Annotated in this window: 47 protein-coding genes and 2 pseudogenes; 26 read left to right on the plus strand and 23 right to left on the minus strand. The window is 62.6% G+C overall.

Features of this window, described 5'->3' with window-relative positions:
- Positions 1–260 (plus strand): annotated as a pseudogene (locus tag ABEA12_RS03795) (IS481-like element ISAar22 family transposase); the annotation flags it as partial.
- A gap of 299 nt (positions 261–559) precedes the next feature.
- Here the strand turns inward: ABEA12_RS03795 and ABEA12_RS03800 are convergent.
- Together ABEA12_RS03800 and istA are read right to left on the minus strand one after the other, a co-directional pair.
- The gene (locus tag ABEA12_RS03800; protein WP_210100613.1) at positions 560–1,327 is read right to left on the minus strand and encodes an ATP-binding protein; all 768 of its coding nucleotides are present in this window, start codon (positions 1,325–1,327) and stop codon (positions 560–562) included.
- A 6-nt stretch (positions 1,328–1,333) separates the two neighbouring features.
- Positions 1,334–3,307 (minus strand): IS21 family transposase, encoded by a 1,974-nt coding sequence (gene istA / locus ABEA12_RS03805; protein WP_425571727.1) that lies wholly within the window; start codon positions 3,305–3,307, stop codon positions 1,334–1,336.
- Between istA and ABEA12_RS03810 the strand changes: the two genes are divergently transcribed.
- From ABEA12_RS03810 to ABEA12_RS18600, 6 genes and pseudogenes are all read left to right on the plus strand, one after another.
- Positions 3,291–3,761: a hypothetical protein gene (locus tag ABEA12_RS03810; RefSeq protein WP_210100477.1), complete on the plus strand. Its 471-nt coding sequence runs from the start codon at positions 3,291–3,293 to the stop codon at positions 3,759–3,761. The genes istA and ABEA12_RS03810 overlap by 17 nt on opposite strands.
- Positions 3,758–4,396, plus strand: coding sequence for a gluconate 2-dehydrogenase subunit 3 family protein (locus ABEA12_RS03815; RefSeq protein ID WP_210100476.1), 639 nt, complete (start codon positions 3,758–3,760; stop codon positions 4,394–4,396). The genes ABEA12_RS03810 and ABEA12_RS03815 overlap by 4 nt, the downstream gene beginning before the upstream one ends.
- Positions 4,397–4,499: 103 nt before the next feature.
- A complete protein-coding gene (locus ABEA12_RS03820; protein WP_210100475.1) occupies positions 4,500–6,137 on the plus strand; it encodes a GMC family oxidoreductase in 1,638 nt (545 codons plus the stop codon).
- Between the two features lie 12 nt (positions 6,138–6,149).
- Positions 6,150–7,982 (plus strand): thiamine pyrophosphate-requiring protein, encoded by a 1,833-nt coding sequence (locus ABEA12_RS03825; protein WP_210100474.1) that lies wholly within the window; start codon positions 6,150–6,152, stop codon positions 7,980–7,982.
- A 33-nt stretch (positions 7,983–8,015) separates the two neighbouring features.
- Positions 8,016–9,137: an enolase C-terminal domain-like protein gene (locus ABEA12_RS03830; protein ID WP_210100473.1), complete on the plus strand. Its 1,122-nt coding sequence runs from the start codon at positions 8,016–8,018 to the stop codon at positions 9,135–9,137.
- A gap of 494 nt (positions 9,138–9,631) precedes the next feature.
- Positions 9,632–9,922 (plus strand): annotated as a pseudogene (locus ABEA12_RS18600) (IS481 family transposase); the annotation flags it as partial.
- A gap of 32 nt (positions 9,923–9,954) precedes the next feature.
- On the opposite strand, the gene ABEA12_RS03840 reads toward ABEA12_RS18600, so the two are convergent.
- A complete protein-coding gene (locus ABEA12_RS03840; protein ID WP_210100472.1) occupies positions 9,955–10,704 on the minus strand; it encodes a 3-hydroxybutyrate dehydrogenase in 750 nt (249 codons plus the stop codon).
- A gap of 158 nt (positions 10,705–10,862) precedes the next feature.
- On the minus strand, positions 10,863–12,353 hold the full coding sequence (locus ABEA12_RS03845) for a sugar porter family MFS transporter (RefSeq protein WP_210100471.1): 1,491 nt from the start codon (positions 12,351–12,353) through the stop codon (positions 10,863–10,865).
- A gap of 362 nt (positions 12,354–12,715) precedes the next feature.
- Here ABEA12_RS03845 and ABEA12_RS03850 point away from each other — a divergent pair, with 362 nt between their 5' ends.
- From ABEA12_RS03850 to ABEA12_RS03860, 3 genes are all read left to right on the plus strand, one after another.
- The gene (locus tag ABEA12_RS03850; protein WP_345466500.1) at positions 12,716–13,966 is read left to right on the plus strand and encodes an MFS transporter; all 1,251 of its coding nucleotides are present in this window, start codon (positions 12,716–12,718) and stop codon (positions 13,964–13,966) included.
- A 215-nt stretch (positions 13,967–14,181) separates the two neighbouring features.
- A complete protein-coding gene (locus ABEA12_RS03855; protein WP_210100470.1) occupies positions 14,182–14,727 on the plus strand; it encodes a hypothetical protein in 546 nt (181 codons plus the stop codon).
- A 219-nt stretch (positions 14,728–14,946) separates the two neighbouring features.
- Positions 14,947–15,987, plus strand: a complete 1,041-nt coding sequence (locus tag ABEA12_RS03860) for an NAD(P)-dependent alcohol dehydrogenase (RefSeq protein ID WP_210100469.1) — start codon at positions 14,947–14,949, stop codon at positions 15,985–15,987.
- Positions 15,988–16,218: 231 nt separating this feature from the next.
- Here ABEA12_RS03860 and ABEA12_RS03865 read toward each other — a convergent pair whose 3' ends face one another.
- Positions 16,219–17,586 (minus strand): NAD(P)/FAD-dependent oxidoreductase, encoded by a 1,368-nt coding sequence (locus tag ABEA12_RS03865; RefSeq protein WP_210100468.1) that lies wholly within the window; start codon positions 17,584–17,586, stop codon positions 16,219–16,221.
- Positions 17,587–18,019: 433 nt separating this feature from the next.
- On the opposite strand from ABEA12_RS03865, the gene ABEA12_RS03870 reads away from it, so the two are divergent.
- From ABEA12_RS03870 to ABEA12_RS03895, 6 genes are all read left to right on the plus strand, one after another.
- Positions 18,020–19,525, plus strand: a complete 1,506-nt coding sequence (locus ABEA12_RS03870; RefSeq protein ID WP_210100467.1) for a fumarylacetoacetate hydrolase family protein — start codon at positions 18,020–18,022, stop codon at positions 19,523–19,525.
- Positions 19,526–19,532: 7 nt separating this feature from the next.
- Positions 19,533–20,192, plus strand: coding sequence for a GntR family transcriptional regulator (locus ABEA12_RS03875; RefSeq protein ID WP_210100466.1), 660 nt, complete (start codon positions 19,533–19,535; stop codon positions 20,190–20,192).
- Positions 20,193–20,254: 62 nt separating this feature from the next.
- Complete coding sequence (gene hpaE / locus ABEA12_RS03880; protein WP_210100465.1) at positions 20,255–21,760, plus strand: 5-carboxymethyl-2-hydroxymuconate semialdehyde dehydrogenase; 1,506 nt, start codon at positions 20,255–20,257, stop codon at positions 21,758–21,760.
- Between the two features lie 44 nt (positions 21,761–21,804).
- A complete protein-coding gene (gene hpaD, locus ABEA12_RS03885) occupies positions 21,805–22,899 on the plus strand; it encodes a 3,4-dihydroxyphenylacetate 2,3-dioxygenase (protein ID WP_210100464.1) in 1,095 nt (364 codons plus the stop codon).
- Positions 22,900–23,196: 297 nt separating this feature from the next.
- The gene (locus tag ABEA12_RS03890) at positions 23,197–23,388 is read left to right on the plus strand and encodes a hypothetical protein (RefSeq protein WP_210100463.1); all 192 of its coding nucleotides are present in this window, start codon (positions 23,197–23,199) and stop codon (positions 23,386–23,388) included.
- Between the two features lie 308 nt (positions 23,389–23,696).
- Positions 23,697–24,353 carry a phosphoribosyltransferase gene (locus tag ABEA12_RS03895; protein ID WP_210100462.1) on the plus strand — a complete coding sequence of 219 codons (657 nt, stop codon included), beginning with the start codon at positions 23,697–23,699 and terminating at the stop codon, positions 24,351–24,353.
- Between the two features lie 16 nt (positions 24,354–24,369).
- On the opposite strand, the gene ABEA12_RS03900 is transcribed toward ABEA12_RS03895, so the two are convergent.
- The 3 genes from ABEA12_RS03900 to ABEA12_RS03910 all read right to left on the minus strand — a co-directional run bounded on the left by ABEA12_RS03900 (position 24,370) and on the right by ABEA12_RS03910 (position 27,204).
- Complete coding sequence (locus ABEA12_RS03900) at positions 24,370–25,857, minus strand: MFS transporter (RefSeq protein ID WP_210100461.1); 1,488 nt, start codon at positions 25,855–25,857, stop codon at positions 24,370–24,372.
- A 265-nt stretch (positions 25,858–26,122) separates the two neighbouring features.
- Positions 26,123–26,599 (minus strand): DUF1990 domain-containing protein, encoded by a 477-nt coding sequence (locus tag ABEA12_RS03905; RefSeq protein ID WP_210100460.1) that lies wholly within the window; start codon positions 26,597–26,599, stop codon positions 26,123–26,125.
- Between the two features lie 152 nt (positions 26,600–26,751).
- Complete coding sequence (locus ABEA12_RS03910) at positions 26,752–27,204, minus strand: META domain-containing protein (RefSeq protein ID WP_210100459.1); 453 nt, start codon at positions 27,202–27,204, stop codon at positions 26,752–26,754.
- 103 nt (positions 27,205–27,307) lie between these two features.
- Between ABEA12_RS03910 and ABEA12_RS03915 the strand changes: the two genes are divergently transcribed.
- The gene (locus ABEA12_RS03915; RefSeq protein WP_210100458.1) at positions 27,308–27,976 is read left to right on the plus strand and encodes a phosphoribosyltransferase family protein; all 669 of its coding nucleotides are present in this window, start codon (positions 27,308–27,310) and stop codon (positions 27,974–27,976) included.
- 117 nt (positions 27,977–28,093) lie between these two features.
- Here ABEA12_RS03915 and ABEA12_RS03920 read toward each other — a convergent pair whose 3' ends face one another.
- Positions 28,094–29,461: an MFS transporter gene (locus ABEA12_RS03920; protein ID WP_210100457.1), complete on the minus strand. Its 1,368-nt coding sequence runs from the start codon at positions 29,459–29,461 to the stop codon at positions 28,094–28,096.
- Between the two features lie 298 nt (positions 29,462–29,759).
- Positions 29,760–30,248 (minus strand): flavin reductase family protein, encoded by a 489-nt coding sequence (locus ABEA12_RS03925; protein WP_210102518.1) that lies wholly within the window; start codon positions 30,246–30,248, stop codon positions 29,760–29,762.
- 249 nt (positions 30,249–30,497) lie between these two features.
- On the opposite strand from ABEA12_RS03925, the gene ABEA12_RS03930 reads away from it, so the two are divergent.
- The 4 genes from ABEA12_RS03930 (at position 30,498) to ABEA12_RS03945 (ending at position 34,560) form a co-directional block, all read left to right on the plus strand.
- Positions 30,498–31,214, plus strand: coding sequence for an IclR family transcriptional regulator (locus tag ABEA12_RS03930; RefSeq protein WP_210100456.1), 717 nt, complete (start codon positions 30,498–30,500; stop codon positions 31,212–31,214).
- Positions 31,215–31,557: 343 nt separating this feature from the next.
- Positions 31,558–31,710, plus strand: coding sequence for a hypothetical protein (locus tag ABEA12_RS03935; RefSeq protein WP_210100455.1), 153 nt, complete (start codon positions 31,558–31,560; stop codon positions 31,708–31,710).
- The gene (locus ABEA12_RS03940; protein WP_345466515.1) at positions 31,707–32,489 is read left to right on the plus strand and encodes an ion transporter; all 783 of its coding nucleotides are present in this window, start codon (positions 31,707–31,709) and stop codon (positions 32,487–32,489) included. Before ABEA12_RS03935 ends, ABEA12_RS03940 begins: the two co-directional genes overlap by 4 nt.
- Before the next feature lie 1,531 nt (positions 32,490–34,020).
- Entirely contained in the window at positions 34,021–34,560 is a 540-nt protein-coding gene (locus tag ABEA12_RS03945; protein WP_210100454.1) for a Type 1 glutamine amidotransferase-like domain-containing protein, read from the plus strand.
- A gap of 806 nt (positions 34,561–35,366) precedes the next feature.
- On the opposite strand, the gene ABEA12_RS03950 is transcribed toward ABEA12_RS03945, so the two are convergent.
- The 3 genes from ABEA12_RS03950 to ABEA12_RS03960 all read right to left on the minus strand — a co-directional run bounded on the left by ABEA12_RS03950 (position 35,367) and on the right by ABEA12_RS03960 (position 41,046).
- Positions 35,367–36,638 carry an MFS transporter gene (locus ABEA12_RS03950; RefSeq protein ID WP_210100453.1) on the minus strand — a complete coding sequence of 424 codons (1,272 nt, stop codon included), beginning with the start codon at positions 36,636–36,638 and terminating at the stop codon, positions 35,367–35,369.
- Between the two features lie 107 nt (positions 36,639–36,745).
- Entirely contained in the window at positions 36,746–39,883 is a 3,138-nt protein-coding gene (locus ABEA12_RS03955; protein WP_210100452.1) for an AAA family ATPase, read from the minus strand.
- The gene (locus ABEA12_RS03960) at positions 39,880–41,046 is read right to left on the minus strand and encodes an exonuclease SbcCD subunit D (RefSeq protein ID WP_210100451.1); all 1,167 of its coding nucleotides are present in this window, start codon (positions 41,044–41,046) and stop codon (positions 39,880–39,882) included. Before ABEA12_RS03960 ends, ABEA12_RS03955 begins: the two co-directional genes overlap by 4 nt.
- Positions 41,047–41,143: 97 nt before the next feature.
- Here ABEA12_RS03960 and ABEA12_RS03965 point away from each other — a divergent pair, with 97 nt between their 5' ends.
- Complete coding sequence (locus ABEA12_RS03965; protein WP_210100450.1) at positions 41,144–42,025, plus strand: ADP-ribosylglycohydrolase family protein; 882 nt, start codon at positions 41,144–41,146, stop codon at positions 42,023–42,025.
- Between the two features lie 68 nt (positions 42,026–42,093).
- Here the strand turns inward: ABEA12_RS03965 and ABEA12_RS03970 are convergent, their stop codons facing one another.
- The 8 genes from ABEA12_RS03970 to ABEA12_RS04005 all read right to left on the minus strand — a co-directional run bounded on the left by ABEA12_RS03970 (position 42,094) and on the right by ABEA12_RS04005 (position 49,457).
- Positions 42,094–43,092, minus strand: coding sequence for a 3'-5' exonuclease (locus ABEA12_RS03970; protein ID WP_210100449.1), 999 nt, complete (start codon positions 43,090–43,092; stop codon positions 42,094–42,096).
- 192 nt (positions 43,093–43,284) lie between these two features.
- Entirely contained in the window at positions 43,285–44,082 is a 798-nt protein-coding gene (locus ABEA12_RS03975; RefSeq protein WP_210100448.1) for a hypothetical protein, read from the minus strand.
- Positions 44,079–45,308 (minus strand): toxic anion resistance protein, encoded by a 1,230-nt coding sequence (locus ABEA12_RS03980; protein ID WP_210100447.1) that lies wholly within the window; start codon positions 45,306–45,308, stop codon positions 44,079–44,081. Before ABEA12_RS03980 ends, ABEA12_RS03975 begins: the two co-directional genes overlap by 4 nt.
- A gap of 421 nt (positions 45,309–45,729) precedes the next feature.
- A complete protein-coding gene (locus ABEA12_RS03985) occupies positions 45,730–46,425 on the minus strand; it encodes a hypothetical protein (RefSeq protein ID WP_210100446.1) in 696 nt (231 codons plus the stop codon).
- On the minus strand, positions 46,422–47,345 hold the full coding sequence (locus ABEA12_RS03990; protein WP_210100445.1) for an ABC transporter ATP-binding protein: 924 nt from the start codon (positions 47,343–47,345) through the stop codon (positions 46,422–46,424). The genes ABEA12_RS03985 and ABEA12_RS03990 overlap by 4 nt, the downstream gene beginning before the upstream one ends.
- Positions 47,342–47,728: a GntR family transcriptional regulator gene (locus ABEA12_RS03995; RefSeq protein WP_210102517.1), complete on the minus strand. Its 387-nt coding sequence runs from the start codon at positions 47,726–47,728 to the stop codon at positions 47,342–47,344. The genes ABEA12_RS03990 and ABEA12_RS03995 overlap by 4 nt, the downstream gene beginning before the upstream one ends.
- A gap of 247 nt (positions 47,729–47,975) precedes the next feature.
- Complete coding sequence (locus tag ABEA12_RS04000) at positions 47,976–48,677, minus strand: DedA family protein (protein ID WP_210100444.1); 702 nt, start codon at positions 48,675–48,677, stop codon at positions 47,976–47,978.
- A 405-nt stretch (positions 48,678–49,082) separates the two neighbouring features.
- Positions 49,083–49,457, minus strand: coding sequence for a cupin domain-containing protein (locus ABEA12_RS04005; protein ID WP_210100443.1), 375 nt, complete (start codon positions 49,455–49,457; stop codon positions 49,083–49,085).
- Positions 49,458–49,841: 384 nt separating this feature from the next.
- Here ABEA12_RS04005 and acnA point away from each other — a divergent pair, with 384 nt between their 5' ends.
- The 3 genes from acnA to ABEA12_RS04020 all read left to right on the plus strand — a co-directional run bounded on the left by acnA (position 49,842) and on the right by ABEA12_RS04020 (position 54,072).
- The gene (gene acnA, locus ABEA12_RS04010; protein WP_210100442.1) at positions 49,842–52,634 is read left to right on the plus strand and encodes an aconitate hydratase; all 2,793 of its coding nucleotides are present in this window, start codon (positions 49,842–49,844) and stop codon (positions 52,632–52,634) included.
- A gap of 188 nt (positions 52,635–52,822) precedes the next feature.
- Entirely contained in the window at positions 52,823–53,080 is a 258-nt protein-coding gene (locus tag ABEA12_RS04015; protein ID WP_210100441.1) for a DUF6458 family protein, read from the plus strand.
- A 101-nt stretch (positions 53,081–53,181) separates the two neighbouring features.
- Positions 53,182–54,072, plus strand: a complete 891-nt coding sequence (locus ABEA12_RS04020) for an NAD-dependent epimerase/dehydratase family protein (protein ID WP_210100440.1) — start codon at positions 53,182–53,184, stop codon at positions 54,070–54,072.
- Between the two features lie 168 nt (positions 54,073–54,240).
- On the opposite strand, the gene ABEA12_RS04025 is transcribed toward ABEA12_RS04020, so the two are convergent.
- On the minus strand, positions 54,241–54,579 hold the full coding sequence (locus ABEA12_RS04025) for a transcriptional regulator (RefSeq protein ID WP_210100439.1): 339 nt from the start codon (positions 54,577–54,579) through the stop codon (positions 54,241–54,243).
- Complete coding sequence (locus ABEA12_RS04030; protein WP_210100438.1) at positions 54,576–55,379, minus strand: hypothetical protein; 804 nt, start codon at positions 55,377–55,379, stop codon at positions 54,576–54,578. Before ABEA12_RS04030 ends, ABEA12_RS04025 begins: the two co-directional genes overlap by 4 nt.
- Positions 55,380–55,875: 496 nt before the next feature.
- Between ABEA12_RS04030 and ABEA12_RS04035 the strand changes: the two genes are divergently transcribed.
- A complete protein-coding gene (locus ABEA12_RS04035) occupies positions 55,876–57,516 on the plus strand; it encodes an ABC1 kinase family protein (protein ID WP_210100437.1) in 1,641 nt (546 codons plus the stop codon).
- Positions 57,517–57,671: the final 155 nt, after the last annotated feature.

Raw genomic sequence — 57,671 nt, forward strand, 5'->3', positions numbered from 1 at the left:
GCGGCCGGGTGTTCAAGGTGCCGACCCATCTGATTGGTGAACACCAGGTGGCCACCACCGAAACGGGTTTTACTTTGTTTAGCACCCTCGACGGAGAGGAAAGTCTCTACTTCCCTCTGCCGGTGCGTGTTGCCTCCAGCAAACGGGTGATGCCGCTGTGGCAGGTCCATGGGGCCCGTATCCGCGAACCGAGACCGTCGTGGATTTTGCGGCGGATCGACTACGACAAACAGCATTACCAGTTGGAAACTACCGGCTGACCGGTCTGAATCCCTGAGTGCACACGGTGTCAGCGATGTCATGAGTGTTGGTGTAAACGATGTGCTGACATCGTGTGTAAAGGAAGTGTCGAGTGCGTGTGTAAACGATGTGGTGAGTGCGACTGTAAACAAAGAAACGAGTGTTCACATACGGCTTCATGGTACGGCCAGTCCGGGTAGGTGGTACCGATTGTTCCGGGAAGGCGGTATCGGTCAGGAACTACGCCAACAATTCCCGACCGATATCCGAGCATAACTACCGCCAGCAGGTCCGTGGATCTCCTGCCCAGACGCTGCGGCTATTCCCAGTGGTCCTTGGCGGCACGCGCCTCCTGAGCATGTAGCCGGCGCATGTCCAACGTTCCCAAGTTGATCGTTCGGGCCCTGTTGGCCAACCGGTTCACGATCGAATCGGCTGCGACCTTCTCCGGCAGGCTCTCCACCCAATAACTTGGACCGGATTGGCTGGCGATCAGCGTAGGCAGTCGTTGATCCCTGGTGACCAGAATCGTGAACAGATCATTGGCTGCAGTCTCGTCGATACCGATGGTCAAAAAGTCATCGACGATGAGCAAATCGACGTTGCAGAGCCTGTTGAGTAGGGCTTGGTAAGCAATATTATCGCCACGGGCAACAACCAGTTCACGGGCCATCTCATCGAGACGGGTGTAGTGCACCGAATGTTCCGCGTGGCAGGCAGCGATGCCGATCGCGCAAGCAATATAGGTTTTCCCGCCTCCGGTGGGAGAAATCAGCAACAGGTTCGTGGGATCGGCACCCCAGTCATGCGCCGCATATCTTTGCATCCTTACGGAGCTCACCCCACGCTCTGGCAGGTAACGGATCTCTTCGATCGAAGCCTGCGGGATAGGGAAACGCGCCCTGGAAATGAGCTTTTCAATACGGTTCGATCGCCGTAATTCCAAGGCTTCATCAACGGCAGTGAGGAACAGTTCCTCCGGGGTCTTGCGGTCATTGCCATCATCTTTGAACAGCTCCTCGAGCTGCAAAGCTACCTGGGTAATGCGCAGGGCCCGAAACTTGTCGTAGTCAACACTGGTGAACATCAGCAGCTACCGGCCTTCCTGGTAATAATCGGCGCCACGCACGAACACCTCAGCGCGTTCACCGGACTCGGTGGTTATCGGTGCCTTCTTCGTGTTCGGGGGCACCGGCAGAGGCGGCCGAACTTGTTTGCTGTCACTGTTCATCGAGGCCATCAACCGTTTCAAGGTGGTGTAGGTGGGGTACCCGTGCTGATTCAGGACCTGCTGGCACGTCGCTTCCAACCGTTGCCGATTACTCTTACCCAAACCACTAAGGATGTTCTGGCAATCCAGAAAGGCTTGCGCCTCAATTTTCGGTCGCTCAAGAATCATCGTGATCACCGAGACCGTCGCGGGACCGAAAGGCCTTGCACGGTCCAGGAACCACTTCCTGGACCACAACCCCTCGATATCTTGGTGCTGCTTGGGAACGTGTTCGGCCAGCGTCGAATACTGGCCCTTGCGCCCGTGCCGGCGCGGATGCTCACACGCCACCGATTCACCATCAAAGACGGTGACTTTCAAACCGGTCAGGCGGACCTTCAAGATCCGGCCCGTGAGCTTATAAGGCACCGAATAATGCTGATAGTCGGCGGTGACGTGGTAATTTTTTCCGACTTTGACCTGCTTCCATTCCACGGATTCGAAGCGTTCCTGAGGCAAGGGCTGAAGCAGGTGGGCTTCCTCCGTGGTGAACTGCTCGTTCCTGGTTGAGCCATCCACGCGCTTGATCTGCTCATTGATCTCCGCGACCCGCTCATCGATGGCGGTATTCAACTCCACCAACGACACCCAGAATTCTTCGCTCAGATACCCGATGACCCGCTTATTGACTACGTTGACCGCGGACTCGGCAGCGGCCTTGTGCCTCGGTCGATTCGGGCGGGCCGGAACAATCGCCGTGCCGTAGTGATCAGCCAACTGCTGGTAGCGGGCATTGACGATTCGGGTGCTGTCATTCTTGGAGTGCCGGTTAGTGGCCGTGGGAGCGTTGTCGGGCACCACGATCTGGCTGACACCGCCATAGAATTCGAAGGCCTTCACGTGGGCACTATTCCACGCATCCTGCTTCATGTCGGTAAAGGCCTGGCAAAAGACCATGCCCGAGTACGGCAGGACCGCAACGAACAGGTACGCCTTGGTCAGTTCCCCGGTGAGTGCATCTTGCAGCGCGAGAGTATCGCCGGCCCAATCCACCAACATCGCCCGACCTGGTTCATGGTGCAGCGTTGCCACTACTTCGTTGACTGCCGCGTAGTTGTTGAATAGTTGGCAGAACTGGATATATCCGTATTTTTTGCCCTGCACGGCCGGAGTGCTAAATAGCGTCTGAAGGTACCGCTGTTCTGACGAATTGGTACGGGCCCATCTGTGTAGTTGGTACTGAGATTCTGGGCAGACGGTACTGCGTTCTGTCGTTGTCATATTGGCCAGGAACCCTCNGGCGCTCTCGACTACCTGGGAGTTGGTGATCCATCGGCTGTGCCAGATCAAGGTGTCTTCTTCGTAGTAACCGCCCCAGACGAAAGGCCGACCGTGAGGCGTGATCGCGAATCGTCCTCCTCCGCCGATCAAGGCGGAGAAGACTGCGTCCGAATCCCAGCGCGGGGCACACATCCAGGCGATGTCACCGCGCGGGCCAACCAGTGATCCCCGCTCCCCATCGGCGATGAGCGCGTAGTCACGCAGGACGTGCAACGGGAATTCCTCGGGTTCTGCGGGTACCGCGGCGGTGGTTGCCATCCCGGATCCTTCTCCCTCTTGTGTACTGGGGTGTGTTCTCCTACTTATCCATCGTCGGGCTCGGATTGCAATAGCCCGGCGCCGGACGCCCCGATCCCCCGCAGTCTCCGGCGGTTCCGTGCAATGCGTCAAGCGAGGAACAGGGTCCTTACCGGGCATCCCAATTGCTTGCGGTTTTGAACCGGCCCGCGCATGCTGGGACGTACAGCCATGGGTCATTGAACTGGACAGAGGAGGAGCCATGCGAGCAGGAAGCATCGTCACCGATACGGCCGCCGAAGCGGTCTATGGCATAGACCGACTGGTCCGGAATGTACGAACAGGCCGGTTTGAACGAAGCCTGGCGGCACTGATGGCCGTTGGCGCGATCGTCACAGCCGTGGAGATCTACTTCGAGCATGACAAGGCCAGCTTCGGCAACAAATGGATGTGGGTGCCCGTCGTGCTGGGGCCGGTAGGGGCCGTGTCCGGTATCGCGGGCGCCTTTAGCCACCGGGCTGCCAAGACGCTGTTGCCGATCGCCTCGGCAACGATCGTGGCAAACGGTCTCCAGGGCGTGTGGCTCCACGGCCGGGGCATCAAGCAAAAACCCGGCGGCTGGAGAAACTTTCGCTACAACATGGAAATGGGACCTCCCCTCATGGCGCCACTGCTGGTGACGCTGGTCGGGGGCATGGGGCTGCTCGCTTCGATCCTGCGGCGGGAAAAATGAAGCAGCTTCCGCTCGAGCCGCGCCGCGGCGGCGGTCGTTTCCCCGACTTCGATGTCATGGCACATGCAGGGAACTGGGATGCCGCCACGCGGGCAGTGGTCACCGACCGTCTGGACGCTCCTGCCGAAGCCCGGTTTTTCACCGAGACCGAGATGGCCACCGCGACGGCCATGTTCGATCAGTTGCTCTACCAGCGCCAGGAGCCGCGGGTCCCGGTGGCCGGCAGGGTGGACAAGCGACTGGCGGACGGGCAGACCGATGGTTGGCATTATGAGACGATGCCCATCGACGCAGTGACGTGGCGCGATTCCCTGGCAGGTCTGGATTCCGATGCCCAGGACCAATGCGGGACGCCGTTCGCGGCCTGTTCCTGGGAGGACCAGGCCCTGATCCTGCAAGCGATCCAGGATCTTGGCGCAAAACCATGGCACGGCTTCGTCGCGGAGCATGTCTGGGGCCTGTGGACGCGGTACGCATGCACCGCTTTCTACGCCCATCCCGCCGCGTGGAACGAAATCGGCTTCGACGGCCCGGCCTACCCCCGTGGCTATAAGAACCTTGGCGTCGACCGACTCGAGGGGTTCGAAGTGCGCGATGCCCGGCCCTCGGACGACCCGCTGGCCGACGGACGATGATCATGGAGAACCTGCGGGTCCGCTACCCGAACACTTGGCACCTTCAACGAACGGCACACACTAGCCCACGGCCCGTTTGCCCGGGAGAACTCAGGAGGCGCGGATGAGCACGATCAAGGATCGCAACGCCTCCGCCTGGCTGCTGGCCAAGGACGGCTCGAGAATACAGCCCGAACTACTGGAAAACATGCGCCGGTTCGATGACAACGACGAGGTCGACCTGCTCATCATCGGATGCGGCGCGGGTGGATCGACCCTGCTGCAACGCGTGGCACGAACCGGTGCCAGCGTACTCGCCCTTGACGCAGGACCGTTCTGGAATCCTGAAACCGACTGGGTCAGCGACGAGGGCGGATCGCACGGACTGTACTGGACCGAACCGCGGGAAATTGGAGGCGAGAATCCGGTGCCGCTGGGTTCGAACAACTCCGGCCGCGGCGTGGGCGGGTCGATGATCCACTACGCCGGCTACGCTCCGCGCTTCCACCCCAGTGATTTCCACACGCTGTCCAACGACGGCGTCGGGGCCGACTGGCCGCTGGAGTACACAGACCTGAAGCACTACTACGAACACATCGAGGCGGAGTTGCCGGTCGCCGGCCAACACTGGCCCTGGGGCGATCCGCACGACTACCCGCACGGGCCCCACCCGGTTTCCGGTAATGGCGAGCTCTTCCTGCGCGGAGCCGAAAAATGCGGGATCACCGCCAAGGTCGGCCCTGTCGCGATCAGCAACGGCAGGTTCGGCAACCGGCCACACTGCATCTACCGCGGCTTCTGCATCCAGGGCTGCAAGGTCAACGCGAAAGCCTCTCCACTGATCACGCACGTTCCCGACGCGCTTGCCCACGGCGCCGAAGTGCGTCCCGATTCGATGGTGACACGCATCGAAATCGACCGACGCACCGGCAGAGCCACCGGCGTGCACTATGTACGCGACGGGGTCCAGCGCTTCCAGCGCGCCCGCATGGTCGCCGTAGCCGGATACTCAATCGAAACGCCCCGGTTGCTGCTGAACTCGACTTCCGATCGGTTCCCGGACGGTCTGTGCAACAACTTCGACCTGGTGGGCCGTTATTTGATGGTCCAGGGTGCACCGCAAACCGCGGGACGGTTCGACGCCGAAGTGCGCATGTTCAAGGCCCCGCCGCCGGAGGTCAGCACCGAGGACTTCTACGAAACCGACCCGACCAAAAACTACAAGCGCGGCTTTTCTATCCAGACCGTGTCCCCGTTGCCGATCACCTGGGCCGAACACGTCATGGCACAGGGCTACTGGGGAGCGGAACTGCGCAACTATATGAGTGATTACGTGCACTGGGCCTGCCTGGGTGCACTGTGCGAGTTCCTGCCACAGGCCCGCAACAGGGTCACCTTGGCCGGTGAAAAGGACCAGCACGGCATGCCGATCGCGCGGTTCGACTATTCGCAATGCGAGAACGACAAATCCCTGTTGAATGCCGCTACGAAGGTCATGGAGGACATCCTGAAGGCTGCCGGCGCCGAGGAGGTCATCACCATCACGCGCAATGCCCACTTGGTCGGCGGTGCCCGGATGGGCGCAACAGAAAGCGACGGTGTCGTGGACGCGGACTGCCGAACGTTCGCGGTGCCCAACCTCTACATCGTCGATGGCAGCGTCCTGCCGACCCAGGGCAGCGCAAACCCGGCTCTGACCATCATGGCCGTCGCGGCGCGCGCCGCCGATAGGCTCAAGACAACCATGCACGCCAACCATTAGGAGGAATCTTACATGTCAAGAACTGTCAGCGATTTCGTGATCCAGCGGGTCCGGGACTGGGGCATCAGTCGCGTATTCGGATTTCCCGGCGACGGGATCGGGGCGTTCGACGGCGCCTTGGGCAAAGCCGAGCGCGAGGGTGATGGGCTGGAGTACATCCGGCCCACGCACGAGGAAATCTGCTCGCTGATGGCCACGGCACACGCGAAGTTCACCGGCGAGGTGGGCGTGTGCGTGGCGACCTCGTCCCCCGGTGCCTTCCACATGCTCAATGGGCTCTACGACGCGAAGATGGATAACCAGCCGGTGGTCGCGATCATTGGCCAGCAGGGCCTGAATTCGCTGGGCACCTTCACCCAGCAGGAAAGCAACCTGGAGCGGACGCTGTCCGACGTGGCCGTCTACGTCCAGACCGTTGTCTCCCCCGAACAAGCCCAAGCCGTGGTGGACACCGCCTTCCGCACCGCGCGCGTCCGGCTGGGCCCCGCCGTCATTATCCTGCCCCATGATGTGCAGGAGATGAAGATGCCCGAGCTCACCCCCGAAAACTGGGTGTCGCGTTCCAGCCCCGTCGCCCCCTCCACCGCCATCGTGCCGCCACAGGCCGAAATCCTCAAGGCCGCGGAGATCATCAACGCCGGGTCGAAGGTGACCTTCCTGGTCGGACACGGTGCCGACGGGGCCACCGACGAGGTCCTGAAAGCTGCCGAGCTCGCCGGTGCCGGCATCATCACCGCGCTGCGGGCCAAGCAAGTGATCCCCTCAGACGTTCCCCACCACTCCCAGCAGCTCGGGTTGCTGGGGTCGCGGCCGAGCATGAACCAGATGAGCGACTGCGACACGCTGGTACTGTTGGGCACCAATTTCCCCTATGGTCAGTTCCTGCCCAAGTCCGGGCAGGTCCGCGCCATCCAGGTCGATCTCAAACCCGAGCAAATGGGCCTGCGCTACCCCACCGAGCTGAACATCTGGGGCGATGTGAAGCAGACCCTCGCGGCCCTGATTCCGCACCTGACGGCAAAGACCGACATGTCGTGGCAGGACGGCGTCGTTGAGGGGATGAAGGAATGGGAGTCGGAGATGGAGGCCGAAGCCATGATCTCCTACGACGACGGAGTGAACCCGCGCCGGATCTACCACGAGCTGAACAAGCGCCTTCCCCCGCGTGCCATCGTCACCGCAGACGCCGGTTCCACTGCGGACTGGTACGGCCACCACATCCGGCTGCGTGAGGGCATGCTGGGCGACCTCTCGGGACGCCTTGCCACCATGCTGGCGGCCATGCCCTATGCCACGGCGGCGAAGTTCGCGCATCCCGAACGTTCTGTCATCTGCACGATCGGGGACGGTGCGTTCCAGATGCTGGGCATGAACGAGTTGATCACCATCAAGAAGTACATGCGCCAGTGGGAAAACCCGCAGCTGATCATCATGGTGCTGCACAACGACGACCTCACCCAGGTCTCCTGGGAAATGCGCACCGAAGACGCCAACCCGGTGTGGGCCACGTCGCAGGACGTTGAATCGGTCGACTACGCCGGTTACGCCGAGCTGCTGGGATTCAAGGGTATCCGGGTCCGGAACGACGACCAGGCAGCCGCCGCCTGGGATGATGCCTTCGCCCACCGGGGCGTCACCCTCATCGATGCCTACACCAGCAAGAACGTTCCGCCGCTGCCGCCCAAGATCGCGTTCGAGTTCGCCAAGAACACCGCCACGGCGCTGCTCAAGGGGGACCCCGATGCGACCGACGTCGTGCGAGACACCGCGAAGGCACTGGTCACCGAGGGGGTTGAACGGGTTAAGGGAAAGCTGAAAATCGGGCAGGACGAAGACACGAAATAAACGGCCGGGCACCGGCATTTTGGAGATGGGACGATGACGCAGACAGGCAGGACACGGGATCCGCTGGTCGATGAAATCGAGGCCAGGGTCTACACGATTCCCACCGATGCCCCCGAAGCGGACGGCACCCTGTCTTGGGACTCCACCACCATGGTACTGGTGCGCGTGCGTTCGAGGTTGGTGTGGGGCATCGGGTGGACTTATGGAGCCGCTCAATGCGGCGCCGTCATCACCGATACCTTGGCCCCGCTCGTGCAGGGGCGCAGCGTTATGGACATTGGCGCCCGGTTCGTGGACATGGTCACCGCGGTGCGCAACAACGGCCGGCAAGGTGCCATCGGATATGCCATCTCTGCGGTGGACACCGCCCTCTGGGACCTGAAGGCCCGTCTGCTGGAGTTGCCCCTGCACCGGCTGCTCGGGGCAACCCGGCAGACGGTGCCGGTGTACGGCAGTGGCGGATTCACCACGTACTCCGAGCATCAACTGGCCCGCCAGCTCGATGCCTGGGTGCAAGGACAGGGCATTCCTCGCGTCAAGATCAAGATCGGTGAATCATGGGGGACAAATGCTGATCGCGACTTGGACAGACTGCGGCAAGCGCGGGCCGTGATCGGCGACGATGTCGAGCTTTTCGCCGATGCAAACGGCGGGTATTCGCGCAAACAGGCCATCCGTGTGGCCCATACTGCCGAGGAGCACGACCTGCGGTGGCTAGAGGAGCCGGTGGCCTCCGACGACTTGGCCGGTCTTCACGAGGTACGCGATGCAGTCAAGGCGGACGTCGCAGCCGGTGAGTATGGGTTCGACCTCACCTATTTCCGTCGCATGTGCCAGAGCGGTGCCGTCGACTGCCTCCAGGTCGATGCCACCCGTTGCGGCGGATTCACCGAATGGCTGCGGGCCGCCGCCGTCGCGGATGCACATGGATTGGAGGTTTCGGGACATTGCGCTCCGCACCTGCATGCCCATGTCGCTGCGGCCACCCCGAACCTGCGCCACCTGGAATGGTTCCACGACCACGTCCGAATCGAGAACATGTTTTTCGACGGGACCCTGGACCCGTCCGATGGCATGCTGCGTCCGAACGCGGGATCTTCAGGCCATGGCATGGAATTACGCGAGTCGGACGCCGCCCGGTTCCGTGTCGCCTGAAGCAGAACCAAAACGCACGTACGCCTGCCGCCCCAGGCAAACGACATCACTCGATGGACCGGTGATACTCCGCCCCATGGACCGCCCAGGGGGTGCCCTGCTGTAGAGAGACGATGCACAGCGACCGGTTACAGGGAAGAAGGCCTCTTGGATGCGCCTCGCGTCTATCGGTCAGCGATCTCGACGGCATGGGAATCACCTTGATATCTGACCTCGCCAGCCAGACCTTCCATCCCCATGACCTCGACATGATCCCCTGGTCAGTCCGATTACCCGACGGATCCTCCTGGCCCATCACCAGGCACTCGCTGACCGGCCAGCACTGAAAATTGCCATCGCCAGCATCACGGCGCCATCAGGGTCCGCCTCTTTGTCATCGATGCCAACCCGGCCGACCCATAATCCGCCGACACCTGAACACAACGAAAGCAACTAGATATGAGGCCGAGTTGCATCGGCTTCCACGACCCTTGCTCAGCCGATTTTGGCTTAGCAGTGACAACGGGTCTTGTTGTCGCTGCCACGCCTTCGCTGACGCCCTTGGCCCGGAGATCAAGCACAAGCTCGCTCTCACCTACCGGCCGTAGACCACCGGCAAGGTCCGACGGTTCAACCGCACGATGTTCGAGGAATGCGCGTCCGCGAAACCATAGCGATCAGAAGCCCTACGAGTTTCTGCCTTCCCGGCTTGGAAAGGCTATGGCAACCAGCATCGAGGGCCCAGCCCATTCACGCGCGCGGCACCGCGTGGCCGTGTTCCCAACCTCCATGGTTATTGCAGCTAGCACGGCAGACACCCGAAAGTTGTTGCAACCTACTACTGGCAGCTCCAGCCACCGTCGATGGTGTAGGAGGCGCCGGTAACCATGCCGGCCTCAGGGGAGGCAAGCCAAGCCGCCAGCGAACCGATTTCCTCTGGTTCGGTCAGTCGTTTGATCACGCTGTTGGTGAGCATGATCTTGGAGAGGACTTCGTCCTTGGAGATTCCGTGTTGCTTTGCCTGGTCGGCCAGCTGATTTTCCACCAATGCAGTCCGGACGTAAGCGGGGTTGATGCAGTTGCTCGTCACCCCGTGCTCACCGCCCTCCAGCGCCGTGACCTTCGAGAGTCCCTCGATCCCGTGCTTGGCAGCCACATAGGCGCTTTTGTAGGCCGAGGCGCGCAACCCATGGATAGAGGAGAGGTTGATGATCCGGCCGAATCCGCGCTCATACATCCCCGGAAGTACGGCCCGGATAAGCAGGAAAGGGGCTTCGAGCATCAATCGGTGGATGAGACGCCAGTCATCGGGTTTGAAGTCCTGTAGGGGGTTGATGCGTTGGATGCCCGCATTGTTGACGAGGATATCGGCATCGAGACTCAGCGACTCCAAGGCAGCGGTGTCGGTGAGATCGACTTGCCAGGCCTCTCCGCCGATTTCGTGGGCAATCTTTTGGGCTGCCTCCTTGTCGAGATCGGCGATGGTCACTTTCGCCCCGCGTTCTGCAAAGGCCCGTGCGCAGGCTGCTCCGATCCCGGCCGCCCCTCCGGTGACGATTGCCTTGCGGCCTTCCAGGTTTCCGCTCATGGTTCTTCCTCGACTTTCATTGGTTGTGGTTCTGGGGGAACGGCGACGGCACCGGTCCACCGGTGTTCCGAAGCCGTGCACGGGATTTTTCACCCCGGTGCTGGAGCCTCAGGGACCAGCACAGTCCGGATCATCCAAGATGCACGTGCTATCCATGGCTACCTTTGGCCCGGGGTTGCAGGGGGCACATCGTTGTCAGCGGCATCGTCCTCGTCCACGTCGGCAAGGTTGTCGCTGGGCCGGCTAAATTCCTTGCGGAACTTGATTTCGAGTTCCTCGAGGCTGTGGCCCTTGGTCTCGGGGATCTTCTTGAGGGTGAAGACCAAGGCGAACACGTTCAAGACTGCGAAAAGGCCAAAGGTCCAGCTGGAACCCACCGCCTCGGTCAGGATCGGGAACAGTTGGGACACGAGGAAGTTCGCTGTCCATAGGACGAACACCGCAATCCCCATCGCAAATCCACGGATCTTCATGGGCAGGATCTCCGAGAGCAGCACCCAGGTGACCGTCGAGATGAAGCACTGCTCGAAGAACACAAAGACAACCATGAAGAACAGGATCAGGTATCCGCGCGTTGTCGAGTCCGGCAGTGCGAAGCTCAGGGCCAGCAGGGCCATCGAGGCGATCACGCCGATTTGGCCGATGGCCAGCATACGGCGCCTGGCCACCTTGCCAATGAGCGTCATGCCGACCAGGACGGCGATGACGCCCATCGCACCGACGGCGATGGTTGCTGTCAGTGCGGCATCGCCCGAGAACCCGGTCTGCTGCAGGGTCGTGGGAGCGTAGTAGACGATGGTGTTGATCCCGGTCACCTGTTGGACCACGGCGATGCCGATGGCCAGCAGCACCACGTGGCGCACCCATCGAAGGCGAAGATAGGAAAAGGAACTTCGACCCTCGTGGGTTTCGGTTCCGCGAGCGGCCTGGCGCATGACCTTCACGACGGGTTTGACGTCGCTTTCGATACGGATTTCCCGAAGGGAGGTGGCTGCTTCCTCGTATCGGCCGCGTGAGGCGTACCAACGAGGCGATTCCGGCACGAAGAACATCCCGATCAGCAGCACGATCGCCGGCACCACCGCGATGCCGAGCATGATCCGCCACACACCCTCGCCGCCGACGGTGCGGGAGATGATCGCGTTGAGGACATCGGCGATCAGCTGCCCGCCAACGACCATCAACTCGTTGCGGTTCACCAGGATGCCGCGGCGCCTGGAACCGGCAATTTCGCTGATGTACATCGGTACCACGGCGGACACCGCTCCGACGGCCAAGCCCAGGACGACGCGGGAAGTGATCAACAGGCCATATGTCGGTGCCACCGCTGAGGAGAGGGTCGCGACGATGAACACGACGGCCGCGAGCCTCAGGGTTGTCCTGCGACCGTAACGGTCCGCGAAGCGACCACCGAAGGTGGCACCAAACGCCGCTCCGATCAACAGGCAACTGACCACGAAGCCTTCGGCAACGGCGCTGAGCTGCAAGTCGTCCCGGATGTAGATCAGGGCCCCGGAGATCACACCGGTGTCGTACCCGAAGAGCAGGCCACCGAAGGTGGCCAGTGTCGCGGCGGTCTTTTGGCGCCGGACAACACGATCGCGTTCACTGGCCGATCCGGCATCCTTTGCCGCGTTGGAGGAACTCATGTGATGCCTACCAATCGTGGGGGCGGAATCGACCGTCGCTACCCACGATGTTCACGCGCCCGCTACCGGCGAATCCCGGGGGCGGCTCCTGGCGTACCCCCGAAACGATGGACATATCTGCTGCAGTCTGGTCAACCGTTTGGTGGAAGCAACACTACTGCACCCCTTGGCCCTTGACACGGGGTTGTGCCGAACTATTTTATGCTCCCTGGGCTGCACTACCCCTCCGCCCGGCTGCCTGGACCCGATGCCAAGATTCGCGCCAGGGAACCAGCCACTTGACGCGGGTGAGCGGAGTAGCATATTCACAGGGGCCGCGCGCTCAGCACGCGGCAATACCATTCATCGACTGGAAGTAAACCGTGCCGTCGAATCCGAACGATGTTGAGCCGACCAAGCACACCGTATCGCTGCCCTTGGTCAAGACTCCATCCAAACGCGGGAAAAGGCTCGCGCTGCTGGCTCTGGCCATGGGCGGTTTCGGCATCGGCACCACGGAATTCGCATCGATGGGCTTGTTGCCCTACATCGCCGACGGATTTGAAGTCACGATCCCCCAGGCAGGCCAAGGCATCTCAACCTACGCATTGGGAGTCGTTGTCGGTGCCCCGCTGATCACCGGCCTGGCCGCCAAGGTCGAACGCAAGCTGCTGCTGGTGGTCCTTCTTTCGGTCTTCGTTCTCGGCAATCTCTTCACAGCGATCGCACCGACGCAGCCCCTTTTCCTCGTGGCGCGGTTCTTCACCGGTCTGCCACACGGCGCCTACTTCGGAGTGGCCGTTGTGGTGGCTGCCTCACTGGTGAAAAAATCCCGGCGGGCCCGTGCGATCGCCCGTGTGATGCTGGGCCTTGCGGTCGCCAACATCGTGGGTGTCCCCTTGGTTACGTTGCTGGGACACACCGCGGGATGGCGCGGCGCATACGGGCTCACCGGCGCGATCGGGGTCCTCGCCCTGCTGGCGGTCGTGGCCTGGGTACCGCAAACGCATCGCGATCTCGGCGCATCCTTCAAGCGCGAGCTCAGTGCGCTGAAGCGGCCGCAGGTCCTTCTGGCGGTGGCCATCGGAGCGATCGGATTCGGCGGGATCTTCGCGGTGTACACCTACGTCTCCCCGATCTTCACCGACGTGGCTGGGGTCCCGCTGAACACGATTCCGTGGGTGCTGGCGGCCTACGGATTCGGGATGACCGCCGGCACGGTGCTGGCCGGACCGATCGTGGACCGCACCGTGATGGGTTCGATCATTTACGGAACGCTGGGCCTTGGGGTTGTCTTGGCCGTTTTCGCCATCGTTGCCAGCAACGCCACGGCAGCCCTCGTCGTGCTCGTCCTGATCGGGGCGGTTGGCGCGCTGATCAACACCGGCCTTCAAGTGCGGCTCATGAATGTCTCCAAGGGTGCCCCGTCACTGGCTGCATCCATGAACCACAGCGCCTTCAACCTCGCCAACGCAAACGGCGCCTTCCTCGGTGGGGTGATCATCACCGCCGGATACGGGCTGCTGGCTCCTGCATGGGTGGGCGTGGCCCTAGCCGTCATCGGCGTTGCCATTGCCGTGTTTGCCTTGGCACTGGAGCGGCACGCCACCAAGGCCACGACCACGATGGCCTAGAGCGGCATCGGCGCGCACCCCACGGCCCCGGCGCCCATTGAAGCGCACGGCAGGAACCCGATGGCAGCAGAGCCATCGGCTGCGGCCCAGTGTCTCGATCCAGCCCGATGAACGGACGGGGGAACCACGCTCGTAGGTCCGCACGATGCCGATGTCCTTGATCTGCCCGACGGGGTCCCGAAGCGGGTTGGGTGTTAGCATCAAGGACCTCCAGGATGGCAAGCTTTGCTACTTCGATCGATGCGCGGTCATCGACGCACCGGTGCTTGTGCGTCGCATTGGTTGCCAAGGCCCGCCGGCCCGCTAACGGGCTCACGCGCCCGGCTTCTTCCATCACCACCCCGCCAATGGAGGTACCTGAAACGGACGACCACCACACCAGCAGCGGCATCCAAGCCTTTTCCGACGAGAAGCCGTTTGGTGTCTTGGTTCCCGGGTACCTGCCAATGGTTTCGTCCTCGGGGGTCCGAAACGTCCTCGGTGCATCGGTCGTGCTCGAGGACCTCGGAGTTGACGACGCCGCCGTGGCCCGAGACATTTCACTGTCACACGCGGCAGTCGGGAAACTGATCATCGAGAATCTCGGCCGTGGCTTTGCCCCCGTCGCTCGTCGATTCGAGGAAGTATCCCCAGGCGACCCAGTAGGCCCCGGGATCGGGATCGTTGCAGTGCACCACCTCGTGCGGCGTGGAGAGGACGGCGTCCGCGGTGCGGGTGTTTCCACCGGGCGGGATCTGGAGGTCCGCCTCGACGATGTATGAGGCCCGATGGGGATGTGGCTGTTTGCAGCGACTAAGCCGGCCTGCTTGGTCGCGGACTCTTTGGCGGTGGCCGGGAAGCCTGAAGCATTGGGCGTCGTTTTCAAACACGCGCGGACCGGTTCGGCCAGCGCTCTGGCTGCTGTTCAACAAGTCGCATCGATCGTTGATGTACGTGGACCACGTCGATAGACTGATGGTTCCGATCGAAAGTGAGGAATCATGAAAGCGATTCAATATCGCAGTGTCGGCGGGCGTCCCGAGGTTGTGGAGATCGATGATCCCCAAGTCGGCCCCGGCCAAGTACTGCTCAAGGTCACTGCCTCGGGCATGTGCCACTCGGATGAATTTGTCATGGGGTTGAAAAAGGAACAGCTGACCTTCCCGCTGCCCCTCACCCTGGGCCACGAGGGAGCAGGCACCGTGGAAGCGCTGGGCGACGGAGTGGAAGGTATCTCCATCGGCGATTCGGTGGCCGTCTATGGCCCATGGGGTTGCGGTCGATGCATCAAATGTGCCCAGGGCAAGGAAAACTACTGCACGCGGGCCAAGGACGAGGGGATCCGCCCTCCCGGCCTCGGGGCTCCGGGCGCAATGGCTGAATACATGATTGTCAACGACCCGCGGCACCTGGTGCCGCTGGGCGATCTCGACCCGGTGAAGAACGTGTCGCTCACCGATGCGGGGTTGACTCCATACGCTGCGATCAAGGCTTCACTGCCCAAGCTCGGTGCCGGGAGCACGGCTGTTGTCATCGGTGCCGGCGGACTGGGGCATGTTGGGATCCAGATCCTGCGCGCGCTTTCCGCTGCCTACGTCATCGCCCTGGATGTCAACGACGAGAAGCTGGATCTGGCCAGGAAAGTCGGGGCGCACCAAGCCCTGCTCTCCGACAAAAATGCCGCTGCCAGCATCAAGGAGATCACCAACGGGCTCGGCGCGGACGCAGTCTTCGACTTCGTCGGTGCACAGCCAACCGTCGAGCTGGCTGGATCCATCGCGGCAATCGAAGGCGATGTGACCATCGTTGGCATTGGCGGCGGAGCCCTCGCGGTGGGATACGGAATCATGGCGAACGACGTCACGGTTCGGTCACCTTACTGGGGTTCGCGTTCGGAGCTCCTCGAGGTACTGGAACTTGCCCGCGGCGGTGCCATCAACGTCGAGGTAGAAACCTACAGCCTCGATGAGGGGCCCAAGGCCTACGAACGCTTGCACGCAGGGAAGATCAGCGGGCGCGGGGTCATCGTCCCCCACTCCTAAGTGACGCCCGGGCGTCTCCGGAATCCTGTGATCCCGGCGGGAAACCTTGTCGGGTTTCCCGCCTGAGACATGTACCGCGCGGCTGGTCAGCAATGAAGCGGCAGCACCATCCGCGACCCCCGGGCAATAACGGTGTTGGGTAGGTGCCCCGTCCTCGAACGCCACATTCCGGCGGAGCTGGCCGGCCGGCTTCGCCAGAGCCGGCGTGAGTCCTCACGCCTACTCAGCCCGTCAGTCTCCACTGGATTCACCGATAGCGGTGGTTGGGCCTTGGTGCCTGGCCTGCTCATACACATCTGGCCGGTGGACCACAACCTGTGGCCGGCTTGAAGTGAAGTAGTCCCGGAACCATGAGACGACGGCACCGATTTTTTGCTGCCAGCCCGAGAGCAGCATGACGTGGACGCCCAGCCACGCCAGGAACGCCAAGGGGCCCTGTAACTGGTATCTACGGGTAGAGAGTTCGGCAACGGACTTTCCGCGGCCGATCATAGCCATGTACCCCATGTCAACGAACCCAAAGTCGGTACGGGTCCCTCCGGAAAGTTCGGCCTGGATGTTCTTTGCCGCCCAGTTCCCGGACTGCTTGGCTACCGAGCCCAGCTGTGGCAGCGCCCTGCCCTTGGCATCAACGATATTGGCGGTGTCCCCAAGGACGTAGACCCCGGGGAAGCCCGGTACCGTCAAATCCGGATTCACGTCCACCCGCCCGCCGCGACCGGTGGTAAACCCGGCGGGTCCCAGCAGGTGCGAAGCTTTCAGCCCGCCGGCCCAGATGACGATTCCGGCAGGAATCCTTGTATCGTCCGCCAGCTTGATACCCGTCTTGGAAACGGAAGACACGGCGCTGCCCAGATGCACCTTGACACCGAGCTTCTCCAGTTGTGTGCGGGTGTATTTCTGCGACGCCTTGGAAAACGGCGGCAGCACGGTATCCACCATGTCGACAAGATGGACTTCGCACGAATCGGCGGCGAACTGCTCCGAGTGGTACTTGGCGACCACGTCCCTGATGTTCTCCGCGATGGCTCCGGCGGTCTCGACGCCATTGGGACCGGCACCGACGACTGCAACGGCCAGCTTCGCTTGTTCGTTTGACGCATCGCGTGTGGCCGAAGCCCGTTCCAGTGCCCCGAGGAGCGCGGAGGACAGCCTGGTTGCGTCATCAATCGAGTACAACGGGTAGGCGTGTTCCTCGGCGCCGGGGGTGTTGAAGAAGTTGGGTTCGGCCCCTGAAGCGACCACCAGGATACGTCCCCGGTAATGGATCCCGTCAGAGGTTGTGACGGTCTTCTTGGATGCGTCGATGGATTCGACCCGCGCTGCCCTGATGCTCACGTGTTCCCGCTCGCGGCGGAGGATCGATCGCAAGGGACGGGCCACCGTGGAGACGGCAATCTGGGATGTGGCCACCTGATACAAGAGCGGCTGGAACTGGTGGTAGCTGTTCTGATCGAGCAGGAGCACATCAACGCCCGCCTTCCCGAGGCTTTTGGCCGCAGCCACACCGGCGAAACCGGCCCCGACAATCACCACATCGTGTTCCTTGACCCTTCGCACATCGGCGGATTTCTGGTCTTCTTCAGAGCTTTTTCCCATGGTATTTGTCCCTCTCCCACATGCAGGTCCGTGCCAAGAATGCTACGGGGTCCATAGTAGGTGGTGTTCAGCGGGCATGCATAGGGGCATGGGTGGGTATTGCCCGCGTAATTCGCCGAGTCGGCCCCCGTGCCGAATGGAACACCCAGTCCGACGAAATGACCACGGCACCGGCAACCGTATGCTGGCTCCGTGATCGCCGAGCTGAAGCAGATCTTCTGGCGGAACGGCGCACGGAGGTCCGAAACCAACAACGCGGTCGTAGCATTGCGGTCTCGCACCATCCATCCCTCGCCGACGCCGGGGGCCCCGGCGGGTGCAACGGATCCGGTTGCCTGGAGTTTCTCTCATGAACCAACGCGACCCCTTGACATGTCCGGAGATCACGGTCACACTGGATCATATACGATTTCATACACAACAGGAGGAATCCGTGGGCAACGACGCATCAACCATCGCATTGGTCCAGGTCGACCAGTCAACATTCGACAAGGCCGGCAAGGTTCTTGCTGTACACCTCTCATACTCCTCGCGGGCCGCACAGCGCGGCCGCACCCCCGCATTCCCTTCCTACTTCATGAAGGCCTCCTCCTCGCTGGCAGTCTCCGGTTCGCCCGTCGAGCGCCCCGCCGGCACCGAGCTGTTGGCCTTCGAAGGCGAGATCGCCCTGGTCATCGGCGCAGATGCCCGCCGGGTCTCGGTCGAAGACGCCTGGGCCTACGTCGGCTCCGTCACCGCCTCCAACGACCTGGGCGTGTACGACATGAAGTACGCAGACAAGGGCAGCAACATCCGCTCCAAGTCCGGTGACGGCTACACCCCGATGGGCCCGGCACTGCTGCCGGCGGCTTCGGTGGACCCCGCAGCGCTGCGCATCCGCACCTGGGTCAACGGAGAGTTGGCCCAGGACGCCAGCACCGCCGAACTGATCTTCTCCTTCGCGCAGATCGTCGCAGACCTCTCCCAGCAGATGACGTTGAAGGCAGGGGACGTGATCCTCACCGGCACCCCCGCCGGTTCCTCGGTCATCGTCCCGGGCGATCTCGTTGAGGTCCAGGTCGACGACGAAGCCGCGGGCCTGTCCACCGGACGCCTGGGCACCACCGTGGTTGAGGGAACCGAGTCCTTCGCAGCCTTCGGCAACCAGCCCAAGATCGCCGACGCGGATCGCATCGACGCCTTCGGCACCGCCGCCAAGGCCGGTGTCGAGACCGCGATCACCGGCAAGGAAGCACTCACCGATGATGTCAAGGCCAAGCTGATGTCGGTGGCCACCGCCACCATCTCCGGTGCGTTGCGCAAGCGCGGACTGAACAACGTCTCGGTCGACGGCCTGCAGGCCACCAAGGGAATGACCAAGGTGATTGGCACCGCCCGCACGCTGCGCTACGTCCCGAACCGCGAGGACCTCTTCAAATCCCACGGCGGCGGCTACAACGCCCAGAAGCGCGTGATGGATTCCATCGTCCCGGGCGAGATCCTGGTCATGGAAGCCCGCGGCGAAAAGGGCTCGGGCACCCTGGGCGACATCCTGGCCATGCGCACCCAGGTGCGCGGTGCAGCGGCCATCATCACCGACGGCGGGGTCCGCGACCTCGACGCCGTCGCGGCACTGGACATCCCCACCTTCCACAACGGCGCGCACCCGGCGGTCCTGGGGCGCAAGCACGTGCCGTGGGACTACGACGTGGCGGTTGGCTGCGGCGGCACCACCGTGGTGCCCGGTGACATCGTCATCGCCGACGCCGACGGCATCCTGGTCATCCCGCCGCACCTGGCAGCGGAAATCGCCGACGAGGTCGTGGAATCCGAACGCCAAGACACCTTCGTGTTCTGCAACATCAAGAACGGCAACAAGATCGAGGGGCTGTTCCCGATGAACGCGGACTGGAAGGCCAAGTACAACCAGTGGGTCGCCGACGGCGAACCGGAAATCTAGGCACCCCTTGGCCCCCAGCAAATCAGAGGCAGCCTACACGCTGCTGCATGAGCGGATCACCGACGGAACATTCAGCTCCGGCTACCGGCTGGTGCTTGGCACCATCGCCGCGGAGCTCGGGTGCTCGGTGGTCCCGGTGCGCGAGGCCATCCGCAGGCTGGAGGCCGAGGGCCTTGTCACCTTCGAACGCAACGTCGGTGCCACGGTGGCGGCCTCCGACACCACCTTGTACCTGCACACCATGCAGACACTGGCGATCATCGAGGGTGCCGCGACCGCACTGAGCGCCCCGTTCATCAACTCCGACCAGCTCACCGCGGCCCGGTCAATCAACCGGATCATGTCCGATCTGCTAGTCGACTTCGATGCCTCGCGCTTCACCGAACTGAACAACGAGTTCCATGCAGTGCTCTACCAAAATTGCCCCAACCCGCACATCCTGGAGCTCGTACATCGCGGCTGGAACCGGATGGCCGTGATGCGTTCATCCTCCTTCACCCACATCCCGGGCCGCGCACGGGAATCGGTGGCCGAGCACGCCCGGCTGCTGGATCTAATCGAGGCCAAGTCCCCCGCCGCGACGATAGAGCAGGCAGCCAGGGCCCACCGCACCAACACGCTGAACGCCTACCTCGCGGCTGCCAATCTCCCGGCCTCCCCGCTGTAGCCACCTAGCTGCACCTAGACTTCTCACAAACAGTTTTTTCCATCCCCACAAGGAGCCAGTAAATGAGCAAGCACTTCGTTCCAGAGAACCTGCCCACCAGCATCCAGCACTACATCGGCGGAAAGTTCGTCGATTCCATCGGCGGGGAAACCTTCGATGTCCTGGACCCGGTGACCAACACGACCTACACCACCGCCGCCGCGGGCCAGAAGGCAGACATCGACGCCGCCGTCGCCGCTGCCACCGAGGCCTTCAACAACGGCCCCTGGCCCACGATGAGCCCGCGTGCCCGAGCCAAGGTGCTCTACAAGATCGCCGACGCCGTCGTGGCCCAGGAAGACCGACTGGCCGAGATGGAAACCTTCGACACCGGCCTGCCGATCACCCAGGCCCGCGGCCAGGCACAGCGCGCCGCGGAGAACTTCCGCTTCTTCGCCGACTTGATCGTCGCCCAGCACGACAATGCCTTCCAGGTCCCCGGCTCGCAGCTGAACTACGTCAACCGCAAGCCGATCGGCGTTGCCGGGTTGATCACCCCCTGGAACACCCCGTTCATGCTCGAGTCCTGGAAGCTTGCCCCCTCGATCGCCTCGGGTTGCACCGTGGTGCTCAAGCCGGCCGAGTTCACCCCGCTCTCGGCCTCCCTGTGGGCCAGCATCTTCAAGGAAGCCGGCCTGCCCGACGGGGTCTTCAACCTGGTTAACGGCATCGGCGAGGAAGCCGGCGACGCGCTGGTCAAGCACCCCGATGTCCCGCTGATCTCCTTCACCGGCGAATCCTCCACCGGCCAGCTGATCTTCCGCAACTGCGCGGAGCACCTCAAGGGCATGTCCATGGAACTCGGCGGCAAGTCCCCGGCGATCGTCTTCGCCGACGCCGACTTCGATGCAGCCATCGATTCCACCCTCTTCGGTGTCTTCTCGCTCAACGGCGAGCGTTGCACCGCCGGCTCGCGCATCCTTGTCGAACGCCCGATCTACGAGAAGTTCGTTACGGCCTATGCGGCGCGTGCGAAGAACATCAAGGTCGGGGACCCGCACGATCCGGCCACCGAGGTCGGCGCACTGGTCCACCCCGAGCACTACGACAAGGTCATGAGCTACGTGGAAATCGGCAAGTCCGAGGCCCGCCTCGTTGCCGGTGGCGGACGCCCGGAGAACCTGCCAGATGGCCAGGAAAACGGTTCCTACGTCTCCCCGACCGTGTTCGTGGATGTCGCCCCGGAAGCACGCATCTTCCAGGAAGAGATCTTCGGCCCCGTCGTGGCGATCACCCCATTCGACACCGACGCCGAGGCGCTCGAGCTGGCCAACAACACCCGGTACGGGCTGGCGGCCTACGTGTGGACCAACGATTTGAAGCGCGCGCACAACTTCGCCCAGGACGTCGAAGCCGGCATGGTCTGGCTCAACAGCCACAACGTTCGCGACCTGCGCTCCCCCTTTGGCGGCGTGAAGGCCTCGGGCCTTGGCCACGAGGGTGGCTACCGCTCGATCGACTTCTACACCGACCAGCAGGCAGTGCACATCACCCTTGGTGAAGTCCACACCCCCAAGTTCGGCGCCTAGTCTTCCCCCTCCCCTTTTCCAGATTTTTCGCGAAGGAGCGAATCATGTCGAATCCAAACACCAATCCCATCCCCACACCCTCGGTCAACGCACCGGACATCCTGCGTTGCGCCTACGCCGAGCTGGTCGTCACCGACCTGGCCGCCTCGCGCAAGTTCTACGTCGACGTCCTGGGACTTCACGTCACGCAGGAAGATGAGACGCAGATCTACCTGCGCTCCTTCGAGGAGTTCATCCACCACAACCTGGTTCTGACCAAGGGTCCGGTCGCCGCGTTGAAGGCCATGGCCTTCCGTGTGCGGTCCAACGACGACGTGGATGCCGCCGAGGCCTACTACAAGGAACTTGGCTGCCGCACCGAACGCCGCACCGAAGGTTTCGTCAAGGGCATCGGCGACTCGGTACGCGTCGAGGATCCGTTGGGCTTCCCCTACGAGTTCTTCTTCGAGACCACCCACGTCGAGCGCCTTCACCAGCGCTACGACATCTATTCGGCCGGAGAACTGGTCCGTCTTGACCACTTCAACCAGGTCACCCCGGATGTCCCGCGCGGTCGCGCCTACCTTGAGGACCTGGGCTTCGTCGTCACCGAGGACATCCAAGACGACAAGGGCGTCACCTACGCTGCTTGGATGCAACGCAAGGGTACCGTCCACGATACCGCCCTGACCGGCGGCAACGGCCCGCGCCTGCACCACGTCGCCTTCTCCACCCACGAGAAACACAACATCATCCAGATCTGCGACAAGATGGGCGCACTGCGCATGTCCGACCGCATCGAGCGCGGCCCCGGACGCCACGGCGTCTCCAACGCGTTCTACCTCTACATCCTGGATCCAGATGACCACCGCATCGAGATCTACACCCAGGACTACTACACCGGGGATCCGGACAACCCGGTCATCACCTGGGACGTGCACGACAACCAGCGCCGCGACTGGTGGGGCAACCCGGTTGTTCCGTCCTGGTACACCGAGGCCTCGCTGGTACTGGACCTTGACGGCAACCCTCAGGAAGTCATCGAGCGCACCGATTCCTCGGAGATGGCAGTGACCGTGGGAGCCGACGGCTTCTCCTACACGCGCCCGGACGCCGGGGGCGAGGACGCCAAGGGCTTCAAGCTGGGCCACCAGCTCTAGGACGTTCCAGCCCTCACCGGCTCCAGGGGCAGGTGCCCAGCCGATCATCAGTCACTGATGTCCGGCTGGGCACCTGCCCTTTTGCGTTCCGGGCATTGGCCCAAGTAATCGGGCGTCCCTGAAGGATGCTCCGTGACCCCGGGCGCGCCCCCGAGCAGCCCTGAAGCGGACATCGAGCACTGGGATAGCTGATTGCCGCTCCCAATTCTTCGAAGGCAATATACCCTCGGAGGTAAACCGCATGGCCGGCAGATCGACGTGTTCCCAACCGTCTCGTGAACCAAGGAGGAATTTTCGATGGATCTTCTGTCCATTTTGATCATTGCGGGTATCTGTATTCTGTGCGGGCTGCCATTCTTGCTTGGGTTGTTCCGGACCAAGGACAAGAAGGCGAACGACATCGAGAACCAGAATCCCGAGGTTGCTCGCGCCCTGCGTGAAGCACGCAGGAACATCGATGCGGGCAGGGGTTTTCGCGGGCGCCCGTAATGGAATCCCGCTGAGGGTCCTCCCCCTGACGGGAACACCGTCATTGCGGCGCAGTGGCATCGAGGCAAATAGGCAGCTTACCCACGCGGAATCCCCTGGTGCAGCCTGCTTCGGTTTCCGCAACAGCGGCTCCATGGACATGTCTTTGAATTACGGCCGTTGGACATCCCCGGGATGCCCATGCCCGAGTCCCCCGGATTACATCGGCAGCGGCAAACAGGGAAATGACGTTCCGTGCGCCTCTTGCCCGCAGCGAACGGCGAGGCCTTGCTATTCACCCCGGCGAGGAACTCAAGCACACTGGAGACATGAGCAGGCATACAGCTTCGAAATTCCGTGACCGGGGGCAGGCCGGCCAGATGCTTGGCGAGGCCTTGGAGACCCACGGCGTGGGGACCGATGCCGTGGTCTTGGGACTGCTGCGCGGAGGTGTCCCCGTCGCTGCCGCACTGGCCAACCACTTGGGTGCCGAGCTTGGGGCGTTGGCCGTGCGCAAGCTAGGCGTCCCGCACCAAAAGGAACTGGCGTTCGGTGCCATCGCGTCCTACCATTGGCACACCGGACGGTATCTGGTGCCCTCGGTGTACCGCCACGCGTTGGATTCAGGGCCCGCCGCGGAGCTCGAGGAAGTCGAGGTGAACGCCGATGCCCAGCTCGAGCGCCTTGCCGCACGCTTCGCCGACTTCGCACCAGAGGTGGCCGGACGCACCGTGGTGCTGTGCGATGACGGCCTGGCCACGGGGGCAACGATGCATGCGGCGCTCGATGTCCTCTCACGTTGCCAGGCGGCGCAGATCATTGTCGCTGTCCCTGTGGCCCCGCGGGGCCTCTCCGACTCGATGCAGGGCGCCAGCGTAACGATCATTCTGCGTTCACCCCGGGATTTCGCCAATGTCGGAGGCCACTACGAGGACTTCTCCCAGGTCGACGAGGCAGGCATTGAGTTGATGCTGCGCCGGAGCTGAGCGGAGGTAACAGGTTTTACCTCGATGCCGCCGTCTCACGGGTCCGGCGCCGCTGGTCAGCGAGCGCCACGAAGAGCGTGAGCAGCACGATCCCGGCAATCGAAGCCAGCCCCACGATCATTGCCGTGTCCCAGGCCGTGGCACGCAGGGTTGCGAAGAAAATGGCGGTCATCATGGCGATCCCCACCGCCGTGCCGATGCGCTGGGAGGTCTGCATCACTCCCCCGGCGCTTCCGGATTCCTCGGGCGGGACCTCGAGCATTGTCAGTGCCTGGTTCGGTGCGATGATCGCGCCCTGGGCGATGCCCACGAACGACAGGCTCAGCAGCAGCCACCACAACCCGATATGCCCGTCGGCATGCAACTTGATCACGGCGATGCTCGCGACCAGGCCGAAGAGTGCGCTCAAGATCCCGAAGATCACGATCTTGCGCCCGTATTCCATCACCCGCATCCCGGCCAGGTGCGAACTTGTTGCGGCACAGAGCGCCGCCGGGAATCCGATGAAACCGGCCTGCAACGCGCTGAAGCCCTGTCCGTCCTGGACATAGATGGCCGTCAGCACCCACACACTGGTGACCCCCACGAAGTACAGCCCGGCAATCAAGGTCCCCATGGTGAAGGATCCGATCCTGAACAGCCCGAGGTCAACCATCGGGGACCTGCCCCGGGCGGCATAGTTCTTCTCCCAGCGGATCCAGCCCAGGATCACCGCCAGCCCACCGGGCAGCAACCACCACACCCAGGCGTTCTCACGTCCTTGGACGAACGGCAGCAGAAGCGCCAGCACGCCCACGCCCAGCAGCGCGCTGCCGACCGGGTCAAGGTCCGTGCCGCGCTTGGTGCGTCGGCCCGGAGTCGGTGCCGGCCCCGTGTCCAGGCGCGGCACCCGGGCGAAGAGCGGTCTGGGGAACCAGCGCAGGGCCAGGATGATGGCCAGTGCACCTACCGGGACGTTGACCAGGAAGGTCGAGCGCCAACCGGTCTCGGGACCCAGCAGGAAAATGAGCAAGCCGCCAAGCAAGGGTCCGATCGCAACCGAGAACCCGACCATGGTGCCCATCGCGCCATAGGCGCGACCACGTTCCTTGCCCCGGAAGTAGTGCTGGATCATCCCCAGCACTTGTGGATTGATCAGGCCAGAGCCCACGCCTTGGACGAACCTTGCGATGTTCAGCCACAGCGGATCCGGCGCCATGCCTGCGGCAACCGAGGAAAGGGTGAAGACAACAACACCCAGGATGAACAGTGCCCCCCGGCCAAAGACGTCCCCGGCACGGCCGGCGGCCACCAGCACCACGCCGAAGGTCAATGCGTAGCCCGAGAGCACCCACTGAATATCGGATTGCGTGGCGCCGAGCCCGGATTGGATCGAGGGGAGTACGACGTTGACGATGCTCACGCCGATCAGCGACATGAACATGGTTACCAGCAGGACAGCCAGGATGCGCCAGCGCGCGGGATCCGGAACGTAGTGCGCTGTCTCCGGATCCTTGTCCTGCATAGCTTGCTCCCTTTTCTCGTCTCCCCCATCATTCATACGCGCAACCCGTCTTGACAGCAAAGCAACACGTCACAATGCGCTTCGCTGCCCGAGACCGAGCCCGGGGGTCCCTACTGTGCACGCGAGTGACAAGGAGACATGGTCTCCGCGTTGATGCCAGTGCGGGATTCGTTGAACCGATGCACGGCCATCGCCTTCTCCGTGTTGCCACCCAGCTGTTTGGCACCGGGGATCGAGGCGTCAACGGGGACACACGCCGATGACGTCACTGGCGAAGGGCACGAAGGTATCGTCGACGGACGATTCGCTGAACCACTAAGAGTGCGGGAAAAAGGACCCTCCATGGTTGCTGGGGTGCTGCACGGGTGAGCGAACGAATGGTGAGGTGGACATCTTCACCGCGGCGGTCAATAACAAATGCCTCTTCGCCATCGACGGGGTGCCCGGGCAATGTGCAGTAGGAGAAGCCGACCCGTCTGGTCTCCTGGATCACTGTAAGGACCTTCACGGGCTCGATGATCTTCAACCCGAGCATGCGCGCGGTGACTTCCAATTCTTCCCCCGGCTTCACCGGCCCGGCGGGATCGACTTCGAACCCGCTCGCGGTTTTCACCTTCCACCTCAGCACGTCCGCGGTGACGCGTTCCCAAAACGCATCACCGCTGCCAATGAAGGATGAAACTTCCGATTGCCGGTACTTGCCGTTCTTCACAGGCCAATGGCCAAGATCCGGACTGGTCATTTTGCATTCCTCACATATTCACGGTCGATCGGAGTCGAAATCTTTGGCGCGGGTCCCTGGGCACCGCCGGCATCATGCGGTCCGACTCGGGCACCCACCGGGTACCGCCCGGGATTCCCAAGGTGCTGGGCCTGCGCTTGGAAGTGGGTGGGCTAACCGGCCACCTTGGTGCGGGGCAGAGTGCCGAGTTCATCGCCGGCCTTGTTGGTCAGCAGCAGGTTATCGCCCTCGACCTGCACCGTGGTGGTCTTGGAAATCCAGTCGTCAACGCCCACGCAGGCGATCAGCGTCATGGTCACGTTCTTCAGCTCGATCTGTTGGCCGGTTTGTTCCCAGCCCCCCAAGAGCGAATTGCATCCGTCGTTTCCGGTAAACGTTCCCGAGGCGTTGAACCAGAGAACCGGGGAGTCATCGGTTGCCCCGCCCCACTGCCCGACGACGTCGGTTTCGGAGGCCGGCGCCTGGCTCGGATCCGGCGTGGACGCGGTGGCCGAGGGACTCGGTGTTTGCGTGGCGCTGGGCTCGGGGCTGTCTTGGCCACCACTGCAGGCCGACAACGCCAAAGCGAATGCCGGTACAAGGAACAGGGCTGATAGTCGTTTCATGCTCCCCATGCTAATACGCAACAATCGCCTTTTGGCCTGCAAAGGGACCGCTGGATCGTGGCTTGTGCCTCGCCGGGGCGCGCGGGGGTGCACACTGGAAGACATGACATCCGAACATATCGCTCCCGACCGTTTTGACGATCGCACTTCAGCAGGAAAATTCCTGGCCGAAGACCTGCAGCAGTATGCCAAGGACCCCAACGTGCTGGTGCTGGGCCTGTTGCGAGGTGGTGTGCCGGTTGCCGCCCAGATCGCTTTGGAGCTTGGAGTCGACGTCGATGCCTTGGCGGTTCGTCGCTTGGTCATGCCAGAACGTACCCAGATCGCCTTCGCCGCGATGGCAGCCTATGGGGAGCACACGTCACTGAAATACATCAAGGACATCTGGTCCTCCGCGCAGCTGCGTTTCAACAAGGAGGACCTGGACGCAGTCGAGGTCGGTGCAAGGGCAGATCTCGAGAAGATGCGCACCAGCATCGTCGGCGAGGCCGTGCTGCCCGTTGCCGGCCGCACGGTGATCCTGTGCGATGACGGGATGGCCAGCGGTGCCTCGATGGCAGCGGCGGTGGAGTTGATGCGCCAGGCCGGTGCCGGGCGCATCGTGGCCGCTGTTCCGGTTGCCCCCAAGTTTGCCCGTTGGGAAGTCGAGCCCCTGGTCGATGAGTTCGTCTGTGCCATCAATCCCCGGGTGTTTCACTCCGTCAGTGCCTTTTACTCGCGCTTCGACTCGGTGTCGGACTCCGAGATCATTGCGCTGATCCCCCACCTGTAGCCGGCCAAAGCGCCAAGAACAGACAAAACAAGGGCCGATCGGCTCCTGCCCCCATGAAGGGAACAGGAACCGATCGGCCCTTGTCGTTGGTGCGTGAAGACGCCCCGAGGTTTGGTCCTAGGAGTTCTTCTCGCGGTGCAGTTCATCGTGCGCTGCCTGCAGCTCGGGATCGGTGTCCTCGACGTGCAGGTTCCTGCCCTTGGTCTCTCCGACCCAGAGCACGGCGGCGACCGAGATGATCGTCATGACCATGATGTAGATGGCGATGGAGATGGACTCGCCGGTCTTCTCCAGCAGCACCTGGGCAATGGTGGCGGCGAAGGCCCCACCGAGGATTGCACCCATTGCGTAGCCGATGGAGATGCCCGAGTAACGGATGTGCGCCGGGAACATCTCTGCGTACATTGCCGACTGCGGACCGTAGGACAGGCCCAGGCCGGTGGTCAGGATGAACACCGACAGTCCGTAGAGGAAAACGCTGCCGGTGTCGATGAGCATGAACATCGGGATCATCCAGACGAAGACGATGCCGTAGCCGATGACGAAGGTGGCCCGTCGCCCGATGATGTCCGAGAGCCAGCCGCCGACCAGGGTGAAGATCAACCAACCGACCGCACCAATAGTGGTGGCCAGCAAAACCGGCGCCAGCGGCATGTCCAGCACCTTGGTGGTGTAGGAAATGAAGAACGCGATCACCAGGTAGCCGGCGGCATTGTTGGAGACGAAGATCAAGGCTGCCTGGATGACTTCCTTGGTGTTGGTCTGGAAGAGCTGCTTCAGCGGGGTGTGCTCCGAGGACTTGCGCAACGCCAGCTGCTTGAAAATCGGGGATTCCTCCACGGCCTTGCGGATCAGGTAGCCAACGACGATCAGTACGACCGAGAGCAGGAACGGGATCCGCCAGCCCCAGCTCATGAACTGTTCCGGGGTCATCGAGGTGCGCAGGATGTAGAGCAGCCCGGTGGCCAAGATCATGCCGATCGGGACACCGATCTGCGGGTAGGCACCGAAGTAGCCACGCTTTTTTTCCGGAGCGTGTTCAACGGCCATCAGGGCCGCGCCGCCCCATTCGCCACCGGCGGAGAAGCCCTGGATGATGCGCAGCAGCACGAGCAGCAACGGGGCTGCGATGCCGATCTGTGCGTAGGTCGGCAGCACACCGATCAACGCCGTGGCAATGCCCATCATGATCAAGGTGGCCACCAGGATGCGCTTGCGGCCGTACTTGTCCCCCAAGTGGCCTGCTACGATGGCGCCCAACGGGCGGAAGAGGAAGGAAATGCCGATCATGGCAAATGCCAGGATCTGGCCCAGCCCCGGGTTCGACTCGCTCAGTGGCTTGAGGAACAACGGGGTCAGCAAGGTTGCTGTTAGTTGGGCGAAGATAAAGAAGTCGTACCACTCGATAGTGGTGCCGACCAAAGTGCCGGCAAGGACTCGACGTTCCTCGGAGCGTTTTTTCTTTATAGCCAGTGAGGGTGCCATGGACGAACTCCAACGTTGGGCGCTTGGCGCGGTTTGAGAGTGTGACCGACCGTTCGGACGGTAAAGTGCTGTGACCATCGTAACCCACAATCGTGAGTTCACTCACGCCATCGCGAAATTTCATGTTTACTGGCGTATTTCCAAGGACAATTCCCGCGTTTGGCACACTGAGCAGGGGATATTGGCATTCGGGGGAACCGGCCTCACCGAGGAAGCCAGGCTCACGAAGATCCCCGGAGGCCCGGAAAGCCATTGAACCCAGGCTTTCGTGGACGGGCGGAAAGCACGCAGGAATCCGCTAGAGCAATTCCTCGACGCCCAGCTGGCTTCCGGGAATAATGGTGAAGGCCGAGTTGGCGAAAGCTAGCGCGTCGCCTTGTCGATAGTTGAAGTCCTGGACCTGGCCCAGGTACAGCGTATGGTCACCCCCGTCGTAAGCAGCCCAAGGAGTGCAAGAGAAATAGGCTAGGACCCCGGCCAGGCGTGGAGCGGTGTCCCCCTCGACCCAAACCGGCTCCCGGGAGGGACGTCCGGCAAAGTGCAAGGCCAGGTCCTTCTGTTCAGCACCCAGGATATTCACGGTGAACGGCCTGTCTGCGAGCTCGTCGTGCGCCCTGGTCGCACGTGAGATGGACACCAGCACCAGTGGCGGCTCCATCGATACCGAGGTGAAGGAATTGACGGTGATCCCGTGGCGACGGGTGACTCCGTCGAAGGTCACGATGGCGACTCCGGTGGCGAAACGCCCGAGACTGCCACGGAAATGTGGCAATGTTGAGGCATCCATCTTTCGCGAAGGAGCCGCTTCGTCTGCAGCGGTGTCACCAGCGACGCTGTGCGGGATTCCCATGGTGAACCCCTCCATCCGATCCCCGTACTTGCATCCTCGCATTTGACGAAGAATTGTTCTAATATCGAACATACGGTTCTTATAGAGAACTGTAATTGCACCATAGCCCAGCGCTGGTTGGCCCACAACCCCCATGGGCAGGCGGTGCATTTCAGCAGAAACCCACCTAAGGATGACTCCCGTCCCATGACTGCCGCAAGTGCCCCCGCCCCGGCATCCCAGACCCTCTCCCGCGGCATCCGGATGCTCGAGATCCTCGCGGAGGCCGAGGGGCCCAGGACCATTGCCGAGCTTGCCACCGATCTGGGTGTGCACCGTTCGATCGCATACCGGATCCTGCGCACCCTGGAATCACACAGGCTCGTCATCCGCGACGATTCCGGCCGCGTGCACGGTGCACCCGGCCTTGCGGTACTTGCCCGCGGCGTTCAACGTGACCTGCAGAGCGCCGCGCTGCCGGAACTGACAACACTCGCCAACGAACTGGGGATGTGCGCATTCATCGCCGTCTGGGACCAGCCCGACTGCACCACGCTGGTCACGGTCGAGCCGCGCCACGTGCATGCGGCAGTGGTGCAGCGCCCCGGAACACGGCACCCCTTCGGCCATGGGGCTCCGGGGATTGCCATGCAATCCACGCTCACCGAGTCGCAGTGGAATGCCTCGGACCAGGAGACCCCCTACCGGAAAAACGCCATCGAGGCCCGCGGCTTGGGCTATGCAACGAGCTTGGACGAGGTCATCCCCGGGCTCTCCTCGGTTGCAGCGCCCATCAACGTACCGGGGCAACTGCCAGCAGCGGTGGCCGTGGTTTACAGCACCGGGTCCAGCACCAACGAGATCTCAGCAATCGGAGCACGGCTATGTGCCGCTGCCCGTGCGATCGAGGCCGAACTGGGCTAGTGCCGCCCCCGCCAGGTAGAGGGCTGCCCACTGCCCGAAGTGGTGGCCTTCTCCCGACCGGCCACCCATGGGAGAACAAGCTGGACCCAGGCATCCCTTCACGGACGAAGCCGGAGGAAGTCCGGAAACCGAGTCCCTATATGGTCCCCGTCCACGACATCATGCCGAGCACGGGGGCGGCCTTCCAAACCGTGAGACTGAAACCGTGCACGGACGAAGAGACCTGGGAGGCCACCGAAGGGTGGTCGCGTGCATCCGCAAACGATACTGTCGAATGGACCCCCGTTCGTCCGGGACCGTCGCTCGCGCCAGCGGGTTCCCCCACAGGTGGAAGGAACAAACCATGTGGTTTGGCTTAAGGCCTGAGACCCAACGCGTCCTTACTGTCGACTCCGCTTCACCTGCAGCACTGTTCTCGGTGCTGTCGACCATCATGCAGGTGAGCGGCCCCACGCTCGGGGACATCTTCGACCACCGCAAGGGATACGGACAATGACTGAACATCGGAAGGATCCCACCCTGGACACGCCCAGCGACGAGGAAAGGCTGGGGGCTGCGGAACTCCTCGCGAGGCAACTCGACAGGCCAATGGGGATCCTTGGCATCATCTTCCTCTTCGTAGTGCTCGGCCAGGTCCTGGCCACCGAGCCCGGCATGACGCTCGCCCTGACCATCACCGGATGGATCTTCTGGGCGATCTTCGTCGGGGAGTTCTTGCTGCGCGCCTATATCGCACGGTTTCGCAAACAGTTCTGGAAGAAGAACTGGTGGCAGATCGTTTTCCTGCTTGTCCCCTTCCTTCGGTTTTTCCGGGCCCTGCAAGCTCTTCGCTTGGTGCGCTTGGCACGGTTTGCCCGGTTCGGCGGCATAGTCTCGGCCGGCGTCCGTGGCTCCCGATCGGCGGGGCGGCTGCTCTCGAGCCGCATCGGCTGGCTGATCGCCGTGACCGCCGTCGTCATCCTGGCTTCGAGCCAACTACTGTATGCGACGGGCTCGCACGAGCAATATGCCGATGCCCTCTTCGAGGCTGCCATGGCCACGATCACCGGCCAAGGACTCACGCCCACGGACCCGTTCTCCCGGATCCTGCAGGTGCTGCTTGCCGTCTACTCCGTCGCGGTCTTCGCGACCCTGGCAGGATCCTTCGGTGCGTTCTTCCTGCAGAAGGAACAGCCAGAGGCGATATCCGCAACTCCACCAGAAGCCTCCACCTCGGCAAGCGAACCTCCCCGCAGTGAGCATTCAGCGCCCAAGCACACCGGCGGACAGGAATAGGCTGTGTTTGCGGTGAACCTCGGGTCCCGAGTGCGGTGGTCGGTCCTCTCGCGGACCAAATCGCATAGAATCCGAAACTGAAAACGGTGGCGCCCGCGATCATTTTCGATCTGCGCTGGACTGCTCCCCATGCAAGGTAAGCGACTATAGACTTCCGACGTCGCCATTGAAGCCAGCCACTCCATCGCGACTGTGAAGAAAACCATGGCGCTCGCAATACGTCCCTGTCATGAAAGCCGAGTCGATGTGCCGGGCGGTTTTCTAGATCTGTGCCATCGCCTGCTCAAATGGCAGCAGCCTGAGTGGTTGCAATGGCGCACGCCCAGAAGTTCCTGCAGATGGATCCCAAATCGGCCTTGGCCTGTTCCCGCCGGGAAGTTCAGAAGGTCTGCCGGTCTCCCGAATTTTTTCGATCCCACTACAAACGCCAGTTGCGCGTGGCCTGTAGGAGACCACAAACTGCCAATATTGTCCAAAGCATCTTCTGGCCCCATAGGAACTCATCGCCCATGAAGTCAGCGAGCAGGTAGCCGATGAAGAAAGACGGAGACGACCCGATAGCCAAAAACGAACCAAGGCAGCTGTGCCACCGGCCGTTCCGCGCGACTAGCCATCTCTCGTTTGCCGTTCAGGAGCGCTGAGCCTTACCTTTTCATAGTGGCCACGCGAAGCTTAAGACTGGCCGGCCACTCATGTTTCCCACCTCTGGCTCGTCCGCACGGGGTTATTCTATCGAGCATCACTCGAGGTAAGTCCCGAATTCACCATTTTGCGTTCAACGGACCTATCTGCCGACCGGCATACGGAAGGATGTGAAGATATCTGAAACCGCTGTCTTTTGGGAGGGATTCGCCTTTATCGAGGGCAGCAGTTCCGCTAATGCACGGTTCAAATGACTCCGATGAGCTTCAAGGATTCGACTGACGGCTAGACCTGATCGTCGCTATCCCCGGTGAGGCTGGAATCCTGTTCACGGCCAAGGCTTTTGAAGCGCATTTATACTGCAATCATGTAGCCTGCCAATCAGTCCCCAACACGATTGGAGAAGTCAGACGGTGCAACGCCTTGGCGATCTTGAGTTGTACAGCGATGGTAAGAACGCATGGCTTGTAACGAACATCTGGGATGAAGTGGAGTCATGCTTCTTTCAAGAATTATTCGTGCGGACTGATCCGGTTTCTGAGCCTTGGTCGCGCGTCGGAGCCTACTTCATTGACGACGAACCAGCCCGAAAAGAGATCTGCTCATCAATAGCGGGCAAACCTATTTCATCGAAGATTGGAAACCTAAGTCTTCCGGTGCCTATCCGTCCGGTTACTCACAACCGAACAATCGATATCGCTGTACACGCGCGGGCCGCGCGTTCAGCCCCAAAGTGGTTGGGCAAGTTGTCAAAGATGCTTAGTCCGCGGTAGCCATTCCGCTTTGCGTTCGGCCTCCGGAACCTTGAACCGGTCCGAAAACCCCACCCGGAAGTAGTCCCACAAATGGTGAACGTCCGTGCCCACCGACTGTCGGAGGCTCCCTCACGATGGGTGACATGAAGATGCTGCGTTTGTCTCGTTTTGTCGGTGCTGTTCCAAAATTCTTGGATGGGATGGAGGCTGCGGCCAGGGCCGCCACGAGTATCGCCTATGTTGATGATGCTGCCCAGCCCCTTGAAGACGAACCCTTTGCGAAGCGGGAACGCGCCCAATTCCAGGATCTGGGCCACACCCTCGTTCCTGTGACGATTGGCGACGTCACCGTTGATGATCTATCCACTGTTCTTGACGGTGTGGACGCCATCTACGTCGCCGGCGGCATGGCCGACCATCTTCTGGATGTTCTACGTCACACGGAGACCGATGCGATCCTGGCTGATCGGGTTCGAGCGGGGTTGCCCTACATCGGTGTCAGCGCGGGCGCGATCATCATGGGTACAAGCATTGACCCGGCGATTGCCCTCGACGGCCCTACCAAAGGGGTTTCCCTCGAGGACTACAGTGGACTCGGACTCGTGGACGCAGTGATCCTGCCCCATGCAGATGGTCTGCTTCCGCCTATCCACCGGAGATTATCGCTGAGGTAGCTCGTGGCCTCGGGAGAAGGCCAGGGTTGACGCTGCTAGCCGACGGCGAGGGCCTGCTCGTCATCGGTAACCAGGTGCGGCGGGTTGCATCCCCTGCCACCAACTGAGGAAATTCGGTCCAACTACCGCATTACACGGCCGGTCGGCTGACTTCGTCACGGGCCACGAACCTACGAGCCTCGGATTGCGGGAGATGGCCGGGCCATCAACGGTTGCCTCACGGAATGGCTGGAAGCACTTTCATAGAAAGGCAGCCAAGGAACGTTCCATAATCGGTCTGTCCGCACATCACTGATCTCTCCTCGAACGGCACAGGACTTGGCGTTGGATCGACCCGAAGCTACCAAAATCCAGCGAAGACGCACACCGGTGGGATGCCGAAATCAGATCTTTCGATAGGTACCAAAGACGGGTGGAAAGCACGTTGCTGCGATTGGTCAACCGTGATGGGCACCGTCTGTCGTACATGGTGAAATCTCGCTCTTACCTGTTTGAAGAGGGGGCGCTCCATCCCTGTTCGTGAACACCTGGATGAACCAGAATGTCTTGGGGATAACAGCTTGTTGCATCGTCGGAAGTCATCCGAGCGAGACCGAGTGGCTTGCCGTCTTTGTTCCAGGCAGCTCCCAGCCTAAAACACCCATCCAGCTTCAGGCCCCTCGAGAATATGAATCTGGCTCCCGGCAAACGGAACCCGGTGTCTATTCGACGGTCATGGCCACTCCGCGTGCTGAGATCAAGGCTGGACTACGTTCGCGCAAAATCACGAAGTCAGCCATCCGCCGGCACCCAATGGTAAAGCGAGGCTAGACGCGTGGTCCGTGGCCTTCAAGCATCTTTCGCCGCGCTCGAAGGCGCAAGACGGCCATGGCGATTCCGGATACCAAGAGCAGTCCTGCGGCTCCAGCCGCCACGGCATAGGCACCGGAGTATCCGTGGGAATCCGCAAGCAGCCCCGCCAGTGAGTTGCCGATCGCCGTTCCCACCACGATGCCAGATGACAGTAGCGTCATCACCGTGGAGAGACGTGCCGGCGGGGCGATTTCCCCGCCGAGGGTGAAGATCGTGACCAAGATGGGGCCCACGGGAAGTCCCACGAGCAACAACGCGATGATCATCGGCAGCAGGGTGCCGGGCAGCTGCAGCGCGAGTGCCGCGGGAACCATGAAGATCGCTGCGGCGAGCCAACGGCTGGATTGCGGCCATCCGCTGGGCCAGAAAGCGACGGACAACGCAGCGATCGACGAGGTAAGCCCGACCGCGGCATAAAGCAACCCACCGATGTTGGCGTTGCCCAGCTCCCCAGCGAAGGCCAATGTTCCAGCCGCGCTCGAGCCGAAGAAGGTGCCCATGCCGATCATGCCGGTGACGGCGAAGGAAATTCCCGTGGCCTGGTAGCGCGTCAGCTTGATCTTCACGGCGCTCTTCACGGCCGGGACGACTGCCTTTTCGGTGGGATGCAAGGCGAAGAGAGGAACAAGGACCACGGTGAGCACCGCGGCGATCGCCAGCGGAAGCCATGGTGCCAGCAGCGAGGCGAACAAACCAACCGCTGCGGGGCCAAGCACAAAGCCGAGTTCGTCGACCATTGATTCGTAGCTCAGCGCCGCGGAGAGTTCCTTGCCGCCGTTTTCACGCTTGCGGGTCAGCGCCATCCAGCGCACGCGCGCCAGCGGTCCCACCTGCGGGCCGGTGGCCCCGGCGAGGATCGCCAAGAGAACGATGGTGCCTAGCGGCGCCAGTGGTCCGGCGCCACCGAACCACAGCAGCGCGGTGATCAGGATCGACTGCAGCACGGCAACTGGGATCAGCACGCGGCGCTGGCCCAGCCGGTCGGTGAGGTAACCGATGGTTGGTCCGCCGACTGCGGAGCCGACTCCGACCATTGCGGCGGCCAAGCCGCCGGCGGCATAGGATCCGGTCGAGTCGATCAGCAGCGTCATGGAGCCGATGGTGAGCATCGCCAGGGGCAGGCGGGCAAAGAATCCCAGCGGGAAAAATGCCCAGCCGACCAGTGGCGGGAGGACGGCATAGGGCGAGGCCTTGGCCGCGCGCTTTCGGGAAACGGTGTTGATCATGATGTTCTTGGGTACTCCGCATACATGCGTGTAGCGTCCCTGCCTCCCGCTACACAAAACCCTTGACAAACATCGAACAGTCTATCCGAGGCCCGCAAGGAAACAGGTCACACCCCGATACACATCGAGACGGTGGAACCCGTGCGTGACTTGTGCACGTTGAGCTGAGTGGCGATGCGTTGCTTCATGTCCGCCACGTGCGAGACCACCCCGATGACCCGGCCTCCGCTGCGCAGGTTCTCCAGCGCATCCATGACTTCCTCGAGGGTCTCGGCATCCAGCGAGCCGAACCCCTCATCCACGAAGAGCGTCTCGATGTCGATGCCCCCGGATTGGTGCGCGATGACATCGGCCAGTCCCAGGGCCAGTGCCAGCGAGGCCATGAACGATTCGCCACCCGACAGCGTCTGGGTATCTCGCCGCGCACTGGTCCAGGAGTCAAAGACCTGCAACCCCAGGCCCGATTTGTTGTTCCCTCGCGGGGTGTCGTCGTGGAGCAGGGAATAGCGCTGGCCGGTCATCGCCAGCAGGCGTTCGGTGGCGGCCAGCGCCACCGATTCTAGCCGGGCGGCCAGAACGTAGGTGCTCAGCGTCATCTTCAACCGGTTCTCCCCCGCACCGCGGGCCAACTCCGCAATGCCCTTCAGCATTCCATAGCGTTCAAGCACCGGTCCCGATTCCCGCGCCAGGACCTGGAGCCGTGCAAGTGCGGTTTCCAGACGAGTGGCGTAGCTGCTCAGCACAGCGTCACGGCTGAGGAACCCGTCACGCACGGCTGCTGCCGCTTCGACCTGGAAGCGGGCTTCTTCGTGTTCGGCTTCATCGGGAGCCGAGATACCTTCGTTGGCTTCGGTCCGTGCCAGTTCAATGCCCGGCGCCTCGGCCAGGGTCTTGATGCGCACCGCTTCGTCGTTGTGTCCGCGCACGCGCTGCTGCTCGTTGGTTCGCCGGGCGTCTTCGAGCATCATTTCCCGCCATCCAGCGGTATCGGCGACGCCAAGGGCTTCCAGTTTCCCGGCCCACAGTGTGTTGGCCGCTTCCAGTCCGGCGTCCGCATCCATGCGTGCCCGCGCGGTGGACGACAGCGTTTCCAGGCAGGTGGAGGCCGCGTCAAGGATGCCATGGCGTTCGGCGAGGGTTTGGCCGTCCTTGCCCAGCTTGGCCAAACGGGCTTCGAGCTTCACGGCCCGGGCTTCCTCCGCCTTCTGCCGGGCGGCAGCGACCTGGAGATCCGTGGCGCTCCTGGCCTGTTTGGTTTTTAGTGCCTCAAGTTCGGTTTCCGCTCCAAGGACCGCTTGTTGTGCCGCCGTGGCTTCGCTGCCCGAGGCCAGTGCCTTGGAGTGGGCTTCGATCGCGGCTTTCAGCTCGGCCGCCGCGTCTTCGGCCGAGAGCTCGCCGATCTTTCCGCGGCTGCCATCCAGTGCCTGGTCGGCTTTTTTCAGCGCGGAGCTCTTTTTTTCCTCTGCCTTCTCGGCTGCTGCCACCTTGTTTTGGGCGGCCTCGATGTCAGCGGCTCCGACGAATTCGCCTTCCGGCAATGTGGCGGGGTCCGGGTGGGCGGTGGATCCGCAGACAAGGCACGGTTCCCCGTCGACCAATTCCTGGCCCAGTGCCGCGGCCGACTGTTCCAGCCTTAAGGCGATCAATGCTGCCACTTCTTGGCGCCCCGACAGCGTTGCGGTGCGCGCCTGGTTCCACGCACGGTGTGCAGCAAGCTGGACCGTTTCCGCCTTGCTGCGGGCAAGCACCGCATCGCGGCGTTCGGTGGCGGTGGCTACTGCGGATCCGAGGCTTGAAGCCGATTCGGCAAGAGAGGCAAGTTCCTGGTTCCTGGTGCGCAGGCCCGGCAGGGAGGCGGCGATCTGATCGATGCGCGCTGCGCGTTCGACGTGTTCTGCCTCTCCGGCTTCAATTCCGACCACAAGCTCCTGTATGTCCACGCGCATCTGCTTGAGTTCGGCTTCCTCGGGCAACGCAGCCTCGATGAGCGCGGCGGCGGCGCGGGCGGCCTTCTCCGCCTTGCCCGCATGGTTGATGAGGGATTCAAGGCCCTCCGGGTCCGGGTGCTCGCTTCCTGCTTGCTCCAGCAATGAGGAGATACCTGCGTCTTGGGCGGCCAACACCTCGAGCGCTTCCCCGGTGTCCACCGCGGATATCGCGGCGAAAGTTCGGTGGCGTGCGCTATCCGCCTTGCGTTGGGCCTCGAGGAGTTGCTGGTGGTAAGGCCGCAAGCCGACGGCGCGGGCGTCGTCTTCCAGCAGTGCCCCGAGCTCGGCGATTTGTATCGCGCGTGCCTCGTGGCTCGTGCGCAGGGCGGCCAGTTCGGCCAGTTGCCGGTGCCGGGTCGCACGCTCTCCTAGCGCGGCACTTAGCTCACGTGCGGTGTTCAGCGCCGCCTCTGCGCTCTGGCGTTCCACGGCCAACCCGCTGCGGTTCTGCTGGACGCGTTCACGCAGCACGGTACCGAGCGCTTCGTCGTCTGCGGATTCCAGGGGCTCGCGCACACCAGGCGGCAAGCCTGCCTCAGACGGTTCGGTAACATCGGTTTCATCCTGCGCGGTGTCCAAGAGCGTGGTTTGTGCATCGGCCACGAGTTGTTCAAGCGTGGTGGCGCGGGCGCGCTCGGCGTCCTCGGCCTCGGCGCGGGCTGCGGCCAGCCGTTCGCTGAGCACCCGTTCGGTCATCGCGTATTCACTGGTGTCAAAGAGCGAACGCAGCAGGTCCTCGCGGTCCTTGTCCTTGGCGCGCAGGAATGCGGCGAAGGCACCCTGGGGCAGCATCGCGACCTTGGTGAACTGTTCCTTGTCCAAGCCCAGGATTTCCGTGAGGATGTGCCCGACCTCGTCGTTGCGCGTGGATTTGACCACCCAGGTACCGTCCACTCGTTCGCGCAAACGGCTTTGGGCGGCTGCGGTGGTGAAACCGTTCTTACTGCGCGTCGAGGGTTTTTCCCAGGCCGGGGACCTGGTGACCTCGAACCGCCGGCCACCGGTGGAAAATTCGCAGATGACCTCGGGTTCCACACCCGGCGCCGCGTGGTCGCTGCGCAGCGACTTGGCACCCTGGCGCACCCCGGGGAGGGATCCGTAGAGCGCATAGCAGATCCCGTCCAACACGCTGGTCTTCCCCGCGCCCGTCTCCCCGTTGAGCAGGAAGATCCCTGCCTCGCTCAGTGCGTCGAAGTCGATCTCGGCACGCACGGCGAACGGTCCGAAGGCCTGGAGCGACAGCGAATGGACCCTCATGCCTGCACCTTCTCGCTGCGTACCTGGGCCAGCACCGAAACAACGAGTTCTTCCTCGGCATCGCTCATCGGGCGAAGACGCACGTGTTCAACGAATCCCGCACATACCTGAACCGGTGAGCTGGCAGCTGCCAGCCGGTCGGCATAGGAATGGTTGGGATCGGTCTCGCGGCCCTCGGGGTCGAAGTTCAGCACCAGAGTGTCGGGGAACCTGGCCCGCAGCCGCTCCATGGCCCCGGCGGGCCGGTGCGTGTCGGTGAGGGTGATTTGGCACCAGGCATCGGCCGCGGAGGCATATCCGGGATCAGTGAGCAGGTCATCGATCTTGCCCTTGAGGATCCGCAGTTCCTTGCAGGCCGGCCAGTCGATTCCCCGCACCTCCTCCAGTCCTTCGGGTCCCACCACCAACAGCCAGGCACCCTTGGAATGCCCTGCCTCGGAAAACGAGTACGGGATCGGCGATCCGGAGTAGCGGATGTTCCCGGCCAGCTTCTGGCGTCCGTGCAGGTGGCCCAGTGCCGCATAGGTGAAGTCGGCGAAGTAGCTGGTGGGCACGATGTCCAGCCCGCCGATGCTCAATTCGCGTTCCGAATCCGAGCCGGCTCCCCCGGCGGCAAAGACGTGCGCCATCACGATTGGGTGCACCGGGTGCACCGCGGCTTCCTTCCGCGACGCCAGGTCCTCGCGCACTCTTTCCAGCGCCGCGGCCACCACCGGCGGGTGCCCGGGCGTCGATACCCCAAGGGACTCGGCGACCATCCGCGGCTCAAGGTACGGCAGTCCGTAGACGGCGACATCGAACCCGTCGCCACTGAAGAGCACCGGCTTGTCCATGTCGGTGAGCGTCGTGCGCAAGTGCAAGCCGGCGTAGGCAAGCAACTGGGAGCCGAAGCCCAGGCGCAGCGCCGAATCGTGGTTCCCGCTGGTGATCACGGTCTTCACCCCGGTCGCCAGCAGCCTCGCAAGGCTTTGGTCGAACAGCTCCACCGCGTCCACCGAGGGCAGCGCCCTGTCATAGACGTCGCCCGCCACCAGCAGCACATCGACGTTTTCGGCGTCGATCGTCTCGATCAGCCGGTCGACGAATTCGCGTTGGGCCTCAAGCAACGAGGCCTGGTGGAAGGAGCGACCCAGGTGCCAGTCGGAGGTGTGCAAGATACGCATGGGTTCCACAGTAGCCAGCCGCGCCCACACGTTGGTATTCCTGTCCTGCCAGCGAAAGGAACGGAAACCCGGTGTGGATACGACCTAGACTGGTTGGGTGAGTGAATCAACTGATCAGTACGCGCTTCCCGCCAATTTTTCCGACCGCGTCTTTGGCGTGCTGCTGGCCGCCGCCGACGGGGCAACCCATGCCCGTGACGGGCAGGAGCCCGGCGAGTCCGAGACCCTTGCCCTCTACCTGCTCGACGGCCTTCTCGAGGCCCTTGAATGGGCGCAGCAGGGCGTGGCCTCCGACGAGGCTGCGTGCATGTGGCTCGGCGGGCTGCGCTGGTACAAGCTGGTGACCGGCTCCTTCCCCGAGGATTCACCACGGCCGTTGCCGCGCTGGATCGATGAGGCGTTCGCCGGCTCGGGCAACTTCGCACCCGGTGACACACAGAACCTGCTGGCCTTGGCCAACCCGGACATGGCCACGGTCGGCCGGCCCGCATTCCGCGAGGCCGATTCCGCCGGCGTGCTCACACGCGCCGCCCTGGTAGCACTGCTGCCAAGGGTCGATGAGGACACCACGCGCAGGATAGCCGTCGATGCCTCGGCGCTGACGCACGGTTCACCGGCCGCGCACCGCGCCGCCGGGCAGGCTGCCTTGGTCATCCGTGCCGCGCTGGAATCGGGGACCGACTCGATCCCCACCTGGGCGCCGCTGGTTGCCGATCTTGGGGGCGAGGCCGGGGCCGCCCTGCAGCTGGCCGTTGGGTTCGTTGCCGAAGGGCTCGCACTCACCGATCCCAAGGCCGCCTACGATTCCGTTTTCGAGGCACTGGGCGAGGAACCCGATACCGACACCGCGGCCTTTGCCGCGATGCTGCTCGCAGCGGTCCAGGGCACTGATGCCGTGGCCCATCGTCCGGCCTCGGTGCTTGATACGGTCCTGGATTCAATGCATGATCGCTGGGTTGCACTGACCGTCGGTCAGTAGCCAACACCAAGGGCGCTGCTCCAAGGAATGTGGCGCAGCGCAGGTCCCGATCCCTTGCCAAGGGCGCCTCAGGTGCCGGTGAAACCGTCGATCATCTGCAAAAACTCTCCCTCGGAGAGGATGGCAACGCGCTGTCCAGCCTCTTGGAGGCGCAGCACCCGCTTGGCCTTTCCGGTGAGCCTGCCGGTTGCCAGGTCCTCGGGCACGAAGCCGTCACCAACCACCAGCACGGTGGTGGCGCGGGTGACCCGGCTGGCGGTGTTGGCTCCGAGCACGGCTGCGCTGTCCTTGGCCACCTGGCGGGAGATGCGCAGGTTTCCGGTGAACACCACCGTCTCCCCGAAGAGCGGGTGTGCCGGATCGGCATCCGGGTTTCCCGTGCGGTCCTCGCCTTCTTGCGGCCAGGCAGCCCACGCGGGCTGGACCGGAACAAGGTTCCCGCTGGCGGCCCATCCCTGGGCGTCGCGGGTTGCCTTGGACAGTTCGTCGCCTGGGGCGTAGGCCGGGGCGAAGCCCATCTTCACTTTCAGCGTTTGCGCGGCCGTGGCGACCGCATCCACCTGCTGCCGGTTCGCGATGTCGATCATAATTTGCGCACATGCACGGGCATCGGCCAGTGCGTCGTGGTGGTTCTCCATCGGGGAACCGGCTTCCTGCGCCACGAACGGCAGCGAATAGGAAGATAGTTCGTAGGTGCGCCGGGACATCTTCACGGTGCAGGCGTAGTCATAGGCCGGTCCTGCCAGGTTGGAGACCTCCAGTGCCGAGCGGATCACGCCCAAGTCGAAGGCCGCGTTATGCGCCACGAGGGTGTCGGTTCCGATGAAGTTGGCCATCGGAGTGAACAGTTCGCCGAATCGCGGGGCCTCTGAAACCATTTCGGAGGTGATCCGGTGGATCATCACGTTGCGCGCGTCGAAGTGGTCGAAACCCTCCGGAGGGCGCATCAGCCAAGACGCCTCCTCTACGATGTTTCCGTTGCGCACACGGCTGAGCCCGACACTGCAGGCGGAGCCACGGAACCCGTTGGCGGTTTCAAAGTCGATCGATGTAAAGTCCAGAGCCACGCACCAGATCCTACCGCCGTTCGCCCGCGCCTTGGTCACCGAGGTGCCGGCATGTGGCGCGAATGACAGTGTCCCGGCCTTCCCCGGCGGTCGAATCCGGGTCACAACCACAACGCTGGACCTACACCACTCCCGTACGAACAAACGCCCCGGGAGAGTCGCGAGGAACTGGTCGCCTAAGAGTCCGGCCTGCTACTTGATTCCAAAGTCGAATCCACCATTTTGGTGGTGGCCAAACCGCTCTCGCAAGAAGTTGCCGGTGCTGGTCAGATCCGCCGACGTTTGGTGGTGACGGGTGGAGTGGAGCGTCTCGGACTGTCCAAGGAGGAGCCTAAGCTGCTCATCGAGTTCCTCGTTGGGTGTCCTGCCGTTTGGTTGCCGCCTTTCGACCATGCTCGGGGGTATGGCCAGATACCCTTGGAGAACCGCTGGCAGGTACTCGCCCACGACGGCTTCGAGCTCATACTCAAACCGTGCATCGCCACAGGGTTGCCGATTTTCCGTGTCGAGAACCGAATCGAGCATCTGGCAGGTTTCCAGGATGGTGACGTAGGTATCTCCGGGGAGGCGGTGCTTGTTCTGCTTGGCTTGCGCGCTGACCCATGCCAGGGCGGCCGAAAGGTTATCCAACGAGCGGGCGGAGGCAGCTGCCGCCGGGGAGGGATAGGAAGTCGATGGCGCTGCTGCGTTCATCGGCTCCGTGGGGTCGCCCGAAGATTTTCGCACTCTCCTGGGGATCCAGAGATCCCGAAGCATATAGGAGCGCACGGCTGAGACGATCATGACCCCGAATCCCAGGAAGGCCGTAACACCGAAGCCGGAAGTTGCCACAGCGCCCAGGAAGAGCGCCGCGTAAAGCCCACCTTCAAGCAGCACTTTTTTGTTCTTGGCACCGATACCGATGATCAGCACCAAAAATGCGATGAAGGGAAACAGCATGAAGACCAGTACTACCTTGAAGATGTTCCCGAGCGTGAGTCGCGACATCATGAGTTCTTCCGTGGGTGCGAAGTGGCGCCGTCAGAGGCATGGCTGCGCTCAAGCTGATGACGCGCGCGGGTGACTTGGCCCTCAAGGACCTGAACCGTCTGTTTCATCGACTGGCCCGCTTCCACCTTGAACCTGTCGATCTCGTCCATGGCCTGGAAGACGTTGTCGAATGCCTGCTGCAACTTGGCGGTGTCGATCGTGGCCTGGGCTGCCTGCTGGTGGATGGCCGCGCCTTGGGATCGAAGAAGTTCGGAGGTAGCGACAATCATGTCCGATGTGGTCGAGTTGAGGGCATCGATTTGTGCCAAGACGATCTTTTGCTGGGCGAGGGCTTGAGCAACGATCACCGCAACCCGCAGCGCAGCCAGAGTGGTGTCCAGCGCCCGATCAACACCCTTGATCAGCTCCGAGTTGTTCTTCTTGACTACGTCAAGCGCCAGGTACCCCTGGATGGAGACTGCCATCTGCGTCAACAAGTCTTGGTGGCGCTGGCGGACGTAGAAGAGCGCTTCCACTTCCAACGTCGTGGCGTCGTCCATCAGGTCCGCATTCCGCAGTTCCTCAATCCGGCGCTCCAGCCCGTCTCCCAGCTGGCCCGCAAGCACGGCGTAGTTCGCCAGCTGTCCCATCGCCGCCCAGAGGGCATCGCGTTCGGTCTGGATGGCGGCGTTGTCTTGTCTCAGCTCGTCTTGGCCACCCTTGAGTGCTTTGGTAATGGCGTTTAGCTGCTCCTGTGCCGACTCGTACTTCAAGAAGTACCGCTGGATGGCGCTGCCTCCGGGCAGGAACTTCAAAATGCGCTTCTTGCCGGTTAAATCATGGCGCTTGGGATCGAGTTCGCTGACGATCTGGCGCAATTGAGCCAAAGTGTTTCCGGTGCGCGACGCCGGGTCTGCTCCGGTCGCCGCGAGAGCGGCTGCGGGCCTCTGCAGCATCCGGTTGGATGCCGCACTGGCCTGCTGCATCGTTCCCTCGCCAAGCCGGGTCAACTGGGCTAGCTTGGTCTGGAATTCAGGGCTTTGGAGCGGGGTCGCAACCAAGTCATCAAGAAAGCTCTTGGCGTTCTCGGCGTGCTTCTTCTGCGCGTCGGCATCGACAAGAACCATGCCGCCGACCTTCTGGGGGGCAAGAACCTCAACTTCGGCCACAGGCATCGGCGGCTGCAACTCCAGTGGGTTTTCCACCTGCGGGGACGAATTCGACTCGAGGTCAAGCGGGTTGGACATCAGGCACTCCTTGGCATAGCTGGCTTAACTTCCAGTCTACTAAGGTTTATTAGCGGATTGCCGCTTATCGCTGCCCGCATCTGCACATCCTGCCCCCCGCCCAGCTGCGCAGCCGCCGGAGAATTATCCAGCCCGCCAAACGTCTTCAGGCGTACGCTTCCGCCCAAGGATTGCCGCTGGCGCAAAACTCGATGGTGTGCCGCTGGATAACCCTAACTCGCGGCAACGATCAGGTCCTTGCCTGCCTTGGCACGCTCTTGTCTCACGACCCCGGACGGACATCACTGCCAGGAAGACCACCACGTGCTGAGGGCTCCTCAAGAACAGTTCTACGAAATGCCGTTCCCGGGCACGGGCCCAGGTGGACTCCATATTCCCGCGGCAGGACCAGGGCGTGAGGTGGTTTGGTGCAGCCGCGCACCTAGGTGGTCGCGCGACGCATGGTCAAATAGGAACCGCCGGCCAGCACCAAGCACAGTGCTCCGAGCAGAACTCCCAAGCCCGTCACGGTGGCACCGCCGACCCAGGTCCAGAACCCCATCCACCAACTGTTCAGGGTCAGCACACCGATCCCGGCAACCAGCAGGAGCGCGAAACCGATGCCCGTCACCAGCAGGCCCGTGGCCTTCCAGCGCATGTAGATCGTTGCGCACCAGAAACCGACCATGAACAACATCACCATGAGCACGAAGTAGAAGAAGATCTGCACCGCCGGGTTGTTCTGCGCGATCCAGCCCAACGCAAAGAGCTGTCCGTTCATTCCCCACCCGTCGGTGGCCTTTTCGATCACCCCGAGCACGTAGAAGAGTACAGAATACCCTAGCGCGATCGAGGCGAAGAGCCCCAGCGTGCCGAGATAGAAGGTCTTCCTCGACACGCTCATGGCCTGTGAAAACGGGAAGGTGTAGACCAGCGACTGGATTCCCAGGGCCAGGAAATACCACATGACGGCCTGGCTCGAGCCGGAGACCAAGACACCGTCGGTGACGTCCTTGGGAATCAACGCCCACACAGAGAAGGTCAGGGCCGTGGAACCTGCCAGGATGATCATCGGTATCCCGAGGAACGTCCATTTGTTGATCAGTTGCATGCGGGCAACGTTCACGATGCGGTTCATCGCAGGACCTCCAGGCTTTCCTCTGTCTCTTGGCCGGCTTGCGCGGCCAGGGTGATGCGCACGATGAGTTGTTGCAGAGGAACCGCGGAGATTTCGAGGCCGGCTTCGGCTGCCGCTGCCCGCTGGGATTGGCTCAGCCGGGCCTTGATGGTTACCGAGGCCAGCGATCCGAGTGAATCGACGTGCAGCACCTCGTGGCCGGCGGTGAAGGCGTTGACCTTCTCCACGTTTCCCGTCACGGCGACGGCCGATCCGCGCAGCGACTCCGCGTCTTCGTTGAGCATGAGACTGCCCTCGTCCAGCAGCACCACGTGTTCAAGAAGGTTCGCGATCTCATCGATCAGGTGGGAGGAGAGCACGATGGTGCGCCGATGTTCGGCAAAATCCTCGACCAGGCGGTCGTAGAAGATCTGCCGCGCCACCGCGTCGAGGCCGAGGTAGGGCTCGTCGAAGAAGGTGATCTCGGCGCGCGATGCCATCCCGATGATCACGCCCACGGCCGAGAGCTGGCCACGGGAGAGTTTCTTGATCTTACGTTTGAGCGGCAAGGCGAACGCCGTGCTGAGCTCATCGGCCAGCTGTTGGGACCAGTTGGTAAAGAACATCGATGCGGCCCTGAAGGCTTGGGTGGCGGTGAAGTCCTCGGGGTATTTCTGGGATTCCCTGATGAAACAGATCCGCGAGAGCGTTGCATCGTCTTCGAAGGGATCGCTTCCGAAGATCCGGGTCTCGCCGCTGGTGGGAAATCCCTGCCCGCTGAGCACCGACATCAGGGTGGTCTTGCCCGCACCGTTTCTGCCAAGCAGGCCGTAGATCCGTCCGGGCTCGAGCGTAAGTGAAATGTCGTCCAACGCTTTGATGTCCTTGTAGGACTTGACGAGGTGACGCACCTGGATGGCGGCTGTGGAGGTCTTGTTCATCGAACGTCACTTCCTTCGAATGCCTCAGAGCCCAGGGCCTGGTTGACCATGGAGTTGAGTTGTTCCGCGCTGAAGCCCAGTTTTTTGGCTTCGCGGGCCAGCGGCACGATGTACTGGAGCCGGAAGTCCTGGCGGCGGGCCTCGAGCAGTTCCGCCCGGGCCCCTGTTGATACAAACATGCCAATTCCACGCTTCTTGTAAAGAATGCCGCTCTCCACCAAGAGGTTCACGCCCTTGGCTGCGGTGGCTGGGTTGATGCGGTAGTAGGCGGCGAATTCGTTGGTCGAGGGGACCTGTGATTCCTCGCTGATTGCCCCGGATACGATGTCGTTTTCGATCAGCTCGGCGATCTGCAGGAAGATCGGCCGGGAATCATCGATCATGTTCACTGCGAACCGCCTTCCGAGATTCCCTCCGTCGAACCACTACGTTGGTTCATCGGTTCATTACTTGTGTAACTAACCTAAATCCGATGACGGCTCGTGTCAAGGGATAAGGAGCACGAGGACTACCGGCACCGCGGTGCGGAAAGTCCGTGTGGCAGCAAAAAACCCGGCAGCTGCCCGCTCCCCCATGGGGAAGGTGCAACGACCGGGTTCTGCGAAGAGTGAGTCCGGAACGTATCCCTGATCAGTCGGTGGTGTCCTTTTCCAGTTCGCGCGAGGCGGCACCGGCTTTGGACTTTCGCACCTTAAGCACCAACCACAAAACGATCAACGCCAGGACCGCTACGATGACGATCTTCTGGAAGACGTCCGCGTAGGCCTCAACGATGTGCCAGTTTTCACCGAGGTAGTAGCCGGCCAAGACGAAGATCGAGTTCCAGATCAAGGACCCGGCAGCCGTAAGCGCCAGGAACCGCGCCTGGTTCATCTTGGTGATGCCCGCGGGGATGGAGATCAGCGACCTGAAGATCGGGATCATGCGCCCGAAGAACACGGCCTTGGAACCATTTCGGTCAAACCAGCCCTCGACCTTGTCCACGTCGCCCAGGTCCACCAAGGGCAGCCAGCCGAAAATCGCGCGTGTACGCGTCCGGCCCAACGCCCTGCCCACCCAGTACAGCGCGTAGGCGCCGACAAGGGAACCAATCGTGGTCCACAGCAGCGCTTCAACCAGCGAGAAGGACCCGCGGCTGGCGGTGAACCCGGCAAGCGGCAGGATAACCTCGGAAGGCAGCGGCGGAAACAGGTTCTCCAAGGCGATGGCCAGCGCAGCGCCCGGTGCCCCGATGAGCTCCATCAGGTGCACCGCCCAGTCGGCGAATCGTGAAATCAGGCTTCCACCGGAGGGATCGGCGGCCGCGGCCTGTAGCGCAAGCAAAGTATTCATCAACTTAAGTGTCTCTTAACGCGATGGGGATCCACTGGGTAGCTGCTGTGAATGTGTCCAAAGACTCAGCTGGTTCGGTGCCGTTTCAAGAGCATTGCTAAGACCCTCGCGCGCGTCCATCTTGCCAAGGCCAGGCCGGTCGCTTGCCCGGGCACGCGACGGGGTTCGCCTTGGTTACCCGTCCCCAGGCATGGCAAGGCTCCGGCTGCTGCTCACCCACCGCTGAGCACGGATTCCGATCCAGGACGATGTCTTGACTGCCCGATGTCACCCCGGTCCGGGCAGCGGGACAGCCCAGTGCCATCGGCACCGCTTTCCAAGCATCGAGGAGTGTCCATGTCACGACGTCGCGGGGGAAAGTAGTCGAGTCAAGGAGGGGATCACGAAGCGCCGGAACCGCTTGCGCTAGTCTTTTGGATCGGATTCCGGGTTTGCCTGGGCATTGCGGCGATCGATCTTCGCCACATTCAGCAGTATCCCGGATTCCTCCAACGCGGTGATCTGCGAATTCCCCGAGGGCAACACCAGCAAGTCCCCGGTCCGTCCCTCCCAGTGCTCATCCCCCGACGTCAACCGGATCCTACCGCTGAGCACCAGGATCGTTGCTTCTCCGGGATTGACGTGCTCCTTGAGTTCTGTCCCCGCAGCCAGGCCGATCACCGTTTGCCGCAGGGTATGCTCATGGCCGCCAAAAACGGTAGTGGCGCTGCGCCCGCTGGAAACCTGTGCCGCCCGCTGCATCTGGTAACGGGCCATGGCGGTGAGTGAAAACTTCTTCATGTTTCCTCGTCTTCCCCGGGGTTTTAGTTCTTGCCCAAGGATGGCCCCGTACTCATGCGCAGGTCAAGTATCGGATTTCCTCCGCACCACGGCTATGTCCCGGTGCCGGGCATTTCAGCGGCCGGGCCATCGGATGGACCGGCCAATCACGGTTACCAGCCATGTTCAATTTCGCGTTCTGGCGGTAGGTTGAAATGGAGTTGACACGCAAGGACATCGCGCCCGTGGCCCCGTCCCGCCGCAAGGCACTTGGTGTGCGCCGCATGGATCGCCGGATCGGAGGTGGGGATAGCGCCAACCCCCTGGTATCTGCAGTTTTCTAGGCACCCAGACACCGGTCGCTAACAAACCGACCGGACCCCCATGTGAGAGGACCGCGTTTCAATGACCACGAACTCCTTCAATTCCCGTTCCCAGCTAGAAGTCGACGGCAAAAGCTACGAGATCCACCGACTCGATGCCGTCGAAGGCTCAGCCCGCCTGCCCTACAGCCTCAAGGTCCTGCTCGAGAACCTGTTGCGCAACGAGGACGGCCGGCTGGTCACCCCCGAACAAATCAACGCCCTTGCGGCCTGGGACCCGGCGGCCGAGACGGCCAGCGAAATCCAGTACACCCCGGCACGTGTGCTGATGCAGGACTTCACCGGCGTCCCCTGCGTGGTCGACCTGGTTGCCATGCGCGATGCAATGACCGCCTTGGGCGGAGACCCGAAGAAAGTCAACCCGCTGATCCCCGCCGAACTGGTCATCGACCACTCCGTGATCGCCGACGTCTTCGCCCGCTCGGATGCCTTCAGCATCAATGCCGACTATGAGTTCAAGCGCAACCAGGAGCGTTACCAGCTGCTGCGCTGGGCCCAGCACTCCTTTGACGACTTCCTGGTGGTCCCGCCGGACACCGGGATCTGCCACCAGGTCAACCTCGAATACCTTTCCCGCGTGGTGTTCACCCGCGAAGGCCCCGACGGACCCCAGGCCTACCCGGACACCCTGGTCGGCACCGACTCGCACACCCCGATGGTCAACGGCCTAGGCGTGATGGGCTGGGGCGTCGGCGGCATTGAGGCAGAGGCCGCCATGCTCGGCCAGCCGATGAGCCTGCTGATCCCGCAGGTCGTAGGTCTCAAGCTCTCCGGTGAGCTGCCCGAGGGCACCACCGCCACCGACCTGGTGCTCACCGTCGCCGAGCTGCTGCGCAAGATCCGCGTGGTGGGAAAATTCGTCGACTTCTTCGGCCCCGGGGTTCCCAACGTGCCGCTGGCGACCCGCGCCACGCTGGGGAACATGTCCCCGGAGTACGGCTCCACCGGCGCACTGTTCCCCATCGACGACGAGACCCTTGACTACCTGCGCCTCACCGGACGCTCGGACCACCAGGTCAAGCTGGTCGAGGCCTACGCCAAGGAACAGGGACTCTGGCACGATCCCGAGCACATCCCGGACTTCAGCCAGGTCGTGGAACTGGACCTTGGCACCGTGCAGCCATCGATCGCCGGACCCAAGCGTCCGCAGGACCGCATCCCGTTGGCCGCCGCCCAGGGCGCGATACGCCATCTGCTCGCCGGGGACTCCCACGAGGATGCCATTGCCGGCGGCCTCGACGAGGCCTCCGAGGAATCCTTCCCCGCCAGCGATCCGGTGGCCATTAGCAGCCGCATCCCGCGTGATCTTCCCCCGTACGACTTCAGCACCGGGGAGGCCGCGGTCACCTGGCCTTCCAAGCCCACCGACATCGAGTTGGGGGGAGCGAAGCACAGCCTCGACCACGGCTCGGTGGTCATCGCGGCCATCACCTCGTGCACCAACACCTCCAATCCCACCGTGATGCTCGGCGCCGGGCTGCTGGCCAAGAAGGCCGCCGAGAAGGGGTTGCGTTCCAAGCCGTGGGTGAAGACGACGCTGGCCCCGGGCTCGCGCGTGGTCACCGACTACTACAACCGCTCCGGGCTGACTCCCTACCTGGAAACGCTGGGCTTCAACCTGGTCGGTTACGGCTGCACCACCTGCATCGGCAACTCGGGCCCTCTGATCCCGGAAGTCAGTGAGGCAGTGAACTCCCAGGACCTCACCGTCGCCTCGGTGCTCTCGGGCAACCGCAACTTTGAGGGACGTATCCACGGGGAAGTGAAAATGAACTTCCTGGCTTCCCCGCCGCTGGTCATCGCCTATGCGCTGGCCGGGTCAATGCACGTCGACTTGATCAACGATGCGCTCGGCGAGGACACCGAGGGCAACAAGGTCTACCTGCGCGACATCTGGCCCACCTCCGAGGAGGTCAAAGCGGTTGTCGATGCAAACCTCGAGGCCTCGATGTTCACCAAGGGATACGCGGATGTCTACCACGGGGATGAGAACTGGCGCGGGATGAACATTCCCGATGGTGACCAGTTCGCCTGGGACGAGGAGTCCACCTACGTGCAACACCCGCCCTACTTCGAAGGCGTGGGCCGGAGCCCCGAGCCTATCGGTGACATCACCGGCGCACGCGTGCTGGCCTACTTAGGGGATTCGGTCACCACCGACCACATCTCCCCAGCCGGCGCCATCAAGAAGGACTCCCCCGCGGGCGCCTACCTGGTGGAACGAGGTGTGGCACCGGCGGACTTCAACTCCTACGGTTCGCGTCGTGGCAACCACCACGTGATGATTCGCGGGACCTTCGCCAACGTGCGCCTGCGCAACAAGCTGGTCCCGGGCACCGAGGGCGGTTTCACCCGGCACCTGCCGGGAACCGAGACAACCACCATCTTCGATGCGTCACTGGCCTACCAGAAAGCGAACACGCCGCTGGTGGTGCTGGCGGGCTCGGACTACGGCTCGGGCTCCTCGCGTGACTGGGCCGCCAAGGGCACCTTGCTGCTAGGGGTCAAGGCCGTGTTGGCTACCTCGTTCGAGCGGATCCACCGCTCCAACCTGATCGGCATGGGGGTGTTGCCGCTGCAGTTCCGCGACGGAGAAACTGCCGAGTCGCTCGGGCTCACCGGCGAGGAAGTCTTCTCCATCACCGGGCTGGCCGACACGCAGTCGCTGCCCAAGGAGGTCACCGTGAAGGTGGAATCCGACGGTGATGCCCGCGAGATCACCATGCGCGTGCGCACCGACACCCCCGCCGAGGAGTCGTACTACCGTCACGGCGGTATCCTGCAGTACGTCCTGCGCCAGCTCCTGGACGCCTAGGCCATAGCAGCAGGCCAGAGACGAGCTCGGTTCGGGCCAGGTGCGGGATTTGATCCCGCACCTGCTCCGACGCCGTGTTTCGCCACATCGAACCGTCAATTGGCTGATAACCCGGCGGAAAATCAGTAGGCTGGAAATGCGGATAATACGTTCGTGAACCAACAGCCACCCCGGAAGGTGTAAACGTTATGAGTATCGGTGCCGGAATATTGCTCTTTGTTATCGGTGCGGTTCTTCGCTTCGCCCTGAACGTGGAAGTGAGTTGGATCGACCTGCCGTTTGTCGGGAACTTGCTCATGGGCGCCGGAGCGTTGGTCTTCGTGCTCGGACTGGTCTTCACCTTCCGCAGCCGACGGACGGTTTCGACGCAAAGGACCGTCAGCGGACGCGACGACGTTGACGGGGTCACCCGGACCACGCGCACCGTGGATGACTCGGAGATCTAGGAACTGCACACGCCATCGTCCCGGCTACGGGCACGTACGCGTTGCCGGGCTCGTCGCATGCTGAGGCGGATACGGTTGATTTCCGCCAATGCTGGCAAAGGATGCAGGGGATACATGAACGAGCATTGATACTTGGCGGCGCCGGGGTCCTGGGCCGCGCCGTCTCCCACCGATTGCTGGCCGCCGTTTGGTCCGTGCATGTCACGGGGAGCGATGTCACCAAGATGCCCACCGACCTCCTCGAGGACGGCGCCCGTTTCCTGGCCTCGGACAGGCACGAGAACGAGCAGCTGGCCCGGGCTGTCGGGGCCGGCGCCGAGCTGCTCGTCGATGCCGCCTGCTACACCGGGGCACACGCAAGCACACTGCTCCCCCACCTGGCAGACGTGGATTCCACGGTGATGTTCTCCAGCAAGGCCGTCTATGTGGACGCCGCCGGAAACCACGTGAACTCCGATGCCGTCCCGCATTTCCACGCACCCATCCCGGAGACCGCCGCGACGCTGGACCCGGGGCATGGGGACTTCACCACCCTCGAAGGCTACGGCACCAACAAAGCCGCCGCCGAGCATGTGCTGCTAGACAGCGGCGCACCGGTGACGATCATTAGGGCATCGAAGGTCCACGGCGCGGGTGCGTCCAATCCTCGTGAATGGATGTTCCTCAAGCGCATCCTGGATCGGCGGCCAGCGGTGTTTCTTGCCGATTCCGGCCGCGGCGGCGACCACACCACGGCAGCGGTGAACACCGCCGCCCTGGTGGAAACCGTGGCCGCCCATCCCGCTGCGCGCATCCTGAACAGTGCCGACCCGGATGCTCCCACGGGACTACAGATCACTCGCACCATCGCAACCCACATGGGCCATCACTGGCGCGAGGTGCTGCTCGATGGCATCGCGGATCCCGACCTCGGGGACCACCCGTGGAACTCCACCCCGCCGATCCTCCTGGATACGAGCGCTTCGGTCGCACTGGGGTACCGGCCAGTGTGAACCTACGGGCAAACCATCACCGCGCAAATCGACTGGCTGCTTGCCTCCGTCGCCAACCGACCACGAGATGAGGACCGGAGCTTCTCCCGTTTCACGCACTACTCCCTCGAGGATCGATACCTCCGCTCGGTTTGATGCGGGCCGGGGACAGGCTGCGCGCGGTATCCGCTAGTGCGTGGGTTCCCCCGGATCCACACCGGTCGCGATGGCTTGCAGCGCCGCACTGTGAGTGGCCAAGGCCTTCATGCCGGCAGGCGTGGCCCTGATCCAGGTACGTGGCCTGTTCGCGACGTATCCCTTGCGAACGCTGATGTAGCCCGCCTCCTTGAGTAGGGCTACCGCCTTGCTCAGCGCGGAGTCCCCCGCCTCGACGAGTTCTGCGAGGGTGGCGAAATCAATCTCGAGCTCGTTGCGCAATGCTGCCATGGCGGAGAACCGCACGGGGGTCTTCAGTGCGTCATCGAGCAGGTGCCGCGGATGGCCGCGCGAAGGCTTTCGTTCGCTCATTGCCGCCGTCCGGGCATCAGCGCAGCGGCAATAAGGGGCACGGCGATGACCAAGCCACCGGCAATCCCGACAAGCGGTGCGTCCATAGCGGCCTTGACCACGATGAGGGCTAGGGAAAACATCAGTCCGGCCGATGCAGCGCATGCGGTCCAATGCCGTTTCATCCATTGGGATCCCATGCTTGTCAGGTCCCAGCGGGCATGGGCAAAGCCAATCAACGCCAGCAAGATGATGCTCAGAACGAAGGCCGCAAGCGGAAACCATTCAAACACCAGGATGGCACCGGTGAACCCGAAATACAGGCCAAGGCCCGCGGTGGCCCATCGGGCACTGGTTCCCAACGGCGGCCGTGGAACCGGCTCAGCATGCTCGACAATGGTGCCGGGGACTCCCTTCGGCCAGGCATTGGTGGCCAGCCCGGCAATCACCGCAAGGACTGCGGCGACGATGATGCACACCCACCACGGAAAACCGACCCCGAAAAAACTTGCCGCAGGCACTGCCATGAACACCAAGATCCCCAGGAACAAGAACAGCAGCTTGCGTCCCTGGAGCGGTTTGACCTCCGCAATGGGGAGCCTGTTGCGCAATCCCTGGACAAGCATGAGACCTGCCAGCAGTGGAATCAGCAAGAGGTTCGCATACGATGCCGCGGAGGCGGGGTTCGCGGCCAGGCCGTTGCCCTGGTCGGTGAACAGCAAAAGGAATGTTGCGGCGTAGGCAAACAAGACATCCGGGGACCATCGCTTGATCAGCGGCTGTACGCGGGAATCGATACCGGCGTGGGCCTGAGGGCTCACGGATTCGGCGTCCCGCAACAAACGTGCTGCATCGAGCCTGTCGATATGCGGATCTTCTTCTGGCTCGCGGCCCTTCCGTGAACTGCGCGTGATTTCAGGTTAGCATTTACTTTCCGTTCGGAAAGTTGAATATTTCGCGGCGCAGGGACATGGGCGGCCATTGCACCGACAGGAGCCGATGCGGCTTGCTCCCCGGTGCCGGGGACCTGCCGGCGCCCTCCAACCGAGTGCGGCCCAACCGCTGCTAGCCACCTACCCGCCGTTGTCGATGTGTTTGATCCCGCGCATCAAATGCCTTGCGGCGACAAGACCCCCGCAGGGTGCGTTTCCACTCACCCGGTGGGGCAAGCTCCCCTGCCAGCAGATTTGAACATTGAGGTGAACACGGAGATCGCAACTGGCAACTTGTTGCTCAACTGCCCATACTGAGGGGTATGAGAGCATCTGCAGTTGGCGCGCAATTCCTTGGTGGCACCGAGGATTCGGAACCACGGGCATGAACACCCACCTTGAACGCCTGGCACAGGTCGCGGAGATCCTCAGCCGCCACGGAATGGGGTCGCTCGCTGCGGCCACCGGGGTGGGCAGGTGGCGCGTGGCCCAAGCCATGGGCTCAAGACCCCCGATTTCCAACCCCCACCGCATCCGGCTCGCACTCGAAGAGCTCGGCCCAGTGTTCATCAAGCTCGGACAGATGCTCTCCACCCGCCCGGACCTGTTGCCCCCGGGATATCTCACCGAGCTTTCCAAGCTTCAAGACGGCGCACCTGCCGTAAGCGCCGAAGCCATCCGTTCGACCATCGAGCAGGAGCTGGGCGCCACGCCGGAAGAACTGTTTGCTTCCTTCGACAACAAGCCCTTGGCCAGTGCATCGATCGGACAGGCCCATGCTGCGACGCTTTTCGACGGCACCGACGTCGTCGTCAAGGTTCGCCGCCCCGGCATTGTCGCACGTGTCAACGAGGACCTGGAGATCCTGCAAAACCTTGCCACCTACGCCAGCCACAACTGGACGGCAGCCGCCGACTTCAACTTCGGTGAAATCGCAGCCGACTTCGCCGCAACACTGCGCGCAGAACTCGACTACCTGCAGGAAGGGCGCAACGCGGAGCGTTTCGCCACAAACTTCGCTGATTTCGAGGGCATCCACTTTCCCAGGATCTTTTGGACGACAACAAGCACCAGGGTGCTCACCATAGAACGGATCCGCGGCATTAAGGTCGACGATGCCCAGGGACTGGCAGAGGCCGGAATCGACACGCATGAAGTTGCTGACCGCGCGACCCGGGCCGCAGCCAAAATGATCTTTGAGGACTGCTTCTTCCACGCCGACCCGCACCCAGGAAACTTGTTTGTCGAAAAGGCGGGCACCATCGGGCTGATCGACTTTGGAATGGTTGGCGAAGTGAGCCCACCGCTGCGTGAACGGTTGGCCAAACTGCTCCAGGCATTCACGGCGAACAGCCCCGACCGGATCAGCAACGCGCTTCTGGAACTTTCCACCGCACCGCCGACCACCAGCCGCAGTGCGTTGCGCCATGACACCGCCCGGTTCATCGAGGCATACCAAGGCAAGACACTAGGCGAACTGGAAATCGGTCCGCTGGTCGTGCAACTGCTAGCCATCTTGCGCAACCATCATCTTCAACTGCCACGTGAGATGGCACTGCTTGCCAAGATGCTGCTCATGACCGAGGGAATGGGCACCCGCCTGAATCCGGATTTCAGCCTGGGCAAGGTGCTCAAGCCCTATGCCACGGCCATGGCCATGGAGCGTTTCGAACCGCGCAAGCTCGCCCAGGGATTCTCCCGGCTGGGCATGACGGTAGCCGAGCTGGGCATGGATCTGCCCGAAAAGCTGGAACGATTGCTTGGGAGCATGGATGACGGCGTCGAAGTTCATTTGCAAACATCCGAATTGGAACCGCTGGTTCTCCGTGCAGAGCAGATAGGCAACCGGCTGGTCGCCGGGATGGTCGCTGCCGCCTTCATCCGAGGCATCGGGGATGTGGCGACGGCGGACAGCAAGCGGCTAAAAACCTGGGGGAAGCCCCTGGTGGCAGGCGCCGTTGGCGCCGTGGGAGCACTGTCCACCTACTTGGCCTGGACCGGGCGACCGCGAGGCGGACGGCGGTGATGCTTGTCGCTCCGGGCCTGGAGACAACGCCTGCTGCCCAGCACCGCGGAACCCAATCGAGCATGCTTTCCACCTTGCAGACTGCTTTCGGTATCCGATGAATTCATCCGTGCGGATGTCATCGACACCTGCGCCGTTGAGCAGGTCGCGCATTA

Source organism: Paeniglutamicibacter antarcticus, assembly GCF_039544305.1.
GTDB classification, from domain to species: domain Bacteria; phylum Actinomycetota; class Actinomycetes; order Actinomycetales; family Micrococcaceae; genus Paeniglutamicibacter; species Paeniglutamicibacter antarcticus_C.

Bases quoted from the DNA above. Each gene is read 5' to 3' on its own strand.
- ABEA12_RS04015 (WP_210100441.1), top strand. From the start codon at position 52,823: ATGAGTATCGGTGCCGGAATATTGCTCTTTGTTATCGGTGCGGTTCTT.
- ABEA12_RS03820 (WP_210100475.1), top strand. From the start codon at position 4,500: ATGAGCACGATCAAGGATCGCAACGCCTCCGCCTGGCTGCTGGCCAAG.
- ABEA12_RS04035 (WP_210100437.1), top strand. From the start codon at position 55,876: ATGAACACCCACCTTGAACGCCTGGCACAGGTCGCGGAGATCCTCAGC.
- ABEA12_RS03815 (WP_210100476.1), top strand. From the start codon at position 3,758: ATGAAGCAGCTTCCGCTCGAGCCGCGCCGCGGCGGCGGTCGTTTCCCC.
- ABEA12_RS03825 (WP_210100474.1), top strand. From the start codon at position 6,150: ATGTCAAGAACTGTCAGCGATTTCGTGATCCAGCGGGTCCGGGACTGG.
- hpaE (WP_210100465.1), top strand. From the start codon at position 20,255: ATGAGCAAGCACTTCGTTCCAGAGAACCTGCCCACCAGCATCCAGCAC.
- ABEA12_RS04005 (WP_210100443.1), bottom strand. From the start codon at position 49,457: ATGAAGAAGTTTTCACTCACCGCCATGGCCCGTTACCAGATGCAGCGG.
- ABEA12_RS03890 (WP_210100463.1), top strand. From the start codon at position 23,197: ATGGATCTTCTGTCCATTTTGATCATTGCGGGTATCTGTATTCTGTGC.
- ABEA12_RS03935 (WP_210100455.1), top strand. From the start codon at position 31,558: ATGTGGTTTGGCTTAAGGCCTGAGACCCAACGCGTCCTTACTGTCGAC.
- ABEA12_RS03830 (WP_210100473.1), top strand. From the start codon at position 8,016: ATGACGCAGACAGGCAGGACACGGGATCCGCTGGTCGATGAAATCGAG.
- ABEA12_RS03975 (WP_210100448.1), bottom strand. From the start codon at position 44,082: ATGATGTCGCGACTCACGCTCGGGAACATCTTCAAGGTAGTACTGGTC.
- ABEA12_RS03945 (WP_210100454.1), top strand. From the start codon at position 34,021: ATGGGTGACATGAAGATGCTGCGTTTGTCTCGTTTTGTCGGTGCTGTT.
- ABEA12_RS03840 (WP_210100472.1), bottom strand. From the start codon at position 10,704: ATGAGCGGAAACCTGGAAGGCCGCAAGGCAATCGTCACCGGAGGGGCG.
- ABEA12_RS03920 (WP_210100457.1), bottom strand. From the start codon at position 29,461: ATGGCACCCTCACTGGCTATAAAGAAAAAACGCTCCGAGGAACGTCGA.
- ABEA12_RS03925 (WP_210102518.1), bottom strand. From the start codon at position 30,248: ATGGATGCCTCAACATTGCCACATTTCCGTGGCAGTCTCGGGCGTTTC.
- ABEA12_RS03990 (WP_210100445.1), bottom strand. From the start codon at position 47,345: ATGAACAAGACCTCCACAGCCGCCATCCAGGTGCGTCACCTCGTCAAG.
- ABEA12_RS03930 (WP_210100456.1), top strand. From the start codon at position 30,498: ATGACTGCCGCAAGTGCCCCCGCCCCGGCATCCCAGACCCTCTCCCGC.
- ABEA12_RS03905 (WP_210100460.1), bottom strand. From the start codon at position 26,599: ATGACCAGTCCGGATCTTGGCCATTGGCCTGTGAAGAACGGCAAGTAC.
- ABEA12_RS03810 (WP_210100477.1), top strand. From the start codon at position 3,291: ATGCGAGCAGGAAGCATCGTCACCGATACGGCCGCCGAAGCGGTCTAT.
- ABEA12_RS03980 (WP_210100447.1), bottom strand. From the start codon at position 45,308: ATGTCCAACCCGCTTGACCTCGAGTCGAATTCGTCCCCGCAGGTGGAA.
- acnA (WP_210100442.1), top strand. From the start codon at position 49,842: ATGACCACGAACTCCTTCAATTCCCGTTCCCAGCTAGAAGTCGACGGC.
- ABEA12_RS03960 (WP_210100451.1), bottom strand. From the start codon at position 41,046: ATGCGTATCTTGCACACCTCCGACTGGCACCTGGGTCGCTCCTTCCAC.
- ABEA12_RS03950 (WP_210100453.1), bottom strand. From the start codon at position 36,638: ATGATCAACACCGTTTCCCGAAAGCGCGCGGCCAAGGCCTCGCCCTAT.
- ABEA12_RS03855 (WP_210100470.1), top strand. From the start codon at position 14,182: ATGGCAAGCTTTGCTACTTCGATCGATGCGCGGTCATCGACGCACCGG.
- ABEA12_RS04000 (WP_210100444.1), bottom strand. From the start codon at position 48,677: ATGAATACTTTGCTTGCGCTACAGGCCGCGGCCGCCGATCCCTCCGGT.
- ABEA12_RS03915 (WP_210100458.1), top strand. From the start codon at position 27,308: ATGACATCCGAACATATCGCTCCCGACCGTTTTGACGATCGCACTTCA.
- ABEA12_RS03955 (WP_210100452.1), bottom strand. From the start codon at position 39,883: ATGAGGGTCCATTCGCTGTCGCTCCAGGCCTTCGGACCGTTCGCCGTG.
- ABEA12_RS03860 (WP_210100469.1), top strand. From the start codon at position 14,947: ATGAAAGCGATTCAATATCGCAGTGTCGGCGGGCGTCCCGAGGTTGTG.
- ABEA12_RS03865 (WP_210100468.1), bottom strand. From the start codon at position 17,586: ATGGGAAAAAGCTCTGAAGAAGACCAGAAATCCGCCGATGTGCGAAGG.
- hpaD (WP_210100464.1), top strand. From the start codon at position 21,805: ATGTCGAATCCAAACACCAATCCCATCCCCACACCCTCGGTCAACGCA.
- ABEA12_RS03995 (WP_210102517.1), bottom strand. From the start codon at position 47,728: ATGATCGATGATTCCCGGCCGATCTTCCTGCAGATCGCCGAGCTGATC.
- ABEA12_RS03900 (WP_210100461.1), bottom strand. From the start codon at position 25,857: ATGCAGGACAAGGATCCGGAGACAGCGCACTACGTTCCGGATCCCGCG.
- ABEA12_RS03910 (WP_210100459.1), bottom strand. From the start codon at position 27,204: ATGAAACGACTATCAGCCCTGTTCCTTGTACCGGCATTCGCTTTGGCG.
- ABEA12_RS04020 (WP_210100440.1), top strand. From the start codon at position 53,182: ATGCAGGGGATACATGAACGAGCATTGATACTTGGCGGCGCCGGGGTC.
- ABEA12_RS03800 (WP_210100613.1), bottom strand. From the start codon at position 1,327: ATGTTCACCAGTGTTGACTACGACAAGTTTCGGGCCCTGCGCATTACC.
- ABEA12_RS03985 (WP_210100446.1), bottom strand. From the start codon at position 46,425: ATGAACCGCATCGTGAACGTTGCCCGCATGCAACTGATCAACAAATGG.
- ABEA12_RS03895 (WP_210100462.1), top strand. From the start codon at position 23,697: ATGAGCAGGCATACAGCTTCGAAATTCCGTGACCGGGGGCAGGCCGGC.
- ABEA12_RS03845 (WP_210100471.1), bottom strand. From the start codon at position 12,353: ATGAGTTCCTCCAACGCGGCAAAGGATGCCGGATCGGCCAGTGAACGC.
- ABEA12_RS04025 (WP_210100439.1), bottom strand. From the start codon at position 54,579: ATGAGCGAACGAAAGCCTTCGCGCGGCCATCCGCGGCACCTGCTCGAT.
- ABEA12_RS03940 (WP_345466515.1), top strand. From the start codon at position 31,707: ATGACTGAACATCGGAAGGATCCCACCCTGGACACGCCCAGCGACGAG.